Origin of the sequence: Serratia quinivorans (assembly GCF_052113645.1) — a bacterium.
Taxonomy (GTDB): domain Bacteria; phylum Pseudomonadota; class Gammaproteobacteria; order Enterobacterales; family Enterobacteriaceae; genus Serratia; species Serratia quinivorans_B.
Genome location: NZ_JBIEIU010000007.1, coordinates 172,683 through 230,353, shown reverse-complemented (window position 1 = coordinate 230,353; position 57,671 = coordinate 172,683). Strand labels below are relative to the sequence as shown.

50 protein-coding genes and 2 pseudogenes (2 of these 52 cut by a window edge) are annotated in these 57,671 nt (G+C 51.9%); 26 read left to right on the top strand and 26 right to left on the bottom strand.

Annotated features, from left to right (window positions below; genetic code table 11):
* Positions 1-811, top strand: the 3' portion of a protein-coding gene (trhP, locus tag ACGS9J_RS15070) for a prephenate-dependent tRNA uridine(34) hydroxylase TrhP (protein WP_442231672.1). Its footprint begins 542 nt before the window's first position; only the last 811 of its 1,353 coding nucleotides appear in the window; the start codon falls outside the window, past its left edge; its stop codon occupies positions 809-811.
* 61 nt (positions 812-872) lie between these two features.
* On the opposite strand, the gene ACGS9J_RS15065 is transcribed toward trhP, so the two are convergent.
* On the bottom strand, positions 873-1,127 hold the full coding sequence (locus ACGS9J_RS15065; protein WP_442231671.1) for a hypothetical protein: 255 nt from the start codon (positions 1,125-1,127) through the stop codon (positions 873-875).
* 162 nt (positions 1,128-1,289) lie between these two features.
* Between ACGS9J_RS15065 and yegS the strand changes: the two genes are divergently transcribed.
* The 14 genes from yegS to gutQ all read left to right on the top strand — a co-directional run bounded on the left by yegS (position 1,290) and on the right by gutQ (position 14,882).
* On the top strand, positions 1,290-2,195 hold the full coding sequence (gene yegS, locus ACGS9J_RS15060; protein ID WP_442231670.1) for a lipid kinase YegS: 906 nt from the start codon (positions 1,290-1,292) through the stop codon (positions 2,193-2,195).
* 212 nt (positions 2,196-2,407) lie between these two features.
* Positions 2,408-3,622: a D-mannonate dehydratase ManD gene (gene manD / locus ACGS9J_RS15055; protein ID WP_442231669.1), complete on the top strand. Its 1,215-nt coding sequence runs from the start codon at positions 2,408-2,410 to the stop codon at positions 3,620-3,622.
* 14 nt (positions 3,623-3,636) lie between these two features.
* The gene (locus ACGS9J_RS15050; RefSeq protein WP_442231733.1) at positions 3,637-4,653 is read left to right on the top strand and encodes a Zn-dependent oxidoreductase; all 1,017 of its coding nucleotides are present in this window, start codon (positions 3,637-3,639) and stop codon (positions 4,651-4,653) included.
* 88 nt (positions 4,654-4,741) lie between these two features.
* The gene (locus tag ACGS9J_RS15045; protein WP_442231668.1) at positions 4,742-6,031 is read left to right on the top strand and encodes an MFS transporter; all 1,290 of its coding nucleotides are present in this window, start codon (positions 4,742-4,744) and stop codon (positions 6,029-6,031) included.
* A gap of 59 nt (positions 6,032-6,090) precedes the next feature.
* Positions 6,091-7,581, top strand: coding sequence for a mannitol dehydrogenase family protein (locus ACGS9J_RS15040; protein WP_442231667.1), 1,491 nt, complete (start codon positions 6,091-6,093; stop codon positions 7,579-7,581).
* Between the two features lie 148 nt (positions 7,582-7,729).
* Positions 7,730-8,416 carry a GntR family transcriptional regulator gene (locus tag ACGS9J_RS15035; RefSeq protein WP_442231666.1) on the top strand — a complete coding sequence of 229 codons (687 nt, stop codon included), beginning with the start codon at positions 7,730-7,732 and terminating at the stop codon, positions 8,414-8,416.
* A gap of 204 nt (positions 8,417-8,620) precedes the next feature.
* A complete protein-coding gene (gene fbaB / locus ACGS9J_RS15030; RefSeq protein ID WP_099062625.1) occupies positions 8,621-9,670 on the top strand; it encodes a class I fructose-bisphosphate aldolase in 1,050 nt (349 codons plus the stop codon).
* Positions 9,671-9,935: 265 nt separating this feature from the next.
* Positions 9,936-10,484 carry a PTS glucitol/sorbitol transporter subunit IIC gene (gene srlA, locus ACGS9J_RS15025; protein ID WP_020828107.1) on the top strand — a complete coding sequence of 183 codons (549 nt, stop codon included), beginning with the start codon at positions 9,936-9,938 and terminating at the stop codon, positions 10,482-10,484.
* A gap of 15 nt (positions 10,485-10,499) precedes the next feature.
* Positions 10,500-11,477: a PTS glucitol/sorbitol transporter subunit IIB gene (srlE, locus tag ACGS9J_RS15020; protein WP_442231665.1), complete on the top strand. Its 978-nt coding sequence runs from the start codon at positions 10,500-10,502 to the stop codon at positions 11,475-11,477.
* 22 nt (positions 11,478-11,499) lie between these two features.
* Positions 11,500-11,862, top strand: a complete 363-nt coding sequence (srlB, locus tag ACGS9J_RS15015; protein ID WP_442231664.1) for a PTS glucitol/sorbitol transporter subunit IIA — start codon at positions 11,500-11,502, stop codon at positions 11,860-11,862.
* Positions 11,863-11,872: 10 nt separating this feature from the next.
* Positions 11,873-12,652 (top strand): sorbitol-6-phosphate dehydrogenase, encoded by a 780-nt coding sequence (gene srlD / locus ACGS9J_RS15010; protein ID WP_442231663.1) that lies wholly within the window; start codon positions 11,873-11,875, stop codon positions 12,650-12,652.
* Positions 12,653-12,704: 52 nt separating this feature from the next.
* A complete protein-coding gene (gutM, locus tag ACGS9J_RS15005; RefSeq protein WP_442231662.1) occupies positions 12,705-13,061 on the top strand; it encodes a transcriptional regulator GutM in 357 nt (118 codons plus the stop codon).
* Between the two features lie 83 nt (positions 13,062-13,144).
* A complete protein-coding gene (gene srlR, locus ACGS9J_RS15000; protein ID WP_442231661.1) occupies positions 13,145-13,918 on the top strand; it encodes a glucitol operon DNA-binding transcriptional repressor SrlR in 774 nt (257 codons plus the stop codon).
* Positions 13,911-14,882, top strand: a complete 972-nt coding sequence (gutQ, locus tag ACGS9J_RS14995) for an arabinose-5-phosphate isomerase GutQ (RefSeq protein WP_442231660.1) — start codon at positions 13,911-13,913, stop codon at positions 14,880-14,882. Before srlR ends, gutQ begins: the two co-directional genes overlap by 8 nt.
* A gap of 73 nt (positions 14,883-14,955) precedes the next feature.
* Here gutQ and ACGS9J_RS14990 read toward each other — a convergent pair whose 3' ends face one another.
* The 4 genes from ACGS9J_RS14990 to ACGS9J_RS14975 all read right to left on the bottom strand — a co-directional run bounded on the left by ACGS9J_RS14990 (position 14,956) and on the right by ACGS9J_RS14975 (position 18,782).
* The gene (locus ACGS9J_RS14990) at positions 14,956-15,414 is read right to left on the bottom strand and encodes an inhibitor of vertebrate lysozyme family protein (protein ID WP_442231659.1); all 459 of its coding nucleotides are present in this window, start codon (positions 15,412-15,414) and stop codon (positions 14,956-14,958) included.
* Positions 15,415-15,500: 86 nt separating this feature from the next.
* Complete coding sequence (gene thiD, locus ACGS9J_RS14985) at positions 15,501-16,301, bottom strand: bifunctional hydroxymethylpyrimidine kinase/phosphomethylpyrimidine kinase (RefSeq protein WP_442231658.1); 801 nt, start codon at positions 16,299-16,301, stop codon at positions 15,501-15,503.
* Complete coding sequence (thiM, locus tag ACGS9J_RS14980; protein ID WP_442231657.1) at positions 16,298-17,092, bottom strand: hydroxyethylthiazole kinase; 795 nt, start codon at positions 17,090-17,092, stop codon at positions 16,298-16,300. The genes thiD and thiM overlap by 4 nt, the downstream gene beginning before the upstream one ends.
* Positions 17,093-18,080: 988 nt before the next feature.
* Complete coding sequence (locus ACGS9J_RS14975) at positions 18,081-18,782, bottom strand: helix-turn-helix domain-containing protein (RefSeq protein ID WP_442231656.1); 702 nt, start codon at positions 18,780-18,782, stop codon at positions 18,081-18,083.
* Between the two features lie 703 nt (positions 18,783-19,485).
* On the opposite strand from ACGS9J_RS14975, the gene ACGS9J_RS14970 reads away from it, so the two are divergent.
* Complete coding sequence (locus tag ACGS9J_RS14970; RefSeq protein WP_442231655.1) at positions 19,486-20,124, top strand: helix-turn-helix domain-containing protein; 639 nt, start codon at positions 19,486-19,488, stop codon at positions 20,122-20,124.
* Between the two features lie 79 nt (positions 20,125-20,203).
* Here the strand turns inward: ACGS9J_RS14970 and ACGS9J_RS14965 are convergent, their stop codons facing one another.
* From ACGS9J_RS14965 to ACGS9J_RS14920, 10 genes are all read right to left on the bottom strand, one after another.
* A complete protein-coding gene (locus ACGS9J_RS14965) occupies positions 20,204-20,869 on the bottom strand; it encodes a LuxR C-terminal-related transcriptional regulator (protein WP_442231654.1) in 666 nt (221 codons plus the stop codon).
* A 162-nt stretch (positions 20,870-21,031) separates the two neighbouring features.
* Positions 21,032-21,676 carry a LuxR C-terminal-related transcriptional regulator gene (locus ACGS9J_RS14960; protein ID WP_442231653.1) on the bottom strand — a complete coding sequence of 215 codons (645 nt, stop codon included), beginning with the start codon at positions 21,674-21,676 and terminating at the stop codon, positions 21,032-21,034.
* Positions 21,673-22,377 carry a hypothetical protein gene (locus tag ACGS9J_RS14955; protein WP_442231652.1) on the bottom strand — a complete coding sequence of 235 codons (705 nt, stop codon included), beginning with the start codon at positions 22,375-22,377 and terminating at the stop codon, positions 21,673-21,675. Before ACGS9J_RS14955 ends, ACGS9J_RS14960 begins: the two co-directional genes overlap by 4 nt.
* 381 nt (positions 22,378-22,758) lie before the next feature.
* Positions 22,759-23,280 carry a fimbrial protein gene (locus ACGS9J_RS14950; RefSeq protein ID WP_442231651.1) on the bottom strand — a complete coding sequence of 174 codons (522 nt, stop codon included), beginning with the start codon at positions 23,278-23,280 and terminating at the stop codon, positions 22,759-22,761.
* 30 nt (positions 23,281-23,310) lie between these two features.
* A complete protein-coding gene (locus ACGS9J_RS14945; RefSeq protein ID WP_442231650.1) occupies positions 23,311-23,826 on the bottom strand; it encodes a fimbrial protein in 516 nt (171 codons plus the stop codon).
* Positions 23,827-24,019: 193 nt separating this feature from the next.
* Positions 24,020-24,535 carry a fimbrial protein gene (locus ACGS9J_RS14940; RefSeq protein WP_442231649.1) on the bottom strand — a complete coding sequence of 172 codons (516 nt, stop codon included), beginning with the start codon at positions 24,533-24,535 and terminating at the stop codon, positions 24,020-24,022.
* Positions 24,536-24,624: 89 nt separating this feature from the next.
* Entirely contained in the window at positions 24,625-25,569 is a 945-nt protein-coding gene (locus ACGS9J_RS14935) for a fimbrial protein (RefSeq protein WP_442231648.1), read from the bottom strand.
* Positions 25,570-25,574: 5 nt separating this feature from the next.
* The gene (locus tag ACGS9J_RS14930) at positions 25,575-28,157 is read right to left on the bottom strand and encodes a fimbria/pilus outer membrane usher protein (RefSeq protein WP_442231647.1); all 2,583 of its coding nucleotides are present in this window, start codon (positions 28,155-28,157) and stop codon (positions 25,575-25,577) included.
* A gap of 94 nt (positions 28,158-28,251) precedes the next feature.
* Positions 28,252-28,929 (bottom strand): fimbrial biogenesis chaperone, encoded by a 678-nt coding sequence (locus tag ACGS9J_RS14925; RefSeq protein ID WP_442231646.1) that lies wholly within the window; start codon positions 28,927-28,929, stop codon positions 28,252-28,254.
* Positions 28,930-29,022: 93 nt separating this feature from the next.
* The gene (locus ACGS9J_RS14920) at positions 29,023-29,550 is read right to left on the bottom strand and encodes a fimbrial protein (RefSeq protein ID WP_442231645.1); all 528 of its coding nucleotides are present in this window, start codon (positions 29,548-29,550) and stop codon (positions 29,023-29,025) included.
* Positions 29,551-30,450: 900 nt separating this feature from the next.
* Between ACGS9J_RS14920 and ACGS9J_RS14915 the strand changes: the two genes are divergently transcribed.
* The gene (locus tag ACGS9J_RS14915) at positions 30,451-30,873 is read left to right on the top strand and encodes a GNAT family N-acetyltransferase (protein WP_442231644.1); all 423 of its coding nucleotides are present in this window, start codon (positions 30,451-30,453) and stop codon (positions 30,871-30,873) included.
* A gap of 36 nt (positions 30,874-30,909) precedes the next feature.
* On the opposite strand, the gene ACGS9J_RS14910 is transcribed toward ACGS9J_RS14915, so the two are convergent.
* On the bottom strand, positions 30,910-32,139 hold the full coding sequence (locus tag ACGS9J_RS14910) for an MFS transporter (protein WP_442231643.1): 1,230 nt from the start codon (positions 32,137-32,139) through the stop codon (positions 30,910-30,912).
* A 94-nt stretch (positions 32,140-32,233) separates the two neighbouring features.
* Between ACGS9J_RS14910 and ACGS9J_RS14905 the strand changes: the two genes are divergently transcribed.
* Together ACGS9J_RS14905 and rluF are read left to right on the top strand one after the other, a co-directional pair.
* Positions 32,234-32,680: a winged helix-turn-helix transcriptional regulator gene (locus ACGS9J_RS14905; RefSeq protein WP_442231642.1), complete on the top strand. Its 447-nt coding sequence runs from the start codon at positions 32,234-32,236 to the stop codon at positions 32,678-32,680.
* A 90-nt stretch (positions 32,681-32,770) separates the two neighbouring features.
* A complete protein-coding gene (gene rluF, locus ACGS9J_RS14900) occupies positions 32,771-33,556 on the top strand; it encodes a 23S rRNA pseudouridine(2604) synthase RluF (RefSeq protein WP_442231641.1) in 786 nt (261 codons plus the stop codon).
* Between the two features lie 94 nt (positions 33,557-33,650).
* Here rluF and ACGS9J_RS14895 read toward each other — a convergent pair whose 3' ends face one another.
* Together ACGS9J_RS14895 and ACGS9J_RS14890 are read right to left on the bottom strand one after the other, a co-directional pair.
* Positions 33,651-36,656, bottom strand: coding sequence for an autotransporter outer membrane beta-barrel domain-containing protein (locus tag ACGS9J_RS14895; protein WP_442231640.1), 3,006 nt, complete (start codon positions 36,654-36,656; stop codon positions 33,651-33,653).
* A gap of 218 nt (positions 36,657-36,874) precedes the next feature.
* Positions 36,875-37,189, bottom strand: coding sequence for a lipoprotein (locus ACGS9J_RS14890; RefSeq protein ID WP_041414827.1), 315 nt, complete (start codon positions 37,187-37,189; stop codon positions 36,875-36,877).
* Positions 37,190-37,367: 178 nt separating this feature from the next.
* On the opposite strand from ACGS9J_RS14890, the gene ACGS9J_RS14885 reads away from it, so the two are divergent.
* Together ACGS9J_RS14885 and ACGS9J_RS14880 are read left to right on the top strand one after the other, a co-directional pair.
* The gene (locus tag ACGS9J_RS14885; RefSeq protein WP_442231639.1) at positions 37,368-38,000 is read left to right on the top strand and encodes a LuxR C-terminal-related transcriptional regulator; all 633 of its coding nucleotides are present in this window, start codon (positions 37,368-37,370) and stop codon (positions 37,998-38,000) included.
* On the top strand, positions 37,997-39,778 hold the full coding sequence (locus ACGS9J_RS14880) for an ATP-binding protein (protein WP_442231638.1): 1,782 nt from the start codon (positions 37,997-37,999) through the stop codon (positions 39,776-39,778). Before ACGS9J_RS14885 ends, ACGS9J_RS14880 begins: the two co-directional genes overlap by 4 nt.
* A gap of 79 nt (positions 39,779-39,857) precedes the next feature.
* On the opposite strand, the gene ACGS9J_RS14875 is transcribed toward ACGS9J_RS14880, so the two are convergent.
* Positions 39,858-40,691 carry an enoyl-CoA hydratase/isomerase family protein gene (locus ACGS9J_RS14875; protein WP_442231637.1) on the bottom strand — a complete coding sequence of 278 codons (834 nt, stop codon included), beginning with the start codon at positions 40,689-40,691 and terminating at the stop codon, positions 39,858-39,860.
* Positions 40,692-40,815: 124 nt separating this feature from the next.
* On the opposite strand from ACGS9J_RS14875, the gene ACGS9J_RS14870 reads away from it, so the two are divergent.
* Positions 40,816-41,190 carry a winged helix-turn-helix transcriptional regulator gene (locus ACGS9J_RS14870; protein ID WP_442231636.1) on the top strand — a complete coding sequence of 125 codons (375 nt, stop codon included), beginning with the start codon at positions 40,816-40,818 and terminating at the stop codon, positions 41,188-41,190.
* A gap of 10 nt (positions 41,191-41,200) precedes the next feature.
* Here ACGS9J_RS14870 and ACGS9J_RS14865 read toward each other — a convergent pair whose 3' ends face one another.
* The 5 genes and pseudogenes from ACGS9J_RS14865 to ACGS9J_RS14845 all read right to left on the bottom strand — a co-directional run bounded on the left by ACGS9J_RS14865 (position 41,201) and on the right by ACGS9J_RS14845 (position 46,933).
* Entirely contained in the window at positions 41,201-41,740 is a 540-nt protein-coding gene (locus tag ACGS9J_RS14865) for a GNAT family N-acetyltransferase (protein WP_442231635.1), read from the bottom strand.
* 162 nt (positions 41,741-41,902) lie between these two features.
* Entirely contained in the window at positions 41,903-43,282 is a 1,380-nt protein-coding gene (locus tag ACGS9J_RS14860) for a carbohydrate porin (RefSeq protein WP_442231634.1), read from the bottom strand.
* A gap of 230 nt (positions 43,283-43,512) precedes the next feature.
* Positions 43,513-43,678, bottom strand: a pseudogene (locus tag ACGS9J_RS14855) (PTS N,N'-diacetylchitobiose transporter subunit IIA); the annotation flags it as partial.
* 70 nt (positions 43,679-43,748) lie between these two features.
* Positions 43,749-45,428: a glycoside hydrolase family 43 protein gene (locus ACGS9J_RS14850; protein WP_442231633.1), complete on the bottom strand. Its 1,680-nt coding sequence runs from the start codon at positions 45,426-45,428 to the stop codon at positions 43,749-43,751.
* Positions 45,429-45,493: 65 nt separating this feature from the next.
* Positions 45,494-46,933, bottom strand: coding sequence for an MFS transporter (locus ACGS9J_RS14845; protein WP_442231732.1), 1,440 nt, complete (start codon positions 46,931-46,933; stop codon positions 45,494-45,496).
* 414 nt (positions 46,934-47,347) lie between these two features.
* Here ACGS9J_RS14845 and ACGS9J_RS14840 point away from each other — a divergent pair.
* The 4 genes and pseudogenes from ACGS9J_RS14840 to istB form a co-directional block, all read left to right on the top strand.
* A pseudogene (locus ACGS9J_RS14840) lies at positions 47,348-47,569 on the top strand (xylose isomerase); the annotation flags it as partial.
* Positions 47,570-48,089: 520 nt separating this feature from the next.
* Positions 48,090-48,986, top strand: a complete 897-nt coding sequence (locus ACGS9J_RS14835) for a hypothetical protein (protein ID WP_442231632.1) — start codon at positions 48,090-48,092, stop codon at positions 48,984-48,986.
* A 170-nt stretch (positions 48,987-49,156) separates the two neighbouring features.
* A complete protein-coding gene (gene istA / locus ACGS9J_RS14830) occupies positions 49,157-50,179 on the top strand; it encodes an IS21 family transposase (protein WP_442231631.1) in 1,023 nt (340 codons plus the stop codon).
* Positions 50,176-50,964, top strand: coding sequence for an IS21-like element helper ATPase IstB (gene istB / locus ACGS9J_RS14825; RefSeq protein ID WP_442231630.1), 789 nt, complete (start codon positions 50,176-50,178; stop codon positions 50,962-50,964). Before istA ends, istB begins: the two co-directional genes overlap by 4 nt.
* Before the next feature lie 469 nt (positions 50,965-51,433).
* Here istB and ACGS9J_RS14820 read toward each other — a convergent pair whose 3' ends face one another.
* Positions 51,434-55,744 (bottom strand): hypothetical protein, encoded by a 4,311-nt coding sequence (locus ACGS9J_RS14820; RefSeq protein ID WP_442231629.1) that lies wholly within the window; start codon positions 55,742-55,744, stop codon positions 51,434-51,436.
* Positions 55,745-56,079: 335 nt separating this feature from the next.
* Positions 56,080-57,671: the final stretch of a HigA family addiction module antitoxin gene (locus ACGS9J_RS14815; RefSeq protein WP_442231628.1), read on the bottom strand. The gene runs 2,506 nt beyond the window's last position; the window shows 1,592 of its 4,098 coding nt (coding positions 2,507-4,098); its start codon lies off the right edge, out of view; its stop codon occupies positions 56,080-56,082.

Here is a 57,671-nt window from a genome sequence, read left to right as displayed (position 1 = left end):
CTATATCAACAAGCGCGATCCTAATCAGGGCACCTGCACCAACGCCTGCCGCTGGCAATACAAAGCGGAAGAAGGCAAAGAAGACGATACCGGCAACATCGTGCACGTGCATGAGCCTATCCCGGTGCAAACCGTCGAACCGACGCTGGGCATCGGGGCGCCAACCGACAAGGTGTTCATGCTTTCCGAAGCGCAGAAGCCCGGTGAATACATGAGCGCCTTTGAGGATGAACACGGCACTTACATCATGAACTCGAAGGATTTACGCGCCATCCAGCACGTGGAGCGTCTGACTCAGCTCGGCGTGCATTCGCTGAAGATCGAAGGCCGCACCAAATCCTTTTACTATTGCGCGCGCACCGCGCAGGTCTATCGTCGCGCCATCGATGATGCCGTCGCCGGCAAGCCTTTCGATCCCACTTTGCTTACCACGCTCGAAGGCCTGGCGCACCGCGGTTACACCGAAGGCTTCCTGCGCCGTCATGTGCATGAAGCCCAGCAAAACTACGAATACGGTTCTTCGCTGTCGGAACGCCAGCAGTTTGTCGGCGAATTCACCGGCGTACGGCGTGACGGTTGGGCTGAAGTGGACGTAAAAAACAAGTTCATGCTCGGCGATGGTGTAGAAATGATGACCCCAGGCGGTAACGTCTTGTTTACCCTGGAGAGCATGCAAAATAAGAAAGGCGAAGCGATCGAGGTGGCGCCGGGCAACGGGCATATCGTTTATTTGCCCATCCCGGAAGATATCGATCTCAATTACGCATTGCTGATCCGAAATTTGCCGGATAGCCATACTCCTGCGAAGTAAAATGCAGGTTGTTATCCTTTGAAGGCGTTTTTTAGCAAATATTAGAATTGGATCACATCAATTACTGTGCAGCTTGGTTAACATCAGGCTGCTTAAAACTAAGAACGAAAAATATTTGCATAGCAATACTAGGAACCACCTCCTTAGCCAGTCCAATCTCCCTTGGACTGGCTTTTTCTTGGGTATCGTAAAAATAATCTTCATTAGTATATTCATTACCTTTCAAATAACTTCCTTGGCTATTTTTCATTACGCCCTGCAATCGTGGCGATATAAAAATAAGGCTATAACGGTTAATTAATTCATTAACAAACACCGTTAAATCCCCCGCAGAGTTATCTCTTAATTTAAGTCAATCATTCAGAAATAATCTCTGCCGGTAACGATTAATCAGAATTAACTGAATATTCTGATGGTTTGCCGCCGGTGGGTAGTTTATCGTTGCCCCTTATCTGTTTACAGCCGGGAGATATCGGGAATGCATCCACCAGCACCAGCGCTTCTTATCATTAACGGCAAAGGCGCCGGCAACGAAGAGGTTCGCCTTGCAGTACGGACGTTGCGAGAGGAAGGCCAGCCCCTGCACGTTCGGGTTACCTGGGAACAGGGGGACGCCGCGCGTTATGTACAGGAAGCCTGCCAACTGGGGGTGAGTACGCTGATTGCCGGCGGAGGCGACGGTACCATCAACGAAGTGGCCGCAGCGCTGGCGGCCTTACCGGCGCAAGGACGCCCGGTTCTGGGCATTCTGCCGTTGGGCACGGCCAATGACTTCGCCGTGGCCTGCAATATCCCTTTGATGCCGGAACAGGCATTGCGACTGGCCGTTAAAGGCCGCGCGGTGCCGATAGACTTGGCGAAAGTGAATGGTGAACGCTACTTTATCAATATGGCGACCGGCGGTTTCGGCACTCGCATCACGACCGAGACGCCAGAAAAGCTGAAGGCGGCGCTGGGCGGCGTTTCCTACTTTATCCACGGCCTGCTGCGCATGGATACGCTCAAGGCTGACCGCTGCGAGATCCGTGGGCCGGATTTCCATTGGACCGGTAACGCGCTGGTCATTGGCATCGGTAACGGAAAACAGGCAGGGGGAGGCCAGCAGCTATGCCCGGACGCGCTGATCAACGATGGACTGCTGCAGCTGCGCCTGTTGATCGCTGACGAACTTCTGCCCGCGCTGGTAGCCAGCCTGTTTAACGATGAAGAAAACAAGAACGTCATCAGCGCCGCGCTGCCCTGGCTGGAAATCAAGGCGCCGCATGAAATGACCTTTAATCTCGACGGTGAGCCGCTGAAGGGCAAGCATTTCCGCATCGAAGTGCTGCCGCACGCCATTGAATGCCGACTGCCGCCAAACTGCGGGTTGCTGGGCCAGCTGTAGCGTTCTAAATCCTCCCGTGGCGCCTGGCGCCGCTTAATCTGAGGCTCGGCCCCTGTGCCGGGCCCGCAATTATCGCCCTGTCTTTTGCACTTTATTCTGCGTTGAAATGTGATCTTCTCCGGCAAATCCTTTAATTCATACTTGTATGGTAGTTAGTTCATGGCGTATTTTTCGTCCAATATGATGACCCGTGGGAACAGGATAAAGACGTTATGAAGATTGTTAACGCAGAGGTATTTGTGACCTGCCCAGGCAGGAATTTTGTCACGCTGAAGATCACCACCGACGACGGCATTACCGGCATCGGCGACGCGACCCTCAATGGCCGTGAACTGCCGGTAGCTTCCTATCTGAAAGATCACGTCTGTCCGCAGTTGATCGGCCGTGATGCCCACCAGATCGAAGACATCTGGCAGTTCTTCTATAAAGGCGCCTACTGGCGTCGCGGCCCGGTTACCATGTCCGCCATCTCCGCCGTAGACATGGCGCTGTGGGACATCAAGGGCAAGGCCGCCAACATGCCGCTGTATCAGTTGCTGGGCGGCGCATCGCGTACCGGCGTCATGGTGTACTGCCACACCACCGGCCATTCCATCGACGAAGTGCTCGACGACTACGCGAAACACAAAGAATTGGGCTTTAAAGCCATTCGCGCCCAATGCGGTGTGCCGGGCATGAAAACCACCTACGGCATGGCCAAAGGTAAAGGCTTGGCCTATGAACCCGCCACCAAAGGCAACTGGCCGGAAGAACAGCTGTGGTCAACGGAAAAATACCTCGATTTCACTCCCAAACTGTTTGAAGCGGTGCGTAACCGCTTTGGTTTCGATGAGCACCTGCTGCACGACATGCACCACCGGCTGACGCCAATCGAGGCCGCGCGCTTCGGCAAAAGCATCGAGCAATACCGCCTGTTCTGGATGGAAGATCCTACCCCGGCGGAAAATCAGGAGTGCTTCCGCCTGATCCGTCAGCACACCGTAACCCCTATCGCCGTCGGCGAGGTATTCAACAGTATCTGGGACTGCAAGCAGCTGATCGAAGAACAACTGATTGACTATATCCGCACCACCCTGACCCACGCAGGCGGCATTACCGGCATGCGCCGCATCGCCGACTTTGCCTCGCTGTATCAGGTGCGCACCGGTTCACATGGGCCATCTGATCTGTCCCCTATCTGCATGGCGGCGGCGCTGCACTTTGATTTATGGGTGCCGAACTTCGGCGTACAGGAATACATGGGCTACTCCGAACAGATGCTCGAGGTGTTCCCGCACAGTTGGAGCTTCAACGACGGCTACATGCATCCCGGCAACAAACCGGGATTGGGCATTGAGTTTGATGAAAAACGGGCCGCCCGTTACCCATATGAACCGGCTTATCTGCCGGTCGCACGCCTGGAGGATGGCACCTTATGGAACTGGTAACAGGAGAACGCACCATGCACAGCGTCGTCATTGAACAGCCCGGCCAACTGGTTATCCAGCAACGTCCCCTGCCGCAACCGGCGGCCGACGAAGTGCGGGTGAAGGTAAAATATGCCGGCATCTGCGGTTCCGATGTGCATATCTACCACGGCCATAATCCTTTCGCCCGCTACCCACGCGTGATCGGGCATGAGTTTTTTGGCGTCATTGATCAGGTAGGGAGCGAGGTTGATCCGCAACGTCTCGGCGAGCGCGTTGCGGTCGATCCGGTTGTCAGCTGCGGGCATTGCTACCCTTGCTCCGTAGGTCGCCCCAACGTCTGCACCGAGCTGCAGGTGATCGGCGTACACCGCGACGGCGGTTTCAGCAACTACGCCTGCGCCCCGGCACGCAATGCCTACCCTATTCCGGACAGCATCAGCGATCGCCACGCCGCCATGGTCGAACCTTTCACCATTGGCGCCAATATCACCGCCCACCTGCAACCCACCGCCGATGACATCGCGCTGATTTACGGTGCCGGGCCGATGGGCCTGACGGTGATCCAAACGCTGAAAGGGGTCTACGGCGTGAAGCAGGTGATCGTCACCGATCGTATCAATGAACGATTGGTGATGGCACAGGAAAACGGTGCCGACTGGACGTTCAACAACGCTGAAGCCTCGCTGCAAACCGAGCTGGAACGACGCGGTATCCGACCGACGCTGATCGTCGACGCTGCCTGCCATCCGGCAATTTTGCAGGAGGCGATCAACCTGGCATCACCGGCGGCGCGTATCGGCATCATGGGGTTCTCCGGCGACGCCTGCACCCTGACCCAACAAAGCATCACCAGTAAGGAGCTGTCGATTTTCTCCTCGCGCCTCAACAGCGCACGCTTCCCGCAGGTCATCGATTGGATGGCCAGCGGGAAAATCGACCCGCAGCGACTGATTACTCACTGCGTGCCGGCCGGCGAGGTTGAGCAGGCGATGTTGATGTTCGAAAAGGACCAACGCACCTGCTGCAAGGTGTTACTGCAATTCGACTGATTTATGTACCAGGGCCGAGGGCGGCAGGAAGCCACCCTCTTCAACCATGAAGCTTCGCGATTAAAACAACATCAAGTGGAGTGCTTTTATGTTTAAAAACCTGCGTTGGACCATCGTGTTCCTGCTGTTTATGGTCTACATGATCAACTACCTCGACCGTGTTGCACTGTCGATTACCGTGCCGATGATCGAGAAGGATCTGATGCTGAATGCCGAGCAGTTCGGCATCATCTTCGGCAGCTTCTTCTTCGGTTACGCCATATTCAACTTTATTGGCGGGTTGGCGGTAGACAAATTCGGCCCGACATTGGTGCTCGGGGTAGCCGTTGGCCTGTGGTCAATCTTCTGCGGCATGACGGCATTGGCCACCGGCTTCTATTCCATGCTGATCCTGCGTGTGCTGTTCGGCATGGCCGAAGGGCCAATCTGCGCCTCGGCCAATAAAATGATTAACGGCTGGTTCCCCAAGAAACAGGCGGCGACCGCCATGGGTCTGCTCAGCGCCGGTTCCCCCTTGGGAGGTGCCGTGGCCGGGCCGATCGTCGGCTATCTGGCGCTGGCATTTGGCTGGCGACCGGCGTTTATGATCATCTGCTCGATCGGCATCGTCTGGATGCTGGTGTGGTTCTTCGTGGTGGCGGATAACCCGGCAAAAAGCAAACGCGTCAGCGAGGAAGAGCTCGCGCTGGTCAACCGGATGAAAGAGGAAACCCACAGCGCGGAAGAAGAGCTGAGCAACGCCGCGCACGGATTGGGTTACTACCTGAAGCAGCCGATCATTCTGGTCACCGCGTTCGCCTTCTTCTGCTACAACTACATCCTGTTCTTCTTCCTGAGCTGGTTCCCTTCTTACCTGGTGCAGGCGCACAACCTGAACATCAAGGAAATGAGCCTCACCACCATGATCCCATGGATTGTCGGCTTTGTCGGGCTGGCGCTCGGCGGCTATATCTCCGACAAGATTTTCAATATCACCGGCAAGCTGCTGCTGTCACGCAAGATCGTACTGGTCACCAGCCTGCTGGCGGCGGCCATCTGCGTGGCGCTGGCGGGTACCGTCAGCAGCGTAGTGCCGGCGGTGATGCTGATGTCGGTGTCGATCTTCTTCCTGTACATCACCGGTGCCATTTACTGGGCGATTATTCAGGACGTGGTGCATAAATCCCGGGTCGGCGGTGCCAGCGGCTTTATCCATTTGGTCGGCAGCGTTTCCGGCATCATTGGTCCGATCGTCACCGGCTATATTGTGCAAAACACCGGCAAGTTCGACAGCGCCTTTATGCTGGCGGGCGGCGTGGCCGCGCTGGGTGCAGTACTGGTGCTGTTGGTGATCAAAGCGCCGCGCACTACTGTACAACCGCAAATCTCGAAGCCTTGACGCATCCGGGGCGACCGACGTCGCCCCGCTTTTCGCCCCACTCTTTCAGGAATTTCAGCATGACTCTTTCCAGCAACGGCACGCTACCGGCGGCGATTGCACAGCCAGGCTACGATCGTCAACAGCTTAAACCCCGTATCCTGCACCTTGGTTTTGGTGCATTTTTCCGTGCGCACCAGGCGGTATACGCCGAACGTCTGGCTAACGATCACGCCAGCGACTGGGGCTACGCGGTGGTCAGCATGCACAACGGTCAGCAAAAAATCGCCGACTTGCAGCAGCAGGGTTTGCTGTACACAGTCGCCGAAATGGACGGCACCGGCTGGCGAGGTCAGGTGGTCGGCGTCGTCAGGCAAGCGCTGCATTTGCAGGTCGACGGGCTGGAAGCCGTACTCGAAGCCATGGCACAGCCGGAGGTCGCCATTGTTTCACTGACCATCAGTGAGAAAGGCTACTGCTATCAACCCGCCAGCGGCCAGTTGCTGTCAGAACATCCGGACATTCAGCACGACATTGCCAACCCGCTGCACCCGCAGTCTGCCCCCGGATTGATCCTGGCAGCTCTACGGCTACGCCGTGAACGTGGCCTGCCAGCATTTGCCGTGATGTCCTGCGACAATATGCCGGCCAATGGTCAGGTGACCCGCAACGTGCTCTGCCAACTGGCCCAGCGGCAAGATGCAGAACTGGCGGACTGGGTCACACAGCAAGTGGCGTTTCCCTCCACCATGGTCGACCGTATTGTCCCGGCCGTGACAGCGGAAACACAGCAACGCATCGCAGGTTTGCTGGGTGGCATTGCCGACCCGGCCGGTGTCGCCTGCGAGCCCTTCAGCCAATGGGTGATCGAAGATAACTTCCCGCAGGGGCGCCCGGCGTGGGAAAAGGTCGGCGCCGAACTGGTCCACGACGTATTGCCATACGAAGAAATGAAGCTGCGGATGCTCAATGGCAGCCACTCGTTTCTGGCTTATCTGGGTTATTTAGCCGGTTATGCGCACATCAGCGACTGCATGCAGGATGCGTATTTTGAACGTGCTGCGCGCCATCTGATGCTGGCGGAACAGGCACCGACGTTACAAGTTTGCGGTGTGGATTTGGCGCAGTACGCCGATTCATTGCTTGCCCGTTATCGTAATACCGCGCTGAAGCACCGCACCTGGCAAATCGCCATGGACGGCACGCAAAAACTGCCGCAGCGTCTGCTGGATGCCATCCGCCTGCATCTGGCGCAAGACAGCGATTTTAGCTGTCTGGCTTTGGGCGTTGCCGCCTGGATGCGCTACGTCGGCGGCCAGGACGAACAGGGCCAGGCTATCGACATCAGCGATCCGCTACGTGAACGCCTGGCCGATTTGGTCGGCAACAGTCGCGAAGGCGCCGAACGGGTGCGGGCGCTGCTGCAACTCGAAACGGTGTTTGGCCGCGATCTGCCCGACAACTCGCGGTTCGTCAAGGCGGTGACCGATGCCTATCTTGCACTGCTAGCTCAGGGCGCCAAAGCCAGCGTCGCCGCGTTACCTATTCATCAAGACTCACCGCAAGAATGATGATGGCGGCTGCCCCAAATGACGCCGTTACCGGCGGGTAACAATATTGAGTTGTCGTATTCGGCGGGTGTATTTATCCACCCGTCATCAAACAATAATCTGCTAGTATGGTGGCATCCTAATCCCAGCCAGATTACTGATTTTCACCATGTCTGAAACCTACAGCCTCACCAACAATCTACCGGTCAATCAGCAAATCTACCGTTTCCTGCGTAAGGATATCGTCGATTGCACCATTCCCCCCGGCACCTTGTTGTCTGAGAAAGAGATTTCCACCCGCTTTTGCGTTTCGCGCCAACCGGTGCGTGAGGCTTTTATCAAGCTGGCAGAGGCGGGCCTGGTGCAGATCCTGCCGCAGCGCGGGACTTTCGTGATGAAGATCTCCGCCAAACGGGTGGCCGACGGACGCTTTATTCGTCAGGCGGTGGAATGCGCGATCGTCCGTCGCGCGGCGGAACGGATCACTCCGGAACAACTGATGACGCTGGAGCATAATTTGCATCGTCAGACGCTGGCAGCGCAAAACCGGCAAACGCGTGAGTTTTTGGCGCTGGACGATGAATTCCACCAGCTGTTGACCCAGTTTGCCGACTGCCCGCTGGCCTGGGAGACCATAGAAACCATCAAGGCCACCATGGACCGGGTGCGTTTTCTCAGCCTGAGCGAAGTTTCGCCACCGGAAAGCCTAATCCAACAGCATTACCGCATTTTTGAAGCGCTGAAAGCGCAGGATGCCGAGGCCGCCGAACAGGCTATCCATGAGCACCTGCAGGAGATGATCTACTCCATCACCCCTATCGCTTTGCAAAACACCGAGTGGTTCGACGTCGAGTAATCAGCCGCAGATGTTCCGTGGGGCGATCGTCCCCACGTATTTGGCCACGCAAATGGAAATTCCTCTCAATCGCATCTATTGTTTCTCCTTGCCGTCAGAATTTCATTAATATCGTTTTATCAGCTTCAATCACCGCTTTTTGCTACGCCGGTGGTCAGATACCTTAGGTTGCCGGTGTATGAGAAGCTAAATCGGGAGTTCATCATGACTGATATTGCACAGTTGTTAGGAAAGGAAGCGGAAGACCTGCTGCAACACCGCTGTACTACCATCCCTGCTGAAAATCTCTACCTGCCAGGCGCCGACTTTGTTGACCGGATAATGATCGATAACAACCGTCCCAATACCGTTCTGCGTTCAATGCAAAGCCTGCTCAACCATGGCCGCCTGGCCGGTACCGGTTACCTGTCGATTCTGCCGGTCGATCAGGGCATCGAACACTCTGCCGGCGCGTCTTTCGCCGCTAACCCGCTGTATTTTGATCCGAAAAACATTGTCGAACTGGCGATTGAAGCCGGTTGTAACTGCGTCGCCTCCACCTATGGCGTGCTGGCGTCGGTATCGCGCCGTTATGCGCACAAAATTCCGTTCCTGGTCAAACTGAACCACAACGAAACCCTGAGCTATCCGACCCAATACGACCAGACTCTGTATGCCAGCGTCGAGCAAGCGTTCAATATGGGCGCGGTCGCGGTCGGCGCCACCATTTACTTTGGTTCCGAGCAGTCACGCCGCCAGATTGAAGAAATTTCCAGCGCCTTCGAGCGCGCTCACGAACTGGGTATGGTCACCGTGCTGTGGGCTTATCTGCGCAACCCGGCGTTCACCAAAGACGGCGTGGATTATCATTCCAGCGCCGATCTCACCGGCCAGGCCAACCACATTGCCGCCACCATCGGCGCCGATATCGTTAAGCAAAAAATGGCGGAAAACAACGGCGGCTACCGCGCGGTGAAATTCGGTTATACCGATGACCGCGTCTACAGCAAGCTGACCACCGACCACCCGATCGATTTGGTTCGTTACCAACTGGCCAACTGCTATATGGGCCGCGCCGGGTTGATTAACTCCGGTGGCGCCGCCGGTGAAAACGACCTGCAGGAATCCGTGCGCACCGCGGTCATCAACAAACGTGCGGGCGGCATGGGCCTGATTCTGGGGCGCAAGGCGTTCAAGAAATCGATGAAAGAAGGCGTGGCGCTGATCAATGCCGTTCAGGACACCTATCTGGACAAGAAAGTCACCATCGCCTGATCCCAAGCCACACCCCGTTCGTTCTCCCAGCCCGGTTCGCCGGGCTTTTTTATCGCTTTTTTCTGCCCATCCCCTCTCTCCTTTCTGATCGCTGCCTTAGGATTAAGTTATTTTTCTTTCATAATTAACTTTCACAATAAAATATTTATCTTTCAAACTGTGATCTATTTAAAACAAATGAATCCATAAAGTGATTAGTGTAAGGCCCATGGCGACAGAGCCGCCGTTCGCTCCAGGCCATACCTTCCATCACAGGAGAACAATAATGATTGAGCTAATCACCCACGGAGCCGAGTGGTTTATCGGCCTGTTTCAGAAAGGCGGTGAAGTGTTTGTCGGCATGGTGACCGGCATTTTACCCTTGTTAATCAGCCTGTTGGTTATTATGAACGCGCTGATCAAATTTGTAGGCCAGGAACGTATCGAACGCTTGGCGCAGCGCTGTGCGGGAAACCCGGTTTCTCGTTATCTGTTGCTGCCGCTGATCGGCACCTTTGTCTTTTGCAACCCGATGACCCTCAGCCTCGGCCGCTTTATGCCCGAGAAATACAAACCCAGCTACTACGCGGCGGCGTCCTACAGTTGCCACTCCATGAACGGCCTGTTCCCGCATATCAATCCCGGTGAACTCTTCGTCTACCTCGGCATTGCCAGCGGGCTAACCACCCTCGGCCTGCCATTGGGGCCGCTGGCGGTGAGCTATTTCCTGGTCGGGCTGTTCACCAACTTTTTCCGCGGTTGGATCACCGATCTCACCACCAGCCTGTTCGAACGCAAGATGGGGATCCGCCTGGATCGTCAGGTGCAACTTTAATCCGTGGAGTGCAGCATGAGTGCTTATATCCGTATTGAGAAAGGCGCCAGCGGCTGGGGCGGCCCATTGCAGTTGCCGATCGAGCCCGGCAAAAAAGTGGTGTACATCACCGCCGGAACCCGCCCGTCGATCGTCGACAGGATTAGCGAACTGACCGGCTGGCCGGCCGTCGATGGCTTTAAGGAAGGCGAGCCACCGGCGGACGAAATTGGCGTTATGGTGATCGACTGTGGCGGCACCCTGCGCTGCGGCCTGTACCCGAAGCGCCGTATTCCAACGGTCAATATCCACGCCACCGGCCAATCCGGCCCGCTGGCGAAGTTTATCCTCGAGGATATTTACGTCTCCGGCGTGCGTGATAGCAACATCAGCCGGGTGGAATCGGCTACCGATGAGCGCCCGACCACCGCGCCGCAGCCCAAGGGACGCGATTACGACACCAGCAAAAAAATCACCGAACAGAGCGACGGCCTGTTGGCAAAAGTGGGCATGGGCATGGGATCGGTCGTTGCGGTGTTCTTCCAGGCCGGGCGCGACACCATCGACACGGTGCTGAAAACCATTCTGCCCTTTATGGCATTCGTCTCGGCGCTGATCGGCATCATCATGGCCTCCGGTCTGGGGGATTTTATCGCCCACGGCCTGACGCCGTTAGCCAACAGCCCGATTGGGCTGGTGACGCTGGCGCTGATTTGCTCCTTCCCACTGCTGTCGCCGTTCCTTGGCCCTGGCGCGGTCATCGCTCAGGTGATCGGCGTGCTGGTCGGGGTGCAGATTGGCCTGGGCCATATCCCGCCGCAGCTGGCGCTGCCCGCCCTGTTCGCGATCAACGCGCAGGCCGCCTGCGACTTTATTCCGGTCGGCCTGTCACTGGCGGAAGCCAAGCAGGACACGGTTCGGGTCGGCGTCCCTTCGGTATTGGTCGGACGTTTCCTGACCGGCGCACCGACGGTGCTGATCGCCTGGGCCGCATCGGCCTTCATCTATCAATAACTTTGTTTGCCAGGGACCCGTTATGAATACCATTTTCCAAACCACCATCACCCAGATTGGCGGCTGCGCCCGCGAGGCGCTGCTCGATGACATGCTGATCACCTTCCGTGAAGGCGCACCGGCAGACATTGAAGAGTTTTGCTTCATCCATCAGCACGGCAACACGCTCGGCGAACTGCAGGCCGGCGGCTGGATGGAGCTGGCGGAGCAACGTTATCCGATCACCGCCGTCGGCGACGTCGCCACCCAAAACCTGCGTGAACTGGGCCACCTCACCGTGCGTTTCGACGGCGAGTCGCAGGCCGAATTCCCCGGTTCGATCCACGTATCCGGCGCCACGCCGGCTGATATCCCGCTGGGCAGTACGCTGAAATTTATCGCATAAGGAGTAGACCATGTCTGAAGTAGCTGTAGTGATTGGCGGTGGCCAAACGTTAGGGGCATTTTTGTGCCAGGGCCTGGCGCAGGCGGGTTATCGCGTGGCGGTAGCCGATTTAAACGCGGATAACGCCCAACAGGTGGCCGAGCTGATTAACGACCAATATGGCGCAGGCTGCGCGCGGGGCTTCCAGGCCGACGCCACCGATGAACAGAGCGTGATTGCGCTGGCGGCGGCGGTTGACGCTGAATTTGGCGCGGCCAATCTGCTGGTGTACAGCGCCGGCATTGCCAAGGCGGCACCGATCACCGATTTCCCACTCGGGGATTTCGACCGCTCGCTGCAGGTCAATCTGGTGGGCTACTTTCTCTGCGCCCGCGAGTTTTCCCGCCTGATGATCCGCGACGGCATTGCCGGACGCATCATTCAGATCAACTCCAAATCCGGTAAGGTCGGCAGCAAGCACAACTCCGGCTACAGCGCCGCCAAGTTTGGCGGTGTGGGGCTGACGCAGTCGCTGGCGCTCGATTTGGCGGAATACGGTATTACCGTGCATTCGTTGATGCTCGGTAACCTGCTGAAGTCGCCGATGTTCCAGTCGCTGCTACCGCAGTACGCGCAAAAACTGGGGATCGCACCGGATCAGGTTGAAAAGTATTACACCGACAAGGTGCCGCTGAAACGCGGGTGCGACTACCAGGATGTGCTGAACACCCTGCTGTTTTACGCCAGCGACAAGGCGTCTTACTGCACAGGCCAGTCGATCAACATTACCGGCGGTCAGGTGATGTTCTGATTTCATTAACGCTCCCTCTCCGGGTGGGGAGGGAAAATAAACAGGAGGCAATATGACTCAGGCATTGATCACCTTCGCGGTATTGGCCTGGCTGCTGCAAATCGCCCTCGGCTGGTGGCAGATCCAACGTTTCAACCGCGCTTTCGACGGCTTGTGCCGACTGGGGGCCGTCGGGGTCGGGCGCTCCGGCGGGCGCTTTCAACCACGGGTGGTACTGGCGCTGGCCTTTGATCCCGAGCAACGGGTTTGCGGCAGCATGCTGATGCGCGGCCTGACCATCTTCGCGCACCCCAAGCCAATAGCCCGGTTGCACGGGCTGCATCAGCGCGATCTTCACCCGGATGTGATCTTCCCCGAGGATCGCGCATGCCAGACTGCACTATCGTTAGCGATTGCCCCTAAATCATGATATTTTCACATTAAAAGACATTACCTTTCATATTGAATTGTTAGCCGAAGGGAAATGCGCAACTCTTGTGAACAGGACGGGCTATGAAACCAAAGCAGCGGCAGGCCGCTATCCTTGAATATCTGCAGCGGCATGGCAAAACGGCAGTGGATGCCCTGGCGGCACACTTTGCCACCACCGGCACTACCATCCGCAAGGACCTCACCCTGCTGGAAGAGGAAGGCGAAGTGATCCGCACTTACGGCGGCGTGGTGCTCAGCCGCGACGATGGCGACCAGCCTATCGACCGTAAAACCCACATCAACACCGAAAAGAAACGCCAGATCGCCTATGCCGCCATTGGGCTTATCAACGACGGTGACTCGCTGATTTTCGACGCCGGCAGCACCGTGCTGCAAATGGTGCCACATCTGGCGCAGTTCAATAACATCACGGTGATGACCAATAGCCTGCATATCGTCAATGCGCTGGTGGAGCTGGATAACGACCAGACCATTCTGATGCCCGGCGGCACCTATCGCAAAAAATCGGCATCCTTTCACGGCAGCCTGGCGGAGTCGGCTTTCCAGCAGTTCAGCTTCGACAAACTGTTTATCGGGGCGGACGGCGTGGATCTCAACGCCGGCGTCACCACCTTTAACGAAGTACACAACGTCAGCAAGGCGATGTGCGAAGCTGCCAGCCGCATTATCCTGCTGGTGGACTCGTCGAAGTTCGGTCGCAAAAGCCCGAACGTGGTCTGCGACCTGAGCGTCGTGGATACGCTGATCACCGATAAAAACATCAATCCGGATTACCTCGCCGCCCTGCAGGCGAAGGGGATCAATATCATTCTGGTAGGAGATTTTGATGAGTAACGCCGCTGCCCTGCTGGCCTTTGCCCGCGAAACGCTGGAAATTGAGCTGACCGAAGCACAACGCCTGTTGGCGCGACTGGACGATAATTTCGTCTGCGCCTGCGAACTGCTGCTGAACTGCCGGGGCAAGGCAGTGATTTCCGGCATCGGCAAATCCGGCCATATCGGTAAAAAAATCGCGGCTTCGCTGGCCAGTACCGGTACCCCGTCGTTCTTCGTACACCCTGCCGAAGCGCTGCACGGCGATCTCGGCATGATCGGTGCCGACGACGTGGTGGTGTTTATCTCTTACTCCGGCCGCGCCAAAGAGCTGGATCTGATCCTGCCGCTGCTGGCAGAAAATAACATCCCGGTGATCGCCATCACCGGCGGCAAAGAGTCGCCGCTGGCGCAGGCGGCGGCCTGCATGCTGGACATCAGCGTTGAACGCGAGGCTTGCCCGATGGGACTGGCACCGACTTCGAGCGCGGTCAATACGCTGATGATGGGCGACGCATTGGCGATGGCGTTGATGCGTCAACGCGGTTTCAACGCCGAAGACTTTGCCCGCTCTCATCCGGGTGGCAGCCTGGGCGCCCGCTTGCTAAATCGGGTGCATCACCTGATGCGCACCGGCGATCGCCTGCCGAAAGTCAGTGAGAATGCCAACGTGATGGAAGCGATGCTCGAACTGAGCCGTACCGGACTGGGGCTGGTCCCGGTCTGTGACGCGCAACAGAAAGTGGTGGGTGTATTTACCGACGGTGACCTGCGCCGCTGGCTGGTGAAAGGCAATAGCCTGCAGGATGCGTTAAGCCCGGCCATCACCCGCCCCGGCTACCGCTTGCCGGAACAGTGGCGTGCAGGAGAAGCGTTGGAAGCGCTGCATGAACAGCACATCAGCGCCGCGCCAGTGGTCAATCTGGACGGTGTGCTGGTCGGCGCGATCAACCTGCACGATCTGCATCAGGCCGGTATCGGCTGACCGCATTAACTGATGCTTGCCCGTTTGTCCCCTCTCCTTTGGGTGAGGGGATAGGTACGACGCTAAAGTCCGCTTATTTCCAGTCGGGATTATTCTCGAACTGTTGTTTCAGCAGCGCCTTCATATCGTCGTCCGGCTTGCCCAGCCATTGGTATTTGGCGTATTTCTTCGGATGGTCAACCGCTTCCGGTTTATCCGCCACCTCGACACGCACGGCCCAGGCCTGCGACTTGTCTTCCTTAAACGCCACTATCATAAAGTTATTGGCGCAGTCGTGCGGTTTGCAAAGATTGCCCACCAGATAGTTCTGGCCCTTCCAACTCAGGCTTTGCGCCGGAGTAGAGGTGCCCACCCCTTTGCGCGCCCAACCCGGCAAGCGAGCCTGGCCCTTCACGATATTCTGCCAACTGGCCTGGTAGCCCGGCTGCTGGATCACGTCCGAAGTGGTGACAATCTGCTGGGCGAAACCGCCCACGCTGAAGCTGAGTAACGCGCCGAAAATGGCACCGCGAAGTACGTTTTGTCCTGTCATGGCCTTCTCCCTGGATAAAATTCGGTTGCACCCGGCCAAAGCCGGGCCTGGATCTAGTCAGACCATAAGGGTAGCAAAAAGTTGACTCACCACCAGGCATGAAAATGATGCACCGGCCCGATGCCGTGGCCCACTTCCAGCGTATCCGCCTGCAGCAACGCCTGCTGCAAATAGTCCTTGGCGGCAGCGACCGTTCCGGCCCAGTCGTCGTGACGCGGACGCAGCGCCGCCAAGGCGGCTGACAGCGTACAGCCGGTGCCGTGAGTATGGCGAGTCGCCACGCGCGGCGCGGTAAATCGCTGCTCTTGCTCCGCCGTAAACAGCCAATCCGGGCTTTCGCTTTCGCTAAGGTGACCGCCTTTCATCAGCACCGCCTGGCACCCCATCGCCAGGAGTGCCCGGCCCTGCTCACGCATCTGAAGTTCATTTTCCGCCGGGGCACACGCCAGCAGAGCCGCCGCTTCCGGCAGGTTCGGCGTGATGATCGACACCAGCGGCAACAGCTCACGGCGAATCGAGTCCACCGCCTCCGACGCCAGCAGGGGATCGCCGCTTTTCGCCAACATCACCGTATCCAGCACCACAAACGACGGCCGGTAATGGCGCAAACGCTCCGCCACCGCCTGCACGATATCGGCGTTGGCCAGCATGCCAATCTTGGTGCTGTCGATGCGCAGGTCACTGAACACCGAATCCAACTGGGCGGCGACAAAGGCCGGATCGATATGGTAAACCGACTGCACGCCACGGGTATTTTGCGCCACCAGCGCGGTGATCACCGAAGCACCGTAGGCCCCCAGCGCAGAAAAAGCTTTCAGATCGGCCTGGATACCGGCGCCACCGCTCGGATCGGTCCCGGCAATGGTTAATGCGTTAATTCGTTTCATTGCAGTTCCTCCGGGCGCAGTTGATACAGGGCGTCGAGGAACGCCGGGGTAAAACTGCCTGGCCCGGCGGCGCGGCGTGTCGCTCGTTCACCGCAAAACGACATCACCCGACAGGCGGTCGCCACGTTGTCCAGCCGATCGCCCGGTAAACTGCAAAATGCCGCCACTACCGCAGAAAGTGCACAACCGGTACCGACCACGCGCGTCATCAGCACATCGCCACCGGCGACCGCCCAGTCACGCCGACCATCGGTGATGTAATCGACAACACCGGTCACCGCCACCACGGCACCGCTGCTGCGCGCCAATTCACGTGCCGCCGGTAACGCCGCCAGCGAGTCGTCTGCGCTGTCAACGCCACGCCCATTAGCCTGCAGGCCGTTCAGCGCCATGATTTCAGACGCGTTGCCGCGGATCGCCGTCGGCTTCTCGCCCAGCAAGCGATGAGCAAATGCAGTGCGATAAGCCAGTCCGCCGACCGCCACCGGATCCAGCGTCCAGGGGGTTTTTGCCAGGTTGGCGGCTTCCACCGCAGCTAACATGGACTCGGCGCGCGAGGCATTGAGGGTACCAATATTGATCAGCAACGCATCCGCCAGCCGACTGAACTGCGCCGCTTCGGTCGGTTCCACCACCATCGCCGGGGAAGCCCCGAGCGCCAACAGGACGTTCGCCGTCAGTTCCTGCACCACGTCGTTGGTCAGGCAGTGGATCAGGGGCGATTGGCGTTTAAATTGAGTCAAACAGGCCGCGGCGCGTGCGCCGGGTAAAACATCAGGTCGAGCGAGCATATTCCTCCCAACCGGCGTTCAAGAAGGCGGGTACCGGTTGGGGCACCGAGACTTCCCTACGCTGGCATAATCCAGATCACGTCATTTGGTGTTGTCTCATGAAACACCAAGACATCTCAAATACCAATAAAATCAACAATAAACAGATAGATACTGTACGCACCTCATGATAACTCTATAACAACCCCAACAGCCTTTGGTATAATTTGGGTGCATAGGAAAACTGGATTATACCCATGCTAAAAACAAAAACCGAAGTTCAGTGTTTCTCTGTTCCAGAAAGTAACACCATGAAAAAGGAAAACGTGTTTTACAACGGCTGACCGGTTCGTATCCGGTCGCTCGCCGCCCCCTCTGGCGTTATCACCAAAAGTGGGAGATACCTTCATGCATAACGAGTTCGACATTACTTTAGGCACCTTTCAGCCAATCGAATAGGTAATCCATCTGGAACAAGCACTGTACTTGCCAGAAGAAAGATATTGACTGGGATATTCAATAATAGGCCTTCACTGATTTTCACACTTTCCATATCGCATGAGTGTAGCCCCCTCCCCTATTTCAAACCATCGCGGGGTTGGGTAACTGAATTAATGTAGGGTATAGTGGTTCAATTTTTTAGCAACACGATTGACAATATCATAGCCAATTGTGAGCAATGTAATATTATTCTACCACCCAACGTGCAAGTAGGAGATAAACCGATGATGGCTTTTATTATAGCGCACACATATAGATTTACTTTTCTTTAGCTGATAGTGTTTATAAAATGAATAAGCACTAATAAAACTTAGAACAACCACCGATAACAACACAACCCCTCCAGTTAAGTATTGGTTTTACATCAGGAACAGTGCAACATCATATTATTCGCAACTAAAAACTTATAATTGATTTTTTATGAACATCAATCACAGTCATGCTAATTTATATAATTAAAAAAACCTGCATAGTAATCAAACTAATACCAGCCCGGCAGAGTTAAACTTCAAAACCTCTTCGGCAACGAATTCACCTTAATAAGCAGGCCTTTTTTTATAATGATATAGCCCCCCACTTTTAACGATGATAGCGTTTTCATAATCCCGCTGCGAGAAAGCAGGCTGCGTTCTTGAATATATTCCAATGCAGTAGTTGTGGCTCTTATTTCAAAACTCTCAGCACTGAGTGATGTCAACAAGTTACAAATCAATTCGTAATTACTGATACCCACGGTTTCTTTTTGGTACTCACTGAACCGGGTAGCAGAAAGCATTAACATATAACAAATGCTCTTCCAGAGGTTATTATCATCGATATAAGACAAGAGTTCGTCCAGCGGAATCATGCCGTACTCCACGTCGCTTATAGCCAAAAGATGCACATCAGACTTGGCATGAAATACATCGTGCAAACCAAAAATAGTTGGCGCTTTGATCGTCGACAGTACCAGTGAATCATTCGTTCTCTTGGCGATACAAGTGCCTCTATAGAGTAATAAACACATTTTTTTATCGCTGCGATCAAGATAGAACCGTTGGCCACTCCGGCCTTGTTTTACCGGAACGATGAGTTTTGTGGCGTTCAGCACTTCCTCAATAGAGGTGGTCGGTTCAGTCCGTTCTACAACTTTACTAAAATCATACATACCATTTGCTCGAATGAATGATAAAACCCTGCCATTTTTCATGGCAAGCCAGAAAGTCAGCACGAAGTTATATTTAAAAAAACATGATAAGTACTGTCCCTGAATACACTCACAAAGAGGTACTTACTGGAATAAAACAATCAACTTATTTACGATTGATGAATAGTTCATAGACCCCTATACACCCTTACGCTAACTCCCTTTATAATAAAATAATGTCACTACCATCCTATCGCCAAGATAACTGGTATAATTGATATTATTTTCGGACTTCTCTGTTGAGCATTATCTTATAGTCCCCTTACAGTCTCAAAGGGTTTGTAGTTCATTTTAACCCCCAAAGTCCAAAAATAGACAAATCAACCCTATCAATACTTAAACTTGCGTACACAATTCACTTGCGGCTTCTGCGCCTAAAGTAGAACTTTCCCTCTGAAAATAAAATTATTGCAGATTTTTCATCCAGTCACTCTCACATGATATAATTATTCATCCGTAGATAGTTTATATCGCTTTAATGGTTTCAATAGTCACAAACCACTGTGCACAGTCAGTCATCGCCGTCTTTTAGGACTGCGCCATCTGCTATCCTCCTAAAGTGAATTAACCATCAGGTCATTTTGAAATGCTCAATGGATTATTACTGTGTTTCCATCCGGATGTGGGTCACCCTGATTAAAGAGAAATTTGGTGCCATTAACTTTACTTATCAACAACCAGGATTTATCTTATCTTTAATTTCGTAACACCTTGTCGGTGATAACGTATGAAGATCAGCAATAAAGTATTCGCCGATGCCAAGCCGGTGGAACATATTCAGGCGCTGCAAGATTCCCTGCTTAGCGTAACCCCAGTGAAAAAGGCCAAAACAGGGCAACGTTTTTCGTTTGACTGGCGCGATCAGAAGATGTGCTTTCTGCTCGTACAAGGCGAGTGTGTCGTCAAACGCGCGAATGACGCTCTCATTTTGGCCGCCATGAAGGCCCCCAGTATCGTTGGCATCAGTGATTTCACACCAAAGCAGGCCGATTTTTTCATCCAGGCCAATACCGCCATTGAATACATCTACCTGCCACAGGATGATTTTTTGCGGCACGTTGAACAACACAACCTGTGGAAATCTGTTGCCTATTCACTGATGTATGTGAGTTCACGATTCAGCATCTACATGCAGTCGACGACCGCAATCCCGACTTATAAATTGATTTGCAACCTGTTGTATGCACTGAATGATGAGGATTTTGAAACCCGAGCGTCAGTTCCCGCTGCCAGGTATATTATGGAAAGAACCTCGCTGTCCCGCAGCAACGTGATGAAAACCTTGTCAGCCCTGAACATCGGGGAACATATCGTCATAAAACGCGGATTATTATTAAAAATCAATAAACTACCCGATAAATTCTAAAAAATATGACATTCCCCCTGCCAACGCCCCCCTTATTTCCCGTACTCCCTCGACAGTGGTAGTTTGGCAAATCACAAGGTCATGTCATATATAGCGGAGTACCAGGTTTTGACGACTGCCCTTTTTCTATAAAAAGACTTTTCATTGTTACCAATTGGGCATAATTTCTCATCCCCAGCTTATGCATGGCATTAACCTTATGGCAGGAGATAGTTTTGCCGCTACGCATCAATAACACCGCAATCTCGTCGACAGAGAACTCCTGTACCACCAGGTTTATCACTCGCCGTTCCAACACTGAAAGCGTCGCGCCATCCCCCTCTTGCATATCGCAATAGGCATCGGGCGATAGCCCATGATCCGTAGCCATAATACGTTGTAGTTGCGTTTGCCATACCACCAGCGGGTCTGCCAAATTCATGATGCAAGCCACCTTCAGGCGACGCAATAGAGAGACCAAATAGGGCATAGCCGAATCCAATATGATCATCAGGCGGATCTGCGGTTGGGAAACTCGCACCTGTTGGATAAACTGCAACACCAGAGGTAAATCAACCTGTTTGACGTTGAGCGAAATAATCAGCAGGTTCACTGACCAGATATTCAGGCTTGGTTTCACACTGGCCACATGTTTGCAATGCCAACTTAATGTCGTTGAATAGGTACTTAATAATGCCCGGATACCGGCCTGAAACATATGACACGGTGATATCACCGCAACCCGCTCGTTCACGAAGCTTTTCATTACTCCCTATCCCTTATCGGAACCTGCATCCTTATCGTTAACTACTTTATTCTGCCGGAGGCAAAGCGCATCACCGCACACTGAGGTAGCCAGTGTTCGAGGTTAATTAACGCCAAGCAAGATACGCTTATAGGAGCAAGCTCAGGAGCCGCTTTTACTTTATTAAAAAAACTGTCTGAGAGAGAACAACCCGGCATCGTTATTAACCCCCAGCTTATGCATCGCATTACGTTTATGGGCACTGACGGTCTTGATGCTACGATGCAGCCGAGCAGCAGTTTCAGTCAGGCTCAAACCACGAAACAGATATGTCAGTACCTCATACTCGCGGGATGTCAATTTCTGGCTAATAAGCTCAGTTCCCCTGGAATATTCAGCAATGGCATACTGGATCAGCGGGCTACACACCTTCTCGCCCAGTAAAGCCAGCAGAAAATATTCACGCGCCTGCTCTTGGGACTCCTGCCGTGATATCAGGCTTACCTGCGGGAAGTGATTGAGTGACGAAAGCAACTCGCCACAATGACTATAGGTATAAATAATCTGTCGAATATCGGGGCGGTTCAGGCAGAGTAATATCAACGCTTTGCCACCTTGTTGCTCCGTTTCCTGCTCGCCGGCCAGCTCGCTAATCAAGAGATCGAGCGGGTTGTCCTCAAGAGTTTCATGTAAATTCATTACCGAAGCGGCTTGCAGGGTGCAGCGCATATTAGGGCGTAATACCAAAACAAACTGCTCGATACCCAGACGGGTCAATGGGCTTTCATCCATGATGGCCATATTGACCATCGGTAACATCGTATTCATATGTCGTTCATATCGGGTGCGTTAAACAGACCATTTGGCACCATCCACTGTCCACGAGTGAACAGATCATTGTTATTTCGGTAGCCAAGTTTACCCATTGCGCTGCGTTTCTGGGTACTGATGGTGCGAATGTCCCGGTGCATTTTTAACGCGGTGTTGCCGACGCTGCTGCCGGCTAACACCTGGGCAAGGACATCAATTTCCTTATTGGAAAGCATCGCCAGACAATCACGATTATCGTTAAACAGTTGCTGGATGGTCGGGCTATCTTTATAGCTCCCGCTCATCGCGAACCGAATACACTGTTCGATGGCCTGCAATGAGTCATATTTATAGCAAATACTGCAAACATTCAGCGCTTTAACTTGATGTAAAAAATGGGCATCGATCAACGTTGTACACACCACCACAGGGGTAATAGGCCACTTTGACTGACAAGAAGCGATAACGCGCAACCCCTCCAGCACCGACTCATCTTTACCGCACAGATCCATCACGATCACGCTGGGTGAATGCGCTATCATTGCCATTGGAATATCGGAGGCCTTACTGAGCAACATAATCTCTGTGTTATTAAACACGATACTATTTAATATATGACGCAGACCGTTGCGTGTCATCGGGCAGGCGTCCATAATTAATGCATTGTTTTTTTTCACTATTGCCTTATAAGTCATATTATTTTCTACGTTGATGCCCATGTTTAACCTGGTTGATTAACCAGAACAATAAATAACTCATCATAAATAAAAATAATTTAAAAAAAAGCCTTATAAAGGCTTAAAGTCAGGCTGTGGTTTTTGGAACTTTAAATATCTTAGCGATCAACGTTTACCCGCCAATGCTTGACTAAAAAAATACCGACATAAAAATATTATGCCGGTGAATTTAATTGTATTTTAGACACCACCAATTTCAATCTGACCGACAGAGTGTCAATAAATAACACCGCTACCATGGTCATAAAAACAACGCCATACCTTACAATGGCCAATCCGTGCTATAAATATAGAAAATAACGTCGGGCAAAACCAATGAAAAAAGGTCCATTTTCCTACCGATGATCCAAAAAAAGACAATATTTATTGATAGGTAAAATTCAACAGCACGACGCTGGTAAAGGTTCCTGCGACAGCGTTACCTTGCACGCTGTATAGCCGCGCGGCAAGATTGTAAATGGCACTGTGCTGCGCATCCACATTCGCGGTCATTTTGCTGCCATTGCCCTGCACCACAGAGCGATCGGCATCCTGTACCATCTGTACCGCCACGTTCTGTGCCGCCGCAGCCGCACTGCTGTTGGCATACAGGGTCGCATCGTCAACTGACGGAGTACCGGTAAAGGTCACCGTTGCCTTGCTGGTAGAGGCAGGGCAGTGGGTTAGCTTGACCGCGAACGACTTCCAGTCACCGGCCGACCCCGCCACCTTTAAATCGGTAGCACGCATCTGACCAAAATCGACGTTCTGGTTAACTGAAGCACTGTCAACCGTACAGGCGCTGGCGACGATGATGCCATTGATATCGAGATCGGTAGCCTGAACGGCACTACTCATCATTCCTGCCGCCACCAGCAACAGCGTGCTTGTTATCAGCTTGCTCATTCAGGCTTCTCCTGTTAAAAAAACCGTGCCTTAGTTATAGCTAAAGGTCGCCTGTACCGTCGCTACAATCGTCCCAGGCGTTGCCGCGCCCTTGGCATAAGCTCGGCTCTGCAGCGCATAGGTTACCGTGCGGTCGGCCTGAACAGACTGGGTGATATTCGTTGTCGGGCCTTTTAAGTTGCCGGTGCTAGCTTGCAGCACTTCCACCGCCACGTTAGAAGCGGTACCCGTACTGATATAACGGGTTGTCGCTACCGGATCCGCAGTGCCACCGAAGGTCACCACCGCGCTGGTGGTAGCGGCTGGGCAATCTTTCAACTTCAACTGGAAGGGAACCGCGGTAGAAGTATTCCCCACTGCCGCCAGATCGGCAGCCTGAATGGTGCCCAGATCGACGGTCAGGTTGGAATTGGTGGTATCCACCGTGCAAGGTGACGCGACGACCAGGCCGTTGATGGCAATGCTGGTGGGAGCAGCCTGGGCCGTGGTGATCCCCGCGGTGATGAATAATGCGGCCAGTACGGTATGTTTAAATAATGCGTTCATCGTTAATCCTTATCTTCTCTAAGTTTGTTTTGCTGCGCTAACACCATTGGGCAAGCACAACATCCCTGTTGGTGGTTTAAATCGGTTATTGGCTGGCAGCCTGAACAACGAGAGCGAGCATTCCCGCCACCCGCGGTGGCAAGATGCTTTTATCAAACCGGTTTATTCAAGCTATCCGGTTAAAAACCGTGCTTTAGTTGTAAGTAAAGGTAGCCAGTACCGTCGCCACAATCGTCCCTGGCGTAGCCACACCCTTGGCATAAGCTCGGGTTTGCAGCGCATAGGTTATCGTGCGATCAGCCTGAATAGACTGGGTGATATTCGTTGTCGGGCCTTTTAAGTAGCCGGTGCTCGTTTGCAGCACTTCCACCGCCACGTTAGAAGCGGTACCGGTGCTGATATAGCGGTCTGTCACTACCGGATCCGCCGTGCCACCGAAGGTCACCATTGCGCTGGTAGTGGATGCTGGGCAATCTTTCAGCTTCAACTGGAAAGGGATCGCCGTAGAGGTATTCCCCACCGTCGCCAGATCGGCAGCCTGAATGGTGCCCAGATCGACGGTCAGGTTGGAATTGGTGGTATCCACCGTGCAGGGTGACGCCACTACATTGCCGGTAATCGTGATATTGACCGGATCGGCCTGAGCCACAGTCATACCCGCGGCGATCACCAACCCGGCTAATACGCTATGTTTAAATAATGCTTTCATCACTACCTCTTGCTATTCCTTGGTTTTTTTTGGCTGCATTAATCCCCACTGATTAATACAGCGTCCGTACTTGCTTATTAAAGCGTTAATTACTGATAGGTTAATTCCAACGTCGCCGTGGCATTAGCCGACCCTGTCGTCACTGCCGATTTTGTCTGATAATATTGCGCAGTAAATGGGAAAGTTTCCTGTCCGCCCATAGATGTTTTCAGAATCATATTAGTATTAAGTGCCATCGGACTACCGTTATAAAGGATCTGAATGCCTACTCCCGTGGCGACACCATTACTACCTGCGCCAGTCAACTGCAATACACCACTGGCACCGGAGTCGGTATTTTGGTTACCGATCAATTTGGCATTAACACGGGCGCCAACATCGCAATTTAGGCCAACATTAAACGCTTTAGGTTTTGATATAGACCCTACCGCGGTCAGGCTACTGGTCAATACATCATCTAAAGGAACTTGAATATTTGGCGTTGTAATCGAACAGGCAACAGGGTAGATCGTCCCGTTACCAATAGATACGGTGTCATAATATTGCGGAGCCTGATAAATATAAATCTTACCTATAGTCCCAGTACTTAATGCCCCACCACCAACACCACCAGAGGATAACTTAATTAGCTCAGCAACAATCGGAAAATAAGTTGACAAATACGCATCAGCGACTTGAGGTGAACTAAAATTAAAATAAAGCCCGTTGCGACTAAGCCTTATCCCCACTCCTGGTATATTTGTCAGAAACACATTATTGATTGAACTGGAAGTTGTGAACAACGTATGCTCAGCCATTCTTGTGTAACTAGTATTGCATCCTATCGCACTCGAGTCCCCTCCGGGATAATACGCATTAGTGGTATTCAATACACTACCTACGGGTGCATCGCGCTGTACAATAACGCTTCCAAAATTTATTGTCGCATTTAAAGTAGTTCCTGAGTCTCCAAAACCACACGTTGCAAACGATATGTTTGAGCAGCCTAGTAACGCTAAGAAAATTATAGTTTTTACTATTGTTAAATGTTTCATTAAATTTACCTGCACTGACCGTTCATTGTCTGAACGCCCGTCTTTGTTGTCTGTTTCACCAGGGAGTACTGCACTTGGCACTGTTGCGAGGCTTCATTACCCCATTTAACGGTTAAGGAGCCGCTATCATTCAGACCGGTGAGATAAACCTGTCCGCCGTCACCGACGATAAAGCCTTGTGCCTCTTTCTGTGCCTGATCGGTGACCGTGGCACCGAACGGAATAGGCGCTCCGCCCTGGCGTAATAGGGTCATTAATACCCGATTACCGACGTTGGCTTTAAAATTGGCCTCAACCACCGCGCCTCGGGTCGGTATCACGTTCTGGCTGGTCAAGGTCAGGTCTACGTCGTCCGGTAAGGTTTGCGTATTCAGCTGGACCTGGTTTTTGCGATACGGCGAGGCGTAAGGCACGATGGCATAGCCGCGCCAGTCGGTTTTTACCCCGGTCTGGTTGCTGACACCCACGCCGTTGGCCCCTGGGGCTTTCACCAAAGCAATGGTTTCACCCAGCGGTTGGCCCAGGGTGACACCGTCCCGATGGACCACTACCCCACCTTGCAGGCCATAGTTCAAGCGCTCGCTATTCCTGTCGTAGGCATAGCCGCCGTTGACTTCGCCGTAGGTGCCCCGGTAATCCGCGGTCAGGTTGCCGCTGTTGCCCTGGCCCTGGCTGCCATAGCCTTCCTGCATGCTCCAGCTTAGGTTATTACCCGCCAACGCAGTGCCGTTCAGGCCCAGGGTGTTGGTAGTATTACCGTGTTTGCTGGTGTTCATATTGTGGGTCAAATAGGTATTGCTCAGCCAACGTGACAATGGCACGCTGACGTTAAAGGCAAAGACCTGGTCACGATCGTACACGCGGCCAGAGCTGTAACTGCCGCCGTTACTGTCGTTGTAGGTACTGCCCGCGGTCGAGTTTTCGTTATAGCTGTAGTTCAGGCCATAGCTGATACCGTTCCAACTGTTGTTGTAACCCACACCGATCGACTTCATATTGCGATCGCTGTTCCAGTAATCTTCACTCACCAGACTGAGCGACAGCGAGCCGGCATTTTCCCACAGGTTCTGGTTCATGGTGATTTCAGCACGGTTACGGCGGCGTTCGGTCAACGGCGCACTATCACCACTGCGATAGGTATCCAACACTTCCTGCAGGCTATAGTAACCGGCGGTCGAGTAGCGATAACCGGCGATGGCGAAGTTGGTTCCGGTCTGCACAATGTCCTTGCTGTACCGCACCCGCCACGACTGGCCGTTGTCTTTCGGCTGATCCTGCATGGTGGACCAGGCCTGAGTCACGTCCGTCGAAACGGCCCCTAAATCCCCCAGGTTTTTACCCACGCCTAACGCCAACGATTGATACTTGCTGGCAAACTGACCGCCGCCATAGGCGGTAAAGCCATTTTTCAGGCCGTAAATAGCGGTACCCTGACTGAAGGTAGTTTTATCGATAGCGCCGTCATAAGAACGATACTGTCCGCTGGTCACGGCAAATTTCAGCCGTCCTTCACGTTGTAATACCGGCAGTGAGGCAAATGGCACTACCAGTTGCTGTTCGCTGCCGTCGGCTTCCTTGATGGTGACATACAGGTCGCCGCTGCCGCCGGTCGGGTACATATCGGTAATTTCAAACGCCCCCGGTGCCACATAGCTCTGGTAGATCACATAACCGTTCTGGCGGATGATCACCTGCGCATTGCTACGGGCGATACCGCGGACTACCGGCGCATAGCCTTTCAGGCTGTCCGGGATCATGTCATCGTCAGAGGCCATCTGCGCACCGCGGAAGGGTACGCTGTCGAACACGTCCGACGGTGAACTGGAGTCCCCCAACGTCAACTGGCTTTTCAGGGCCACAATATCGCGCTGAGCATAGGTATAAACCGTATCCCACTGATCCTGCCCATTGCTGTCGCGGTTGTACGTTGTGTAGTTGCGCAACCGCCACGGACCCACGTTCAGCCCAGGACGCAGGTTGACGTACTGGCTGTCGCTATCTTGTGAGGTAGCGTTACGCGCAGAACTGTTGGCACCGGTCATGCTGTAGTTGAGCAACAAGGCCGGAATGCCGTTATCCCACTGATCCGGCGGCACATAACCGCGCGCGGCCTGTGACACCGCCGCCTGCGGAATACTGATCAACAGTTGCTGCGCACTGAAGCGATATTCCGTACTGGCTTGGGGAATCACGCTCAAATCGGCACATTCACCGTCGCCCAGCCCTGGGAACAGCGTGGTTTTCACCCCCATCGCAGCCAACGCTTTGGCACTCAGGCAAGGTTGCAGGCTCTGCTTGCCGTCTTTGCCTAGTACGGATTTAAACACCACGTCACGGGTATCCACCTGATCTTTGTTCAGGTAAACGTCAACGTGGTAAGTGCCCGGTGCCTGGCTGCCGCTGTCTTCAAATACCGACAGGTCGGTAGTGCCCTGCTGCGGGTTATCCACCTGCAGCAATTCGGGGTTAAAGTAGTCCCGCGCCTGAGCGCTGAACGTGAGGCTACCCAACACTGCGGCAACCAGGTAGGCAAGCTGGCTGATGCGTGGAGCATGATGCCGCGTGCTTTTATTATGTGTGCTATTCATCCGTTATTGCTCCAATGCCTGCAAGGCCGGGTGGTTGCCCTGGTTCCCTGCCTCACAACCCTGTGAGGCTGAAGTTCTCTGGTGTAAAATCGGCTTACATCGCGCCGGTATGCAATTCACCGATGCCGCCGTAATCACTGATAATCTTCCACTGCACGCTGCCACCGGCTGCTCCTGCCGGAAGGGCAAAACTGGCGCTGCTCATCGGTGCTACATAGGTGGCTTCCTTGACTTCTTTACCGCCCACGGTGACCTGCTGGAAGTTCATATAGAACGGCGTTGGGTTGGTGACCTGCAGTTGGCTGCCGCTACGTTGCCACTTCAGGTTTTTGGTCACCTCTTCCGGTACCCCTTTCAGGCCCTGCGGACGGAAAATCAGCTTGATACGCGTTTTTACCGCCACCTGCAGGGTATTTTTCCCCTCCTCCTTGCTGCCCGACGGGATAGATTTGATGTTCAGCCAATAGAGCGTTTCCTGGCTGTTGGAAAGGTTGCCGCCTGCCCGCACCACGCGCAGTACGTTGTTCTGCCCGCCATCAAGACGAAACAGCGGTGGCGTGATCATAAAGGGGGCTTTCTCAGCGCCACCACCGGTCGTATCAACCCAGGATTGGATCAAATAAGGCACTTTGTCCGGATTACTGACGCTCAGTGAAGACTCCTTTTTACTACCGTCATAAATCATTCGGGTTCCGCCCACCACCACACCTGCCTGCGCAACACTCGCGGTAAAGATCAGGGCGGCGGCTAACATGCTGGGTACAAATTTCATTTTTCAATTCCACATAAGATTAAGAAGAACGGGCCGGCGCATAATGGCGCCGACCCGGGATTTCAACGCCCTGTAACAACAGCAGGCAAAATCTTAGTTGTAGATAACGGTGAAGCTAGCTACGGAGTTTGCCGGGCCTGCAGTTACGGTGGCAGCGTTGGAGACATAACGCGCTACGAAGTCCAGGTTGTTAACACCGGTAGAAACCAGTGGGTAAGACGCCGAAGCGGTATACAACGGCAGTACAGACTGAGAAGAATCGGTCAGTTGGATGCCAACGCCGGTTGCAACGCCAGTTTCCTGGGTCAACGCCAGAACTTTGTTATCACCGTTTGCTGCAGTACCGTCGAACTTGACGGAAGCTTTGGTTACGGTTGTTGGGCAGTCTTTCAACTGTAAAGTGAAGCTGGTAGCAGCAGCCGTATCGCCCGCTTGTTTGAACGAAGTTTTAGAAACCTGGCCCAGAGTGACGGTCAGCGGGTTGCTCATATCGTTAACAACGGTACAGGCGGCATCAATGATTTCGCCGTTGAAGTTAACCTGGCCATCAGCTGCAAATGCAGAAGCAGCAGACAGGATAGAAGCGGTAGCGATAGCAGCAGCAATAAGATTCTTTTTCATGACAATATTCCTTGATAATTAAATGGTCGCCTGTAAATGAGAAAAATATCCCCAACCACCGTATTAAACTGATGATCATTCACCCGGCTTTTCCATGATTAATGTTGATTGGCAATATCTTTACAGATAGAAATACAGTAATTTAAACCCTTCATTTAATAGGCAAGTCACGAAGATATTTTCGTTCCCCACCTATAAACCAGGACCGTATTACTTAAGGCATCCCTTCTCTGTTGATGCGTATTATCCACGGCGTTAATTACAGCTCAACTGATTTCGAGTGCATATATACAACCAAAGTCTTTTTTTGGATCACAAAACTATTTTTATTATTATGCCAATTGAATAGCACACCTCGGCTATTTCGTTACGTATTGATCTTTAAATCATATCCCTCCATACGCCGCTGCCTGATCGACTAAGGCGTCGCCAGTGGCAGAGCAGTATCGGGGGTGAAAATGGTGGGGCGAAGGGATTGTTTGAAGCACAGTGCCGCTGCGAAGCGCTGGGTCGTCGATCAAACAAAGCAGGTAGTCACTCTTCGTCAGGAACGGTGCAAAACATATTTCTTCTGACCAGGATTACGGTTGTTGCAGAGATACGCTGTATTTCGTTAACTCTGCTTTATTACCATGGAATTCTTATTTTGTGGCAAATGGAGGAGCGATATAGGCTAGTCGAATTCCTACTGTTCCACCAGAATGGGTTAGTTCGCTGTGTTTTGCATCTCTAACAGGGTTTTCATAACCTATAGATTATTGCTAAAAATTAGCTTGAATACGGGTAAAATCTCAGCCGCCGCGTATTGCGCAGGGCACCCCGAGTCAAGACGGCCATTATTGGGGTTGCCGTCGGTGAGGTCAATCGCGCTATAGTGTCAAAAAATAAAAAGGAGATGCCATGCAGATAAGAAAATACCAAGAGGCCGATCGCCCCTTCCTGCGCACCCTGTATTTGGCTGCGCGCAAAGCGGCGTTTCCATGGCGCGACACCGAAGATTATCGGCTGGAAGATTTCGATCGTTCAACGCTGGGCGAAGACATCTGGGTGGCGGAAGATCAGGGAAAACGGCTGGGGTTTGTGTCGATTTATCGCCAGGACAACTTTATTCACAACCTGTATGTCGATCCGCATCTGCCGCCGCTCGGCGTCGGCAGCGCCCTGTTGCAGGCAGCGGAGAACAGCTTTACCGCCACCGGCTCGCTGAAATGCCTGGTGAAGAATGAGAAAGCGCTGGCGTTCTATCACAAGCACGGCTGGCGGACCATCACCACCGGCAATGACGGCGGTGAAGAATATTACCTGCTGCACTCGCCTAAATGACGAATGCGCCGCATCTGGCAAGGTTGCCGGCTTTCATTATTCCAATGCAGCCGGCATCGCACGCAGCGTCAGCCCCCAGAACAATAAGGCGATCAAACTGACGCCCGCCCCCAACCAGCACACGCCATGCCAGCCCGCCAGGGCGAATACGTGAGTGCTGGCAAAAGCGCCCAGCCCGCTGCCTATGGCGTAAAACAACATATACCCCCCCACCAACCGGCTGTGTGCCTGTGGATGGGCGCTGAAGATCAGGCTCTGATTCAGCACATGAATGGCCTGACCGGCCAGATCGAGCAACACAATGCCGATAATCAGCCATCCCAGGCCATAACTCAGCATGCCGAGCGGCAGCCAGGCCAGCACTAACAACAGCAGGCAGATACCGCTCGCCCACTGCGCTAAACCACGGTCTGCCAGGTGGCCTGCCCGTACCGCCGCCAGCGCGCCAACCGCCCCCACCAGACCAAAGGCGCCAATCACCGAATGCGAAAAATTGAACGGTGCCTGGCTGAGCGGCAGCACCAAGGCACTCCAGAAGATGCTGAACGCCGCAAACATCAGCAACGCCAGCATGCCACGGATTTGCAGCGTGCGATCGCGCAGTAACAGCGTCAACATTGAACGCAGCAAGGCGGGATAACTGAGCGTTGAAGGCGGCGTGCTGGGCGCGGGCAACAAGCGCGCCAGAATCGGCAGTAAAACCAGCGTCACACCGGCGGAGAAAAAATACACCGTGCGCCAGCCTCCCACGTCGGCCAGCGCACCGGACAGGGTGCGCGCCAACAGCAGGCCCAACACGACCCCGCCTTGTGCCGCGCCCACCACCCGCCCGCGTTCATGCGGTGCCGCCAGTGTAGCGGCAAAGGCGATCAGCCCCTGAGTCATAGCCGTGCCCAGTAACCCCACCAGCAACATGCCGATCAGCATAAGCAGGCTACTGTTTGCCCAACCGACCATGCACAATGCGGCAATCAACAACAGTTGCTGTACCGCTAACAGCCGGTGGCGATTAATGCGATCCCCCAGCGGTACTACCAATAACAGCGCCAACGCGCAACCAAGCTGGGTGGCGGTGATCACCATACCCACCGACGCCACGCTGATAGCAAATTCCTGGGCGATGGCATCCAGCAACGGCTGGGCGTAATAGACATTTGCCACGCTAAAGGCGCTGGCCCCAGCCAGCAACAACACCAGCGAAGCCGGCAGCCGACTCCGCGCCCCAGCCTGCGATACACAGATCGGATCCAGTATTTTGTCACTCATCGTTCGCCCCAATGTGGTTTCATTATTAAACCCAATGAACTTTACGCGTGAGGGTTTTATAATGCAACCAGATCTCGTTGCAGGAGGAGCAGCCATGAAACGTAAAAGTTTGGAAGACGCCCAGTGCCCGGTGGCCCGTACGCTGGATGTGATTGGCGACTGGTGGTCACTGTTGATTGTGCGCGATGCCTTCGACGGGGTGCGCCGCTTCAGTGAATTCCAAAAGGGCCTGGGGATGGCGAAAAATATCCTTTCTACCCGTCTGCGTACCCTGGTGGCGCACGATATTCTGGAGATTGCGCCCGCCTCGGACGGCAGCGCCTATCAGGAATATATTCTCACCGACAAGGGTCGCGCCCTGTTTCCGGTGATTGTCGGCTTGCGCCAATGGGGAGAAGACCATCTGTTCGCCGAGCAAGAGGTGCATTCAACGTTAGTCGAAAGCGACAGCGGCCAACCGATCCCGCGTATGACGCCAACCGGCAGCGCCGGGCAAACACTCACGCCGCTGAATACCCGGGTGGTAAAGGTGGGTGAGTAAGACCTTGAATATAGCTTTCGCCGTTCAAACGTCTTGCTCAGTCGCTGCGTCCCGCGGGTTACTGTATAGTCCGCGTTTTACGGGGAAACCATGCTGACTCACTCATCCATTCGTCTGAACAAATACATTAGCGACAGCGGCATCTGTTCTCGCCGCAGTGCCGATCGCCATATCAAACAGGGCAACGTTTTCATCAATGGCCAGTTAGCCGCCGTGGGCGCTCAGGTATTTGTCGGGGATGCAGTGCACGTTAACGGCCAGCGGATAGAGCCACGTGATGCGCAAGATTTGGTGCTAATCGCACTGAACAAGCCGGTTGGCGTCATCACCAGCATGGGAAAGCACGTGCAAAATAACATCGGTGATTTCGTCAATCACAGCAAGCGCACCTTCCCTGTCGGCCGTCTGGACAAAGATTCTCAGGGGCTGATTTTCCTGACCAATCACGGCGAACTGGTCAATAAGATCCTGCGTGCCGGCAATAACCATGAAAAAGAGTATCTGGTTACCGTCGATAAACCGGTAACCGACGCGTTTATTCAGGGCATGAGCGCGGGCGTGCCGATACTGGATACGGTGACTCAACCATGCCGGGTGGAGAAAACCGCGCCACAGGTGTTTCGCATCATCCTGGTTCAGGGGCTTAACCGCCAGATCCGCCGCATGAGCAAATATTTTGGTTATGAAGTCACCAGGCTTGAGCGTGTACGTATCATGAACGTCGATTTAACCGGGTTGCCGCTGGGTGAATGGCGGGATTTGACCGGTGATGAACGGGCCACGCTGTTTAAGCTGATTGAGCACTCTTCTTGCGAAGATATTCGCCTGCCCGCTTCACTAGCGCCAGACATCAGCCAAAGTCTCGATACGGACTGAACGCGCCCGGGAACAGAGATATCGTCAGACAGCCAGGCAAAACCTTATGTTGCCCAACGATATCTCAGTATTACGGATCTTTATCCCCAGTGGATCAGAATGACCATCTGATATTGGCATTGACTGAATTAACCTGAGTATCAGAACCGTATTGCCCCTGATAACCGAGATCCAGCGAAGTGGAACGCGACAGTTTCACGCTCACACCGACATCCGCCACCAGCAGATTGTCATCAACAGCCTGCCCCTGGGTGATAAAGGCATCGCTACCGGCAAATGCCATGCGCGATGATGTGGTTTTATCACCGTAAGCATGCTGCCAACCTAATGAACCGTAAAGGCTGACGTTTTTCGGCAACTCAGTAGAACCCCGCACACCCAGCGTTGAATAGAATGTATTCATCGTTTCATTACGAACGCTAAGTGCTGCGGCACCGCCTTTCTCCTGGAAGTTATCCGTATGCAGACGGATATAGCTCAGATTGATGAACGGCTCGATATTCGCCTCCAACTGCCCAAAGCGGTAACCCGCTTCGGTGAACGCCAACAGTGAGTCTGCGTCATAGTTGGACTTGAGACGATCCGAGTAATTGCCAAAATTAACGTCGCGCTCATTTTCGAGCCGGTGCCAGCTGTAGCCCAACGCACCGCGCAGGGAGAAAGCATTCTGCTGCCCTGCGGCGTACAGACCCAGGTGGTAATTATCGCTGTCGGCACTGGAACGACGGCTATCGACATCATAGTCGCCACGGCTATAACCCATATATCCCCCAATGCGGATGCTGTGATCAGCGAGTTTACGATCGGCCCCCAACAGGAAGCCACTGGTGTTGCCGTCCAGTTTTCCAACGTTGTCGTTGCCGCTGTTTCTCACCCAAGAACCGAACGTCTGGCCCCAAATGCCGTTATTTTCAGCCTGAGCAGGCTGAACCAACGTCATCGCTAACGGTGGAACCGGCAATGCATCATTATCAAATACGCGCAGCATGCGTTGATTCAAAACATCAAGCAGCATGTTACTGCCTGCGATCAGGTTAGATTGTATGGACGGATAGACTTCACCAGACAGTTGATTGAACGCATCACGCGATTCCGGTGCACTCAACAACAGCAAGGAGTTGTACAAGGCCAATGAAGGGCCGCTCTGCGCCAATGTCGAGAGCGCACCGGCGGTATTCCACTGATTACTGGTTTGCGTAACCGTTTGGAAAATACCGGGCTTGCTGCCCTCGCCTGGGTTGCTGCCTTCACCTGGGTTGCTGCCTTCACCTGGGTTGCCACCTTCACCTGGGTTGCCACCTTCACCAGGGTTGCCACCTTCGCCTGGGTTGCCACCTTCGCCACCTTTTTGCGCAATCGTCAGATCCACGGCATTAGCACTGTGGTTGAGGGCAACGTCCAAAAATGCAGATTTTGAGACAGCTTGCGCAAAACGGCCGTCGATCCCCCCATCCGAGGTCAAAATGCGGTAACTTTGGCCGGTTTGATAGCTGGTTTGCGGATCCAGTGCGGTCACCTGTACCTTGGCCCGATCGCTGATGGTGGTTTTACCTGCGACGACCAATTTATCGCTGCCGCCATCTCCGGCGATATCAACGTCGTAGAAAGATTCCCCCAGGAAATTCAGATAGCGTTTCAGCGTCAGGGTGCCAATATTACCGTCACCAGGCGAAATGTGGCCCCCTGACTGGATCTCGGTCTGGCCTAAGGTACCGTTACCGCCCAACGTACCGCCAGACTTTATCGACGCGGCGCTGCTGTAACCCAGACCATTACTGACGTCGGAACCGGCTGTCGCATTAAGGATCAGCGTACCGCCATTTTCGGCGCTCAACGTCTGCACGTCGAAAGGGCTGTCTTCCGGCTGCGTATTGATATCGCTGGCAATAGTGATTTTCCCGCCGCGCGCGGTCACATTCGCCTGGAGTTGAGTGAGGTCACCGCTCAAGGTCGTCTGCCCGGCCGTGTTGATGACTTCGCCTTCACCTACCATCTTGTTGCGGAAGTCGTAGTTATCTGAATTATGATTAAAATATACGTAGCTGCCGAACAGGCCACCCCGCAAATTAACCACCGTCTGGACATCAACAGTACCCGCACCACCTGCTGCGCCGAGCGTAGGTTCGGTCAAACCGGTACCGGTATCCATGTTGCCGCGGCTACCGATGATTAACGCGCCTCGGTTAGAACCGGAGCCGGTGTCTCCCAGTTGCAATTGGTTATTGCCGGCGGAGAATAAACCGCCATCGACAACCGACAGTACCCCGTTGCCATAGTCCCCCACGCTGACGTTGCTCGCACTGGTAAAGCGAGAACCCTGGCCGGCGATGTAAAGCTCTGCGGTTTTCCTTGAGCCCGACACCCCGGCAATCTGCGCGCTGCCGACGTTGATCGCCCCACCGTTCAACACGTCCACATCCCCGTTGGCGGTGAGTGATTGGGTAATATCCCAGCGAGAATTATTGCCGGTCACCGTGGCTTTGGGGTTTAGCTTGTCCGCCTCATCAGGACGGAAACCGCTGTCGATTCTGGCGGCGGCAGTGGTGGTCACTATCCCGCCATCTTCAATCAGCAAAGTGGAACGGGCGCCTTGCCCGAAGCCAAGTCCGAGATTTTCACTGATCACCCTCGAGCCGGCACCTTTGACATTAAGGTGGCTATCGTAACCCCCAGTGGTACCGACAATAATTTCCTCCGCAGTAACCAGGCCGCCTTCTTCCACCCACAATGTTGCCAGGCCCAGATTTAAACTGCCATGCATGACGGATGAGTCGTTGATCGCGTTTAATACCGCGTTCGGTCCTCGGACCCTAACCGAACTTTGGTATATTTGACCATCAGAGCGGCTGCCGATATTAATGTTATAGGCGTTGATTTCACCATTATCGATCAAGAGATTTCCGCTTTGATTACGGCCGACATAAACATTCCCGGTGTAGGCTAAAGATTCAGTAATATGTGATTCACCATCAAAAATAGCATCATCAGCACGTGCCATATCAGCAGGGCCTATCAATATCAATGGCGCGGAAAAGAGTGCAAGGTAAACTTTGGAAAGCGGTTTTCTTACCGCTAAATCATGCGATGTTTTATCTTTCATGTTTTCTCTCCGGCCCAATTATCTTGATGCCATCTACGTTATTATTTATATGAAAAACTCAATGCATTAGAGGATATGTGGTGCGTTTTGCGAGAACATGGGCTGATTGTCATCGAGGCACGAGCTTATCGCCCCCCAGCGCTAACGCCTCGATGCCAAACTTATGGGAACTGCAGGTCTACCCTGATTAACCGCCCCCGCTTCGAGCATTAGATGAATTATTTATGCGTGACGACCGGTGTGCAGCTTGGGGTGCTTAGCGAAGGGGCCGAGCCTAAAATGCCAGGCATCATCATCGAGGAGCAGTCGAAGATCCGTCCTTTCTCCGTGGTGGCGCGGTAAGAAAGTTTTTGCCCGCCTAGGGCATCGGGTTGGGCGCCATTCACATTGGTCACGGTAATTTCATCCGATGAGCCCAGGCCCAGCATTTTAGCCGTTTCTGCCTGCAGCAAAGGTATTGCCTGATCGGTTTTCAATGTTGAGCAGCCGGCTACCAGAAGCGTAACAGTTAAAGCGATAAGTGGTTTTCTCATAAATTATCCTTTGTAACCAAACAGATCAAAACTCTGAATAGTTCTATGTTTTACCTTATCCAAATCCCCGAATAATATATTTCCCTTTCCTAACCGAAAAAACCCTCCTAAAGTAGGGAGGGTAGAAAATAAAAAATTACCAGACCAATCTGATACGTTTAAGCGAAAGGAGAGACCTTTGGGGCAGGATTATGCGCTGGTCGTTGATGACCATCCTTTGGTGGCAAGCGGTATTGCCCATTTTCTGAATACGCATTGTCGATTTAAACATGCCTACGTGATGGCAAACGAAGAAAATTGTTATAGACATATTCTGGAAAAGGGTGCACCGCGTTTAATGGTCATCGACTTTTGGTTATCCGATGGCACAGCATTAAAAATGCTTAAAGAAATTAAAAAATTGTACCCACAGGTTAGGTTATTAGTGGTCAGTGGTGATGAGAATAATGAAATATGGCAAAAAGTGCGTGATGCCGGGGGGCATGGTTTTGTGCTTAAAAATGAGCCCCCCGAATTATTCGCCAAAGCTGTCGCGGCTCTGATCGAAAACGGCACCTGGTTCCCTATGGATAACGTCCTGGCTGTAGTCAGCGCCAAAAACCACCTCCAAAATTTCAACCTAACACCGCGACAAATAGAAGTGTTAACCATGATGATGCGCGGCTTGCCCAATAAAAGAATCGCCTTGCAACTTTCTATTTCAGAACCCACGGTCAAAGAACACATCGGTAATATTCTCAAAAAATTAGGCGTAACTAGCCGAGTAGAAGCCATTACGCTGCTCCATGGCAGGCAGGATCATTCGCAATGAAATTACTTCAATCATTACAAAAGGATGAAATCCACCCACTTTCACAGATCCGCCTGCTGGACAATACCTTCATGCGGTTGGTTTTCAGCTTTACCGCCGTGCCCTTTGTCGGTATTCCTTTCGCCATTTGGCTCTATTTATTGGGGAAAGAACTCACCCCAATAATTGTCTGGATAGTAATATATCTGCTCTGCGCATTGGCCATCAGACTATGGCATCACCGCTATCGTCATGAGACCCGAGAAAATAATACCAGCACCGTAATTAACCGTTGGTTACCGCGTATTAACAAAGTCGCTTTCGTACATGGCTTGGGTATTTCATCCTTATATTTAATCACCCCAGAAAAAAACAGTTTCGATTTCTTCCTGTTATTAAACATCAGTATCGCGGCCATAGTTGCAGCCAATGCAACCCATCTGACCCCGGTCATAAGCACCTTTACACGTTTTTTCTTCGCCTCTTGGGGTGTACTTATTCTTGGCATTATCTGGCGGTTAGACGACGTCATGCCGATCGTGCTGATGCTCAATTTGCTTTATGGGTTCGCCATTTACCGGCATGCATTAACCTCGCATGCCTTCTTTATTCAGCAAGCCCGCCTCGAAGAGAAAAGCTCGCGCCTTGCGGAACAATTTCGGCAGGCCAAAGAAGAAGCGGAGCAAGCCTTGCTCGATAAAAACCAGTTCCTGACCACCGCCAGCCATGATTTGCGCCAACCGGTACACGCCATGGGCTTTCTTATCGAGGCCATCATCCACAAAAACCGCGATGTCACGCTGATCCCCCAACTGCTGGATCTCCAGCAAAGCGTGCGCTCCGTGCACCTGATGTTTAATTCTTTGCTCGATCTCAGCAAGATTGAATCCGGGAACGTCAGCACCGCAACCCCCCATGTCGATATCGGCGCGCTGCTTGACTCGGTGATTACCCTGTTCCGCGAAGAGGCGAACAGCCGCGCATTATCCTTGCGTACATGGCGACCCAAGCGACGCATTGCCCTGATGGGCGATCAATTACTCATCAGGCAATCATTGATTAATCTGATACAAAATGCGCTGCGTTACACCCAAAAAGGCGGCGTTTTGATAGCGATCCGTCCGCAAAAAGAGTCCTGCTTAATCGAAGTTTGGGATACCGGGGTTGGCATCGCCGACGAAGAGAAAAGCAAAATCTTTTCCCCCTACTATCGTCCCGAACTGGCGTGGAAAATCGACAGCGCCGGTCATGGGTTAGGTCTTGCGGTAGTGGCCCGCTGCGCCAAATTGATGAAGGTGAAATACGGCATGCGCTCCGTGGAAGGCAAAGGATCGCATTTCTGGATGCGTTTTGCCCTCAGCAGCGGTGAATTTACCATGCCAGAAAACCTAAATGCCTATGCCAACCCCCTAACGCCTACCCGCTATAAATCGTTACGCGGCGCCTGCCTGGTCGTGGACGATGATCCGCTGGTCACCTCCGCCTGGTCAAGCCTGATGAATACCTGGGGCATCAGGGTACGCTGTGCCGCTTGCGCAGAAGAGGCTTTTGCGATCATTGACGAAGGTTTCACCCCTTTCGCCGTGCTGTGCGACCAACGGCTCCGTTCTGGCGAAAGCGGCTTCGATATATTGAAGGCGCTGTTCGAACGCCTGCCCGATACCAGTGGCGCCATGGTCAGCGGAGAATTCAACTCCCCCATTTTGCAAGAAGCCGAGCAGGAAGGTTATCTGGTATTACGAAAGCCGCTGGAACCCGCACAGCTGCATGCGTTGCTGTCGCAATGGGCGGGCCGTTAGCACGACTTGTGGGAGCTTCCCTGGCCGGAACAAGACTGTAAACAACTGGATCCATTTCCGGCTGGACAAGATTTAGGGCTTAAATACCAAGATTACGCAGCAGACCTTCGAGGTCGCGCTCCCCTTCCTTGGTTTGGGCCCCCGCCTTAAGTCCGCCCCGGATAAGTATCTCCGCAGCGGGACGCTGGAAAAGCCCCGCCCAGGCATCATGCTCACGATAAAAACCTTCCCGTAAATCTGCCCCTGGCATCGCCTGTTTAGCCGCCGCGATCACCCCCTCTGGCAAGGCCGCCATGTTGAGCGCCAGACGTTCGACAAAGCCGTCGAGTTCACTCGCTGGCAATGCGCGATTAATCCACCCATAGCGTTCTGCGGTCGCGGCGTCTATCAGGTCGGCACCCAGGATCACTTCAAGCGCGCGCCCACGCGTCATTCGATTCGTCAGATATTGCGTCGCACCACCGCCGGGCGTAATGCCCATCAAGGCTTCACATTGGGCCAGCCCTGCCAGCCCTTCGGCGGCAAAAGCCATATCGGCCGCCGCAACGAATTCTGCGCCGCCTCCCCGTACCAGCCCGGCAAGCTTAACGATAGTGACCTGTGGTTGGCTGCGCAGAAGCTCACCGAATGCCTGGAATGGGTTGAGCCCTTCCGGTGCTTCACGCGCCAGTTCGTCGAAGGCGTGCGGCTCATCGATTAAAGTCATATCGACATGCGCAATGAAGAACTCCGGATCCGCGCTCTGGAAAACCAGTACGCGTGTATCCACATCATCACGCACGGCGAGCAGTAAACGACTGATCTCCGACATCAGAGCTACATCCAGTACGTTGACCGGCGGATTATCGAGAGTGACTGTCAAGACGCCCTTCGTGTGAGACACACTGAGTTTGCTGTAATCGGTATCTGTCATATCAATGCCCTTGTTTGCCTGGGATATCGGTGCTGGATTTTCGCGCCGTCGATCGAATGGTATACTTTGCATACCTGGCGTCAATTACGCACTTGAAGCATCCCAGGGATGCTGGAGGATACCGATGGAGACGACTGAACCGATTTACCGTGCCGACTGCCCGAGCCGAATTATTCTCGACCAGATCGCGGACAAATGGTCAATGATGGTGCTGGAGGTGCTGCGTGAACCTCGGCGTTTCAATGCGATCAAACGTCGCCTCGATGGCGTGACCCAACGCGTGCTTACCCAGACGCTGCGCAAGCTGGAGCGCAACGGCATGGTGAACCGCAAGGTTTTGGATGGGCGGGTGCTCGGCGTTGAGTATTCACTGACGCCGCTCGGCCAATCATTACAAGGGCCGTTCTCTATTTTGTTTGATTGGACAATGGGGAATATGGAGGCGATTCAGGGCTGCCAGCGCAGATATGATGAGCAAAGCCAACAGCTTGAACCGTGAGGCTCCAGCCTCACTTTTCCTTGCGATGAATAGCCGCGTACATCCAGTAATCTCGGGCCTGTCCGCGTACTCGACGGTATTGCCTTATCAGGCCTTCGCGTTGCATGCCCACCCGCTCCAGGACGGCAATCGACAATAGGTTGCTGTCCAGAACCGTAGCCTGTACACGCTGAAGGCCCAGAGCCGTGTGCGCCCACTGAGTCACGGCTCTCGCTGCCGCCGTCGCCAAGCCTCGGCCGCAGTGGTGCGGGTCAAGATCGTAGGCAATTTCGGCCCGACCGTGATCGCGGGATATTTCGTTCAATCCCACCGTCCCGAGCAAGCTGTCATTCGAGTCCACGATGGCCCAACGAAGAGCCGCTCTGCCTTCAGCATATTCGGCAATCAGCTTCTCCAGATGACTCGGCCCGACGTCACCCCAACTGGTATGTTCAGTGACATCAGGTTTGCTCAAATACGCCGACCACGCGTGCGTATCCTCAACACGTAGCGGTCTTAAAGATGCACCAAGTTCGTCAGGCAATGGTATTGGTATGGGCAATATCGTCATTGAACCTCCGTAGAATCTATCAAAACCGGGCTGTCGAACTGGCCGCCGACGCGAAACTATAAAGTACGGTGATTTAAATGCGTTGTGAACTTGCGCAAGGCCATTTCCTGTCAATCTTCTCGCCCCCTCCCTTAGAGGAGGCGAGGGGTTTATCAAGCTAACTTAGAACCACGCCTCAAACATGCCGCCGATGTTCAACGAATCCAGCCGCTCGTCGCGGGTACCATCCACTTTGGCGGTATGCTGGTTATCCACCTGGCCGCCGGTCACGTAGAAGCGTAGCATCGGACGGAACTCCGGCCCCATGCCAATGGCGATGTTCTGCGACAGCGTCAGCTTCCAGCCCTTGTTATCCCCGCCCTGATCATAGTCCACGCGCTGATAGCCCGCTTCCAGCCAGGTGGAGTGCACGTCGTTCCAGAAGTACATCGGCCGTACGATGGCACCGTAGTTTTTACGGTTGTCGGTGTCATCCTTGCCGTTATCGTAGTCGTGGAAGGCCAGCAGATATTCGATCTGCGCCTGCTGGGTGAATTTATGGCTGCCCTCGAAGCTGGCGTAGACAGTGGTCAGGTCGTCGGTTTTGTTGTAGACGCTGTTATCCGAGTTGTCGGAATAGCGCAGAATAACCTTGTTCACTCCGCTGTCGTTGGTATGGCTCAGTACCAGCCCGCCCTGCCAGGCATCGAGTCGCTCGTCGCTATCCACCGCTTTCGAGTCGAAACCGTAGTTGGCGTATGCTTCGACGTCAACTGGCCCAGCCTTGATGTTGTGAGTTTTGGTGGTCAGCGCGTAATGGCCATTATCGCCGGTATCGGAGCTGCCGGTGCAGGTAATGCGTGATGGGTTAGTCTCATCGGCCATCACTTCCGGGCTACAGGATTTCACCTGCGATACCGCCGCCACGTCAAACTGTACGCCACCAATATCAAAGTTCTTCACCCCGGCCCCCTGCCCGTCGTGGTTCATCCAGAAGTAGTCATTGATCCCCTGTTGCGGACGTTGGTGGAAGTCACGGCCAGCCCAGATATAGGCATTGGGGTTCGATTCAAGTACGTTAGTGACGCCGACGTAAGCCTTTTTCAGGTTCACTTCGTCGCTCCAGTGGTCAAACATGACGTTAAGATCCCAGATGGCCCCTTCTGTGCTTTTGAAGGCTTTGCTGATCTGGAATTCGCCGCCGTTGCTTTCATTCCCCAGACGGCCGATCGCCGAGGCGCCGTTATAGGAGCCGTCGACGCCGACATATTTCTGATCGCCGGTCTGGAAGTGGGCACCATAACGGGCGTAACCGCTGAACTTGAGGCCGAATGGAATCGCTAAATCCGGCGAGGTCGCGGTGTTTTGCGGGTCGGTAATGACATCGACCTTTTTATCGGCTGCGGCGGTAATTTTCGCCTGCCGTTCGGCCAGTGCTTTATCGACCGCTTTAGCGACAATGGCGTCAATCTGTTCCTGAGTGAACTCCTGCGCCAATACGGAAACAGGACACAGCGCGGCGATAACTGCCATAGCTAAAAGTATTTTCTTTAAAGTTTTCATGGCTATCTCAAATTAATTAATTATATTCTCAGAAAATAACCACCCTGCCCGGAGTGAATATAAATAACACCACCAGACAAGTTGATTTTGTTTTTTATTTCGCAGAGGTACAGTTAAATAATTGGCGTAAGGAGTTTCTCCGGGGTCAGAATGATCAAATATGAACCTTGATAGAGGTGAATAACCTATTCCGTTAATTATCGCACCAACAAGGGGTTAATCAGTTAATGCTGTACCTGGACCATAAACAAGGTCATAGGCTGGCGCTTCGCCTGCATCCTGCTCAATCAGCCGGATTTGCAGCTGATACGCCTGGCGGGCAGGGCCATCGGCGACTGTCCGCAACAGACTTCTGGCTTCCTTCACCCCGCCTTTACGCTCGGTGTGCAGCGCTTGTCAGGAGCAACGCCCTCCTCATCATCAAAGCCAGACGTTGCTCTTGTTAACTGGATTTACGCTTTAATATTTAATTAAATCGTGATTCACTGGCTTCCCAGCTATAAGTGTCATTTGCGATTAACAAATCACCAAGTTCCTGATATTTGAAATTATAAAACTCCGCGCTGGCGGCATAACCAGAGTAGTCTACTACCGCAAGGCCAATAAATGCCCCGGTAAAGAACCCGCCATAACTTTGTAGTACATAATCGTCTGAAAGAATTGCGGCATCTAATTTGACAGGGATCTCAGCGAAGCTTACCCCATCAAAGCTATATTCATAGGTATAACTCTCTTTTCTGACTTTCGTGCGAAACCAGACATATTCGGTATCTGCGGGGATCTTGATTGCTTCATCTTTGAGATATGAGGTGTATTTCCCACGATTACTCTCTCCTACTTCGATGACCGCGCCATTAATCTCATTCCAGGTAATAAAAACAAAGCTCCAATGACGATCATTATAGTAATTCGTTAACCCTGCCATTTGTTGATAATTAAATGGATTAAATTTTACTTTTACTTGAGCATCAAAATAAAAGGCTTGCCAACGACGGGCAATAAGTGACAGGTCATGGGTATTGGCCAAAGAACCTTGGCCAATTAAAGTCAATTTCCCATCACCTGTTGTACCCATTTTTTCTGTGAATGGGACACGGAGTGTGTTCCAGTTGAGATCGAGTGTTGAAGTTGTAAACTCATCTTGCTGACTATGATCTTTTGCACTTTGGGTATCAATGGCGTCTCTTGGCCCTTCAACAAAGGTTTTTCCTCCGTGGCCTCCTTCAATACGTGGCCAGCCGGCTTCATCCCAAAAAACTTTTTGGATAGATGTTTCTCTGCCAAGCGTTGACCAACCACGAGGATCATAGGCAGACTCACCAGCATGATTCCAGGGGCGAGCACAGAGCGAGGCATAATACCATTCGCCTTTGGGGGTCGAAACCAAACTGCCATGACCCTGTTTTTGAATATAGCTGTCTAGAGTATCTACGTTAGTTAAGAAAACTTCCCCTGGTGATGTTTCAAAACTGTTGGCGTCCAAGCTTTTTGAACGAGCAACAACCTCCTGGTGGGTAAATACTGTTCCCCCTTGGGCTGCAAAAAGATAATAATATCCGTTCAGTTTGTACAGATGCGGTCCCTCAACAAGTGCAACGGCAGTGCCTCGATAAATGGTACGCGCTGTTTCTGGTTTTAATTTCAGTATTTCCGGATCAAACTCAGTTAACGTAATCCCATTAAAGGGGTGGCGGTACTCTCGATGGTCCCAGGTTTGTTGAACCAAGTATTTCCGACCATCTTCGTCATGGAAAAGTGAAGCATCAAAACCGACGCCATTAAGTTTGATGGGATCTGTCCATGGACCACGGATATCTGTTGCTGTGGTCAGGTAGTTTGTCATGTCTTTAAAGGCACCTTCGGTGATTTTTACATCCGTATAAACCAACCAAAACTTTCCATCGGCATAAGAGAGCGCCGGAGCCCAAATCCCACCTGATGAAGGATTGCCTTTCATATCCAATAGAGCTGTTGTTGACAATGGACTAGGGAGAAGAGTCCAGTGTTCCAGATCTTTTGACTCATGTAGACGAACGCCAGGGAACCACTCAAATGTAGAATTTGCGATATAATAGGTATCTTCTACACGGATAATACTAGGGTCTGCATTGAATCCAGGCAATATAGGGTTTTGAATAAGTGACATAAGGTTTACCTTTTTTAAAAAATCTGTTTTACGTATTGATTGATAATTTTAATTAAAGCAGTTAACTATACACGTATCTCATCAAGCTGACGGTTGATATCCGAGACGTTTTTATCTGAGATGGGATACAATTGAATAACGACCATCGAAATAAAGGCTAAAACAATTGGTATCCATATCGCTGTCATGTTTATTCCGGCGATAGCACTTGCATTTTGATGCACATCAGCTTCGTTAAAGCCATAAACGGCCAGCAGCCAAAGTGGAACGGCACCGCCAATCGTAAAACCAATCTTGAAGAAAAGCCCCATAATAGCGTTAATGATTGCGGCATTTCGCTTACCTGATTTTAATTCACCATAGGCAATAACTTCAGGAACAAGTGCCCACATGAAACCGGTGGCCGAAGTTAAGCCCCATTGCTTAATGAATGTTGCGATATAAGCAAGCCAGAGTGCATCATGCATTCCATCGAGTGACCAAATGTAAGTTAAAAACTCACCCACAATAAACATGCCAAGAAATAGATGGAAGAATCCTTTTTTACCGAAAATTTTCTTGAGTCTTGGCCAAAAAATTGGAAATAAAATACCTGGAATTGAAGCTACAAGGCCGACAGCCCCCATCCATTCTGAATGGCCGACAACAAATTGATTGAAAAAGCCATTAACGGTATTCATGAAAAACATGAAGGTAAAGGCCAACATGAAAAAAATCCCGAGAACGATAAGCGGACGATTATTTTTTAGTTCAAGGAATAAATCTGTCGCTTTTACATTGGCTGATTGTTCCGCTGTAGCTACAACACGTTCTTTTGTTAATTTATAACAGAGTAAAAGTGCAACAGCCCCTATTATCATATAAATCGAGTAAACGCCAAACCAAGCGTAACTGGCTGATGGATCGGTATAATTCCCCAGATTGAGTTCAAATCCAAAAAAACCAGTATCCTTGAGGCTTCGATCCTTGGGTGCGGCCATTTGTACAAACATTGGAAATAGGGTGTAGACAAGCAGATTGGCACTATTGGCCAGCATCATTCGCGTGCTCGTCAATTTATCAATGGATTCAGGATCTCTGGTTAATGAAGCATTAAGAGAACCATAAGGAATATTCACAACTGAATAAACCAAATCCAGCGCAAGGTAAACGATAAACGCAAAAGGAACTGAACCTCTGACTTCGGGAATTGGCGCAAAAAGTAAAGCAGAAAGAATAACGAGTGGAATGCCTGCTCTTAAAAGCCAAGGGCGATACTTTCCGGCTTTTGAACTCCTTTTGTCAACAAAAGTTCCAACCATGGGATCCCAAAACACATTGATAATTCTGACAAACAGAAATATAAACCCTGCAGCTGCTGTGCTGATGGTATTTACAGTCAACATGTGAAGAGCAAGAAAGCCGCCTATCGTACCAAACACAAGGTTTTGGGCAAAGTCACCCATGCCATAACCAATGCGTTCTCCACGAGTTAATTTATGATACTCATCATGCCGGCTTTGCATTATGTTTCCACTCATTTTTATCACGTCTCCTGCCTCTTTTGTGAATGCGGAATACTTTCTGACATAGATTCATTCAGAGGATCTATTACTTTTTTATACTTATTAATTATGTTTTTTTATTTCCGTGACCATTGTGACAAAGGTCTTATATAGGTCACGCATTCACGGTGTTTCCGCAGTAGTTGCCCCCCTACAAAACTGGCATTTTTTAATCACGCGCCACCTCACCAGAAAAAACGCACTCTCTGCATGGCTATTAACGCGTGAAATACAAGACCCTATTTTATGAGATATAGTTCACATTTAAGTATTCTCTTAATCACAGAGTGAAATAACATAATTGAGCAATCGGCAGGGAAAATACAGGATGATGTCGATTTTTTATTTTCCGCTTCCAGGATGACGAGGTTCATTATGCAAGCTTATTTCGATCAACTTGACCAGATGAGTTTAGTAGATCCTGAAACAGCAAAATCGCTGGCTTTTCGTCACTACAACCCGGACGAAATCATTCTGGGCAAACGGATGGGAGAGCAGTTGCGCTTTGCAGCCTGTTATTGGCACAACTTCTGCTGGAATGGCGCAGATATGTTTGGCGCCGGTTCTTTTGAACGACCTTGGCAGCAACTCGGTGAAAATGACCGAAGGACTGGCGCAAAAACGGCAAAAGATTACTCGGAAACTTCGTCAACACTTACATTTTCAACTAAAAAACCCTGTTTCCCCGTTGCTAACAGCCGCCAGAAAACACCAGGTACAAAAACAAAAAAGCCCGCAATTAAGCAGGCTTAGGTGTGTTTTTGGGGATTCAGTGCCAGCCTATGCCGGCAACCAAATCATTCCCACTCGAATATCAATGAGCGGATATTACCTATAAAAAACAGTCAGTTATAATCAAGAGCTTTCTCAATACCACTACCTATACCATGCGCATTATTTTTTTGCTGCTCATCAACGTTTTAGCTAGACTTTGGCACAAGTTGAAGATTCCGTCATCTTGACTCGATACTGTTGTCATTAGCTGACCTCCTTTGTGTTATGGTTAACTATGCACCTAGTTTACTATGATATGTTGTGCAGGAAGTGTTTGTATTTTGTGATTCGGTAGCCACTAACCAGCTTGTCTACCAATCGTTTGGCATCACAAGGAGCGAGGATGAAGTTTGAATTTGGAGATCTATATAAATTTATAGTATCTCTGGGTGTAGTATTGATAACTCTATCTATTTTGGCTCCTTGGATGTTTCTTAGGGAGCCTTTCGATCTATTCCGACCAGAATCAGAGATAAACGCACTGTCAGATGTGGCTAAGGCTGTGGTAATTAAAAGGCAGTCCGCAGTTTCGTTTATCGTTAGCTTTATTCCATGGTTCTCCTCTATCGGCTCTACTGTAGGAATGATATTTATTTTCATTGGCTTGAAAAACTGGAGAAAAAACCAGCTTCATCTTGACGAGCAAACAAGGCTCGATGTCGAAATTAAGAAGCAATCACTTCGCGATGCAACCAAAGATGAAATAGAAGAGAAACAAATATCAGAATACGAGAGTCTTCACGTTGCAGAGTCTAGAAATTCGGATGCCTACATTGTTAATTCTTTTAGATCGCAATACTCAGAAGTAGAAGAACTTGTCTACCGCAAGTTATCGAATGTGTATGGGAATAAGTTTGACGTTAGTCGCAACAAAATGGTGGCTAACGTTGAACTGGATATATTACTTCGCGGTAAGGCATTGTTAACAAAGGACTATATAGTTGAAGTTAAATATATAAGAAAGGGATTCAACTTCGGCTGGCTTCGCGAAGTATATTTAAAAAACATATATGCGAAGAGCGTATATTCTCAAGTGACAAACAGATTACCGAATACACTGCTCCTCATCGTTATTGATTCGGAGGCTTACAAGGAAGAAAAGTACAATCAGTTAATAAATAGACTGTCTGGAGAGACTGAAGGTCGAAAGGGAAAAGACCTAGTTCGCATAATTACGAAACAGGAGCTTATGGGTATTGATGATCAAGCTATTCAAGAAAGGCTGGCTATCCATGCCTAACAAATGCAATCATACGTAATAATTTCCCGGTATTGCGGGCGTTAGCACTCAGGAGTAAATGGATGTTTATTGCTGTATATGCATTAGTGTTAGTACCGATGTAAAAATGACCCACATGCCAATGTAAAACAGACCCACCTTGGGTAAAAATGGCAGCTTTGGAGCTGCCTATGTTGACATTGGAGTTACGCGTGGAGATTGCAGTTCTTTTACGTCAGGGCATGTCTATTCGGGGTATTGCCCGGCAACTTTCTTGTTCACGGCAGACCGTACGCCGCTATATTCGTATGCAGGACTCGCCTGCTAAAGCCCGTTATTCTGCTCGCCTTCCCCGACCCGGGAAGCTGGATCCGTTTAAGCCCTATATTCTTGAGCGGGTTGAGGCTGCCAGACCCCATTGGATACCGGCCAGAGTTATGCTTAGCGAGATCCAACTTCGCGGATATTCCGGTGGATACAGCATGCTCACCGCTTTCTTGCTTCCGCTTAAGCAACAGCCGAACGACCCCGTCGTGCGCTTTGAGACGCAGCCCGGTGAGCAGATGCAGGTCGATTTTACGGTGTTCAGGCAGGGCAGGAACCCGCTGCTGGCATTTGTCGCCACGCTGGGCTGGAGTCGGGCAACCTTTGTGCGTTTTTATCCCCGCCAGGATACGGCGGCATGGTGTGACGGCATTGAACAGGCACTTCTGGCTTTTGGTGGAACACCTAAGCACCTGCTGTTTGATAATGCTAAGACCATTATTCTTGAACGTGACGTTTATGGTGAAGGCCGTCACCGGTGGAGCCCGCCATTACTGGCCCTCGCCGAGAAGTACGGTTTTACTCCCCGAGTGTGCAGGCCTTATCGCGCAAAGACCAAGGGTAAAGTTGAACGATTTAACCGCTATCTTAAGCATAGCTTTGTCGTCCCGCTTGCCACCACGTTTAAACAGGCCGGGCTGTTGCTTGATGTCGACTCAGCCAACAGTCGCATCGGGCCGTGGTTGATCACCGTAGCCAATGCCCGCAAGCATGGCACGACCGGTGTCGCACCAGAACACCGGCTGCAACAGGAGTTGGCTGCGCTGCTTCCCCTGCCGAGAGTGGGAAGAACGGTAGCCGTCACCACTGATAATCAAAGGGTTATACCAAGAGAGAGTTTTCAACATCCACTGTCTGTCTATCAGTCGCTGCTGGAGGCGGGATTATGAGCCTTCAGCATCAACGTATCAGCGAGCTCTGTGCCGACTTCAAGCTTGAACGTATTGCCAGTGAGTGGCCCGCGCTGGCACAAAAAACACTGGATGATACCGGGACGTTCGGCGACTTTTTGGAACAGCTTCTGCAACTGGAGACGAACAGCCGTAACGAACGTCGCCGGCAGACGCTTTTGCGGTTATCAGGACTGCCGGCAGTTAAAACGCTGGAGCAGTTCGACTTCAAGTTCGCCAGCGGCGCGCCGCGCGCTCAGCTTCAGGAGCTCGCCGGGCTGGCATTTATAGAACGGCACGAGAACATCGTGTTACTGGGTCCCTCGGGCGTAGGGAAGAGCCATCTGGCCTGTGCGTTGGCACATAAAGTGGCGATGTCAGGTCAGAGTGTTCGTTTTATAACGGCAGCAGACATGATGTTGCAGCTGGTCGCCGCTCACCGACAGGGAGATCTCAAGGGATATTTAGGGCGCTGCGTTAACAAGCCGCGGTTGTTGGTGATTGATGAGGTGGGGTATCTGCCGTTCGGTAAGGAAGAGGCTAATTTATTCTTCCAGGTTGTCGCCCGGCGCTATGAGACCGGAAGTCTGATCCTCACGAGTAATCTACCGTTTACTCAGTGGTTCGGCACATTTGGTGATGATGAAACGCTGACAGCAGCGATGTTAGATCGACTACTTCACCATGCACATATCGTCCAGATAAGTGGTCAAAGTTATCGCCTGAAAGACAAACTTAAAAGTGGTCAGTTAAAGAAATCTAAGGTCACTGAACTACAGGAATAATCATTGGTGGGTGGGTCAGATTTACTTTGGCAGGGTGGGTCACAATTCAATCGGTATTGACACATTAGAAATAAAACAAGGAACAGAGGCATCTTTTCGCGAAGCGTGCAAAGCGATTTATCAACATTGCGGTTGTTTTGGTTCTCGATTACACACATCAGATAAACCTAATATTTAAGTTGGTCACGCTCAATGGCCCACTGCCAAAAAAAATATAAGGCCAGCATCACAATTAACATCACTGCGAAGAAACCAAATACCTCGGCAGCTTTTTGGGGAGAGGGAAGTGAAAATCCATAAAAAAGCCAGTCAGAAACTGACCGGCTTTTCATCTATTTTATAACTTAGCCTACTCCCACTCAGTTTTCATTAGACATAAAAACAAAAAAGCAAAAGGCCATAAAAAACACCACGTACAGAAATCACCAACTTAAGCAATAAATTTGGTACTCGGAATCTATTTTAGCATTCAAGGCTTAGCCTGGGACTCAATGGGCAACCTAGGACGCAAATCAAGAAGATGTACATGTATATAGGCTCCGCCTCCCAAAGCCTGTTGCACTCTGTCAGCCTCTGTACTCAGCAGCAACAGTAACTCATCTACTTTGATCATGTGCTTTCCATCTGGATGTTGCCATTGGCGGTCTTTTGCAAGAGTCACCAGCAAAGCTCCAGCTTTATTGTATTCTGATGCCATATATTTCCTAACAAGCTGATTTTCTATAGTATCTCGCAAGTCTGTTGCTGTACGCCCATCACCAAGTTTTAGTTCAATCACAGCTTCATGTTTAGAAATAACAGAGCGCAAACGTATATCAGTTTCCTTTTCGTCAGCTGTCACAGCTTCCTGATCCACAGTGTATATCGAGTTCGCGGCATGGCCCAGTTCACGCGCAATTTCTCGACGCATGACCCTCTCGTCTGATATTCCTGCCCAAGCCTCTCGCGGTGACGCATCACGGAGAAGAAGGTCGTTTAGATCAGACAGTCTGTCCTTCAAAATCGCAAACATGGCTTCGTTCGTTGAGGCAGGCGCTTCTCCGCTTCGATCAAGCGCCACTGCTTGAGCCTCATCAAATACCTCAGCATCAATCTCTTGCGCCCAACTCTCTTCTGCCATTGCCAAAATGCGATCCTTGAAATGAGCGCACAAGGGATCTGCGGCCATCTCGAGCTTGGCAGCCAAACCCTCCTCGCCTTTCGCGTTGAGTAATGCCGTGACAATGCTATTACGGGCCTGTTCCGCGTTGTCTCGAGTGTCCGGTGAATAGGATTCTTCGTGGTGAGCATCGTCTTGTATTCGAACATGGCGATAGGCCAAACGAAGAAGCCTCAGTAGCAGTTGCGGCGTGAATCTTTCGTCACCCAAACCAATTCCGTCTTGGCGATCACCAAAGAGGCTGGCCAGCCATGTCACAGCGTCTGATCGCTCAGATGGTTCAACTATCTCAATCTGATCCGCCAGCTTTTCGACACTCATCTGCGGATCTATTCGCATTAAGGTCGACAACCAAACAAGACGCAGCGGAAACGGCAATTGTTGTTCTAATCTTTGTAGTGCCTGTCCTTGAAGTCTCTTAATTTCCGCAGCATCGCCATGCTTCAAGATAACCCGTGTGACTTGCCGAACCCTTTCGGTCATTCCGGTCGTATTATCGACGCCATTAATCAAGTCCCCACCGTCATCTAGCCAAGATCCCAGTCGTGGTAAAAATAAACTGGCAACCCTCTCAGGCGCATAATCAATTCCTTGAAGTAGGCTCGAATGTCCACGCTCATCTGACGGTCGGTTCAGCTCCCACGACAATTCATTTCCAAGCGTCCGGTCCACAGCGTTTGGATGCGTGTCTACGAGACCCTCTATCCACTGAGGCAAACCGTTCAGTTCAATCGGAGCGTACCGTGCGGCTAGCTCGGCTTCGGCATTGCTGAGTTTAGCTGCCCAGTCGGGAGCCTCCGCTTCGGCGTAGATCGCGGCCAGACCAAGTTGCCAACGTACAAGAAACGTATTACGCTCGCGTTCAGGCCTTTCGCTGGGAAAAGTTGGGTGGTCATCACGCCAGATCTTCATCAGCACCCGGCGAAGCTTATCGGCGGTTTCTTGATTAAATTGCTCTTCAATGAATCGCCGGTTCCAGCCTGACGATCGACTGTCAGCACCATAATGACTCATGGCGCGCCACAAGTTCCAAGCAGTGTTCCAGCTTTGCTCCGTCGAAAAAGCGTTTTCAGGCTGATTGGCAACTTCTCGCCAGAACAGAATCCAGCTCGCGCGGTTCTTGGCCTTTCGCCGCTCTTCTTGCTTCTTTCTTTCAGCCTGCGTCTTTTCCCAACGATGATGCTCTTTGTCGTGCTTCGATGGCTTCATCCGGTCGTCAAGTCTTTTCACTAATGAAGGTTCATCGACTATGAGAGGCCTAAGCCCCTCAACGTGTTCTTTCGATGTATGACGATCTGGAGACAGGCGGATTGCTGCCTCCAATAGCATTGCGCGTTCACCCACATCTCGGTTCGTGTCACCAAGAGCTTCATTCACCCATGTAAGATCCCGGACGGGTCTTAACTGAACCGGTCCATCATGAATAATGATTTCTGCGAGCCGCATCCAGGGATCTTCGATCTCATGGAGCGACTGCAGCAAAGCGTTTTCGATCCAGAAAAGACGCTCATTTTCCACTGCTTTCAGATTGAGCAGCCGTTCACGAAGTGACTTAATTGGCTCTTGGTCGTAATGGTCTACGTGGTGTAATCTCAATGCGATTACACCACCATACAGCCACTGGTCGCCTTGGTTTATATCGAGGCCACGTTCACATGTTGCTGCTAGTATTCCACTGAGATGTGGCCTATCACTCGTTATATGTGGGAACTCATTTCTCCATTTAAGCCCCTCTGATACTAACGTAAGGAGGCCATCACGAAGTTCCTCAAGAACATGGGGAGCAAGGGACGCTGCTGCTATCAGACGTGCAAGTTGCCAATTAAAATTGCCTATGTTCCGCTTCTCTTGTTTTAACCATCGAAGAGTCCGACAAAGCTGCTCAACCGACATGTATTTTGGGAAAAGACTTAGTATGGCACCATGTACTACTCTGCCAGGCCATAGATCATCAGCATCTGCTATGCTGGCAGAAATTATTTCTAATCTCTCGTCAGCAAGGGCTACTAACGCCTCAATAGCCATTATGCGCTCGGTCTCAGTAGCTTCAATGTCTTGAGTGATGTCGAATATGATGTCTGCACATGCTCCTATGCGACCCGCCTCTATAAGACTGATGAGGACTTCCCGCACATCTGGATTTTCAATTCCACTGCGCCAAATCCTGACAATTTCTTCTGCCAACTCGTTCGATGCAAATCGATGGACCTGAATATGAGGCACTTGAAGGCCTCTCCACCCTCCAGTGCCGTAGCACTCAACATAAGCGCGAAGGGCTTGATTTCGCTGTGTTTGAGTTAGCGACTCTGGGTCGCCCTCATCCAGCAACACAGCAGGCTCATTGTCACGCAAGAGCTCAAATATCCCGTCGTCTTGCAAGGCCAGCCAACCCGCGATAGGTCGCTTGGACGGGCGAACGATTGTTTTACCTTTGGTCTCCGCAAAGATAAGGCGTTTAAGGGCTCGAAACGGCATGCCTTTTCTTCGAAGAGCTATTAGCCGATCCGCAGCAAGAAACTCCGCAACTGAACGATGATGGAAGCGCACCCTGCCATATGAAGCGAAGCCAAATAGCGGACGCTCCAGCAATGCTTTTCTTTCGTTCGGTTGCCAATCTGACAGAATGATCGCGGGATCGAGGGCAGCCTCTCCGCCAATATCGTCGGATGCAGCATTGTGGCGGATGGTTAGGCGACGAGTCATCTGAACGGCAAGGGCTAGTCGGCTAGCTCCTTCGATCGCTTTGTCGAGGGACAATTCCGCTGGCTCAAGTCTGTCCTCGCTCGGAAACAGTTTCACGCGAACATTCGTAGCAACCTGCTCGCGATGCGTTCGGATGCGCTTGTGCTCACGCCAATCGGCGCATAACTCAATGAGGTCCTGAGGTCTACGTGCGAACTCCAAGGCATTACGACGTCTTAAATCCTCAAAAATAAACTCTGGATCGCTAACGCCTTGGTTCCGACAAAAATTAACAATTTGCTCGTCCGATAAAGGCATCAAAGCTACCGACTGCCAATCGGGTGATTGTTTCTTATTTCTATTACCTTGTTGCTCCCGAGACTCACGCATTGCTATGTTCGCAAATATCTCTTCATCAGATTCATTGGATGGTACCGGTGGCACAGGTAGTACGTTTCGGACCACCTTTTCGTCAAAGGGTATCGGCCGTGTTGTGATGACGACCCGCACTCGGTGAAGCTGATTTCCAATACACTTTCTCAATCGTTTGAGCGCGCGCTCGAATGAACCTAACGTCAATTTCAGCTCGTCAATTGAGTCTAAGAAAAATGTCGCTACCTCAGACTGTGAGGCAATCCAAGCGTCCAGTCGTGCTTCTTCATCGACATCCAGTAGGCTGCGAAGTTCGTCAGTCGCGAGCGCGGTCAATTCAATAAAGAATGCGGGTTCTCCCGCCGCCCAAAGACGCTTCGACTGTTCACGGCATTCATAGGTTTTCCCCGCACCCGCTTCAGAAATTATCAGTACTCGTTTTGAATGTAGTAAATCATCCCATGTATATCCTCGCGCCCAACCCAGACTGACCAAATAAGGTTGTTGACCGGCATCACTAATCTTTCCATCAGGGATGTCTCTAAATGTCCTTGCTATCATTGTCACCAATGCCACCTATAAAACAGATATGGATTAGACTCGAACCAAGCAGTGCTGCTTCGTTACAACCGCTACTTATTTAGATACAACCTAAATCACCAAGGGCTTAACAGGCACCTCAATATCATTTTTAAGCTGTTAAACAGCCCAAGAATGTCGTCTGAAATGTTATAGATGCCTACAGGGCGTCGGCACCATCCAAGCTCAGGCGCGGAGTTTCGAGTTAAGATTCCTACTCCATTATTAGTAATAACGTCATTTTTATTTGATATAAATAATTGGAAAATACCCAACATCATAGCAAATGCTATGAAACGCAGATGTTTGCAACATTCTCTCATTTAATGCCTTAATCGACGTCGTATCCCAGCTTCGGTATCTTGTTGTTCGGCTTCCCTTTCATACGTATTGACCATTGACATCAGCAACGATGACGAAACAAAAGGATGCGTGAATTGCAAGGCTTCGGCCCAAGCGCGATACTTGTCTGCAAGCTCTCGCTCTTGACCACCACCTTCCCCACGCCAATGGGCACCGCGCGCGTTGTACAACCCGGTATGTGCCCCGCTGCTGATATCCTCAGACCGCAAGTCCTCCATCACATCGCGAACGGCTTCGTTCGGCCACACGCCATCCTCGCCAGCCGGTGCGTTAGAAAATAGCTTTCCAATGCACACATCCGCAATCTCCGCGCGGTCGAGTTCAGCACAAGACCGCCTTATCGTTGCAACCCATTCCGAGAGCTTTTCATGCTGTTCCTCTTTAGTTGCCTTGTCTTGACCAGGGATACGCTCAATGGCTTCAAGGAGGCGGTACCCGCGCTGTGCCAAATGCTCGCGACCTTCGGTAACGCGATACTCGGCGGGGTCTTCGCCATGGTCTTTGCGCTTATAGGCCCACACTGCAGCCTGCACGAACAGCTCAGGATGTTCCTCAATGTAGCGCTCAAGGTTAGGAATCTGCTGCTGGTCTTCCCCTCGGAAAGAGCGAGCCAAAACCTCTAAATATGCGAACTCCAGTCCAGCTTTTTCCTCTAGTGTGAGGTCCGCGTTGCGATTGATAAGCTGGAAGGCACGCTGCACATCGTAGTCGTGCAGCTGGTACTCTCCAGCTTTATCCTTACTATTTTTCGCCATGGCAGATAGCGTCTTCACAAGGAGGGGCGGGTGTATTTCTTCTAGCTTGAAATGCATTGATGCGAAGGCTGCCCTAGGACGTTCGACTTCAAGCAGGCGGCGAACGCTCTCGTTGTTTTCCTCAGGTGAGTCAAAAACATATTGCGGAACCACTTCAACCCAGTACCGATTGCGAGCTTCAGCCGAAAGTTGATCCACAAGCTCCCAGGTAGAAGCCCGGTAAGGCGAAAGGAGCAAGAGATGGAGCGCTTCCTCTTCGGCAACTTTGTCCCGCAGGCTCGCATATATGGCCTTTCTCCTGCCCTCGTCCAACGTCCAGAGCGCCCCGGCGACAATACCGTCACGAATCGAATCTTTTTCTGCCGGACATAGGCTTTGCAAGATCAAATCTTCAATCTGCTCGTCGGTAAGTATGCCTGACACTAGGTGAGCGCCGATTTGGCGTTGAGACTTTCCTTTTTCAGAAAGCGCGAGAATGCCCGGTATACCTCGTTCTTGCGCAATGTATGTCAGGGCTTCAACGCGGAGCTTTTCTATGCGTTGCTCACGAGCTCGGAAGTCCATCTCGTCTCCTGTGAGTTCGTCCACCGACTCCTCAACCCATCCCTGCCGAAATAGCCACGCATACTTGTTCACAATGTCCTTGGGCTGCAGCTTGGAATAGACCTCCTTGGCTTTTTCCGTCAGGCTCGCTTGCCCCTCCTCATTGACCTTTTTACGCCCCCGGCGAGAGAGGACAGTCACACGAATTTTCTCGCGTATCTTCGCAACCTCCTCGTCAAGAGCGCCCGCGTTGA

What these genes read in the sequence shown, in the direction of transcription:
- yegS (WP_442231670.1), top strand. Translation starts at nt 1,290, where the DNA reads ATGCATCCACCAGCACCAGCGCTTCTTATCATTAACGGCAAAGGCGCC.
- manD (WP_442231669.1), top strand. Translation starts at nt 2,408, where the DNA reads ATGAAGATTGTTAACGCAGAGGTATTTGTGACCTGCCCAGGCAGGAAT.
- ACGS9J_RS15050 (WP_442231733.1), top strand. Translation starts at nt 3,637, where the DNA reads ATGCACAGCGTCGTCATTGAACAGCCCGGCCAACTGGTTATCCAGCAA.
- ACGS9J_RS15045 (WP_442231668.1), top strand. Translation starts at nt 4,742, where the DNA reads ATGTTTAAAAACCTGCGTTGGACCATCGTGTTCCTGCTGTTTATGGTC.
- ACGS9J_RS15040 (WP_442231667.1), top strand. Translation starts at nt 6,091, where the DNA reads ATGACTCTTTCCAGCAACGGCACGCTACCGGCGGCGATTGCACAGCCA.
- ACGS9J_RS15035 (WP_442231666.1), top strand. Translation starts at nt 7,730, where the DNA reads ATGTCTGAAACCTACAGCCTCACCAACAATCTACCGGTCAATCAGCAA.
- fbaB (WP_099062625.1), top strand. Translation starts at nt 8,621, where the DNA reads ATGACTGATATTGCACAGTTGTTAGGAAAGGAAGCGGAAGACCTGCTG.
- srlA (WP_020828107.1), top strand. Translation starts at nt 9,936, where the DNA reads ATGATTGAGCTAATCACCCACGGAGCCGAGTGGTTTATCGGCCTGTTT.
- srlE (WP_442231665.1), top strand. Translation starts at nt 10,500, where the DNA reads ATGAGTGCTTATATCCGTATTGAGAAAGGCGCCAGCGGCTGGGGCGGC.
- srlB (WP_442231664.1), top strand. Translation starts at nt 11,500, where the DNA reads ATGAATACCATTTTCCAAACCACCATCACCCAGATTGGCGGCTGCGCC.
- srlD (WP_442231663.1), top strand. Translation starts at nt 11,873, where the DNA reads ATGTCTGAAGTAGCTGTAGTGATTGGCGGTGGCCAAACGTTAGGGGCA.
- gutM (WP_442231662.1), top strand. Translation starts at nt 12,705, where the DNA reads ATGACTCAGGCATTGATCACCTTCGCGGTATTGGCCTGGCTGCTGCAA.
- srlR (WP_442231661.1), top strand. Translation starts at nt 13,145, where the DNA reads ATGAAACCAAAGCAGCGGCAGGCCGCTATCCTTGAATATCTGCAGCGG.
- gutQ (WP_442231660.1), top strand. Translation starts at nt 13,911, where the DNA reads ATGAGTAACGCCGCTGCCCTGCTGGCCTTTGCCCGCGAAACGCTGGAA.
- ACGS9J_RS14990 (WP_442231659.1), bottom strand. Translation starts at nt 15,414, where the DNA reads ATGACAGGACAAAACGTACTTCGCGGTGCCATTTTCGGCGCGTTACTC.
- thiD (WP_442231658.1), bottom strand. Translation starts at nt 16,301, where the DNA reads ATGAAACGAATTAACGCATTAACCATTGCCGGGACCGATCCGAGCGGT.
- thiM (WP_442231657.1), bottom strand. Translation starts at nt 17,092, where the DNA reads ATGCTCGCTCGACCTGATGTTTTACCCGGCGCACGCGCCGCGGCCTGT.
- ACGS9J_RS14970 (WP_442231655.1), top strand. Translation starts at nt 19,486, where the DNA reads ATGAAGATCAGCAATAAAGTATTCGCCGATGCCAAGCCGGTGGAACAT.
- ACGS9J_RS14965 (WP_442231654.1), bottom strand. Translation starts at nt 20,869, where the DNA reads ATGAAAAGCTTCGTGAACGAGCGGGTTGCGGTGATATCACCGTGTCAT.
- ACGS9J_RS14960 (WP_442231653.1), bottom strand. Translation starts at nt 21,676, where the DNA reads ATGAATACGATGTTACCGATGGTCAATATGGCCATCATGGATGAAAGC.
- ACGS9J_RS14955 (WP_442231652.1), bottom strand. Translation starts at nt 22,377, where the DNA reads ATGGGCATCAACGTAGAAAATAATATGACTTATAAGGCAATAGTGAAA.
- ACGS9J_RS14950 (WP_442231651.1), bottom strand. Translation starts at nt 23,280, where the DNA reads ATGAGCAAGCTGATAACAAGCACGCTGTTGCTGGTGGCGGCAGGAATG.
- ACGS9J_RS14945 (WP_442231650.1), bottom strand. Translation starts at nt 23,826, where the DNA reads ATGAACGCATTATTTAAACATACCGTACTGGCCGCATTATTCATCACC.
- ACGS9J_RS14940 (WP_442231649.1), bottom strand. Translation starts at nt 24,535, where the DNA reads ATGAAAGCATTATTTAAACATAGCGTATTAGCCGGGTTGGTGATCGCC.
- ACGS9J_RS14935 (WP_442231648.1), bottom strand. Translation starts at nt 25,569, where the DNA reads ATGAAACATTTAACAATAGTAAAAACTATAATTTTCTTAGCGTTACTA.
- ACGS9J_RS14930 (WP_442231647.1), bottom strand. Translation starts at nt 28,157, where the DNA reads ATGAATAGCACACATAATAAAAGCACGCGGCATCATGCTCCACGCATC.
- ACGS9J_RS14925 (WP_442231646.1), bottom strand. Translation starts at nt 28,929, where the DNA reads ATGAAATTTGTACCCAGCATGTTAGCCGCCGCCCTGATCTTTACCGCG.
- ACGS9J_RS14920 (WP_442231645.1), bottom strand. Translation starts at nt 29,550, where the DNA reads ATGAAAAAGAATCTTATTGCTGCTGCTATCGCTACCGCTTCTATCCTG.
- ACGS9J_RS14915 (WP_442231644.1), top strand. Translation starts at nt 30,451, where the DNA reads ATGCAGATAAGAAAATACCAAGAGGCCGATCGCCCCTTCCTGCGCACC.
- ACGS9J_RS14910 (WP_442231643.1), bottom strand. Translation starts at nt 32,139, where the DNA reads ATGAGTGACAAAATACTGGATCCGATCTGTGTATCGCAGGCTGGGGCG.
- ACGS9J_RS14905 (WP_442231642.1), top strand. Translation starts at nt 32,234, where the DNA reads ATGAAACGTAAAAGTTTGGAAGACGCCCAGTGCCCGGTGGCCCGTACG.
- rluF (WP_442231641.1), top strand. Translation starts at nt 32,771, where the DNA reads ATGCTGACTCACTCATCCATTCGTCTGAACAAATACATTAGCGACAGC.
- ACGS9J_RS14895 (WP_442231640.1), bottom strand. Translation starts at nt 36,656, where the DNA reads ATGAAAGATAAAACATCGCATGATTTAGCGGTAAGAAAACCGCTTTCC.
- ACGS9J_RS14890 (WP_041414827.1), bottom strand. Translation starts at nt 37,189, where the DNA reads ATGAGAAAACCACTTATCGCTTTAACTGTTACGCTTCTGGTAGCCGGC.
- ACGS9J_RS14880 (WP_442231638.1), top strand. Translation starts at nt 37,997, where the DNA reads ATGAAATTACTTCAATCATTACAAAAGGATGAAATCCACCCACTTTCA.
- ACGS9J_RS14875 (WP_442231637.1), bottom strand. Translation starts at nt 40,691, where the DNA reads ATGACAGATACCGATTACAGCAAACTCAGTGTGTCTCACACGAAGGGC.
- ACGS9J_RS14870 (WP_442231636.1), top strand. Translation starts at nt 40,816, where the DNA reads ATGGAGACGACTGAACCGATTTACCGTGCCGACTGCCCGAGCCGAATT.
- ACGS9J_RS14865 (WP_442231635.1), bottom strand. Translation starts at nt 41,740, where the DNA reads ATGACGATATTGCCCATACCAATACCATTGCCTGACGAACTTGGTGCA.
- ACGS9J_RS14860 (WP_442231634.1), bottom strand. Translation starts at nt 43,282, where the DNA reads ATGAAAACTTTAAAGAAAATACTTTTAGCTATGGCAGTTATCGCCGCG.
- ACGS9J_RS14850 (WP_442231633.1), bottom strand. Translation starts at nt 45,428, where the DNA reads ATGTCACTTATTCAAAACCCTATATTGCCTGGATTCAATGCAGACCCT.
- ACGS9J_RS14845 (WP_442231732.1), bottom strand. Translation starts at nt 46,933, where the DNA reads ATGCAAAGCCGGCATGATGAGTATCATAAATTAACTCGTGGAGAACGC.
- ACGS9J_RS14835 (WP_442231632.1), top strand. Translation starts at nt 48,090, where the DNA reads ATGAAGTTTGAATTTGGAGATCTATATAAATTTATAGTATCTCTGGGT.
- istA (WP_442231631.1), top strand. Translation starts at nt 49,157, where the DNA reads ATGTTGACATTGGAGTTACGCGTGGAGATTGCAGTTCTTTTACGTCAG.
- istB (WP_442231630.1), top strand. Translation starts at nt 50,176, where the DNA reads ATGAGCCTTCAGCATCAACGTATCAGCGAGCTCTGTGCCGACTTCAAG.